Raw genomic sequence first — 55,154 nt, forward strand, 5'->3', positions numbered from 1 at the left:
TTCCTCGGCACGATCGCGTGATCGTGCCGAGGAACCGCCTGCTCGGCGGTCGGTGGGGCCGTTGACCAAAGGGATGCGGGTGGGGCAGGAGGTCGGGGTCGACGTGCTGCTCGCGGGGCGCCCGCGGGTGCCCGACGACGTCTTCAGCTGGCCGCTTCTCACGCTCGACGACGACGCGCTCGAGCACAACATCTCCCTCATGGCGCGGCTGTGCGCCGAGCGGGGGGTCGAGCACGCCCCGCACGTGAAGACCGCCATGTCGCCCGAGCTCTTCGCGCGCCAGCTGCGCGCCGGCGCGTGGGGGGCGACCGTGGCGAACCCCGCCCAGCTGCGGGTCGCTCGCTCCTGGGGGACCGAGCGGATCTTCCTCGCGAACGAGCTGATGGACCCGCGCGAGATCACCTGGCTGCGCGCCGAGCTCGAACGGTCCCTCCAGCCGGGTGGTACATCTCTCGAGATCTGGTTGTACGTCGACTCGGCGGAGGGTGTCGCGCTGCTCGCGCAGGGGTTCGCGGGCGCCGCACCCGCGGTCCTCAACCGCCTCGGCGTCCTCGTCGAGGTGGGGGTCGACGGCGGCCGGACCGGCGTGCGCAGCCCGTCGGCAGCGCTCGCGCTGGCCCGGGCGGTGCGCGCGGCCGGTCTGCCGCTGCTCGGCGTCGCGGGCTACGAGGGGTCGGCAGCCGGTGGGACGACACCCGACGACCTCGACCGTGTCACGGCCTACTGCCGCGGGCTGCGGGACGTCGCCGGCGCGTTCGTCCGCGAAGGGCTCGTCGACCCCGAAAGCCCCGTCGTGCTCACCGCCGGGGGCAGCTCCTTCCTCGACGTCGTGCTCGCCGAGCTGCCCGGTCCGCTGGAGCTGCCCGGTCCGCTGGAGCTGCCCGGTCCGTCGGAGCAGTCCGGGACGTCCCTGCAGCCCGGAAGGTCCCTGCAGCCCGGAAGGACCAGGGACGTGCGCGTCGTCGTGCGCTCAGGCGCCTACGTCACGCACGACCACGGCTTCTGCGCCCGGATGGACCCGTGGACCCGTATCCCCGGCGCGGAACCCATGCAGGCGGCGGCGGTGGTGTGGGGGCAGGTGCTGTCCGTGCCGGAGCCCGGCCTCGTGGTCTGCGGGGTCGGACGGCGCGACGTCTCCTACGACATCGACCTGCCCGTCGCGCTGCACCTGCGCACGCTCGACGAGCACGGCTCCCTTCGCCCTGCCCGGGCGCTCGCCGGAGCACGCGTCACCGCGCTCAACGACCAGCACCTGTACCTCGCCGTCGACCCGGCACCGGACGGCGCACGGGATGCGCACGTGCGGCCCGGTGACGTCGTCGGGTTCGGCATCTCGCACCCCTGCACGCTCTTCTCGACGTGGCGCGTGGCGGCGGTCGTGGGCGCCGACGACGAGGTCGTCGACGTCGTCACCACGGACTTCTGACCCGGACCGCCGGCACCGTCCTCAGACCAGACCAGACCAGGCACCTAGACCCACGACCCGAAGGACGACCATGCACACCACGCCCGACCCGCTGCCCGACTCCCCCAAGACCGCCGTCTCCACGCCGCACGCCCCGGCGCCCGCGCACACGTTCCACCAGGGTGTGCGCAAGGGTCCGTTCGTCCAGGTGTCGGGTCAGGGCCCCGTCGACCCGGAGACGAACGAGTACCTCTACCCCGGCGACGTCGCCGCCCAGACGACGCGCACGCTCGAGAACGTCCGGGCCATCGTCGAGGCCGCGGGCGCGACGTTCGACGACGTCGTCATGCTGCGCGTGTACCTCACCACGCGCGACGACTTCCCGATCATGAACGAAGCCTACGGGGCGTTCGTCGCGCAGCACACCACGGGCGGGGTACTGCCGAGCCGCACGACGGTCTTCACCGGGCTGCCGCGCGCGGAGATGCTCGTCGAGATCGACGCGTTCGCCATCACGTCCTGATCTCACGTCCGCCTCGTCTGCCCAGCCCGGTCGACCAGCCCGGTCGACCTCGGACCACGACCGGCGTGGGCGGCGGGGCGTAGCGTGCCGGGTGTGATCGAGACCGTCGCCGTCGAGGGCTACCGCTCCCTGCGCCGGCTGGTGCTGCCGCTCGGGCGCCTGACGGTCGTGACCGGGGCGAACGGCGTCGGCAAGTCCAGCCTCTACCGGTCGCTACGCCTGCTCGCGGACTGCGCGCTCGGCGGCGCGGTCGGGGCGCTCGCCCACGAGGGTGGTCTGCCCTCCACGCTGTGGGCCGGGCCCGAGAACATCCCGCGGTCCGTGCGCGCCGGTGAGCACCCGGTGCAGGGCACCCGCCGCACCCGGCCGGTCGCGCTCCGGCTGGGGTTCGCGGGCGGTCCGGGCGATCCCGGCTACGGGATCGACCTGGGCCTGCCGACCGACGGCGGTTCGGCGTTCTCGCTCGATCCCGAGATCAAGACCGAGGCGGTGTGGTCCGGGCCGATGCTCCGACCCGCGACCCTCGTCGCCGACCGGCACGGCCCGGCGGTCAGACTGCGGGCCGACGACGGCTCGTGGCGCCCCTGGGGATCGCGGCTGCGGGCCTTCGACTCCATCCTCTCCGAAGTCGTGGACCCGGTCGGCGCCCCCGAGCTCGTCGCCGTCCGGGAGCGCCTGCGGTCGTGGCGCTTCTACGACCAGTTCCGGACGGACCCGCTCGCCCCGGCGCGAGCCGTGCGGACGGGCACCCGCACCCCGGTCCTCGCGCACGACGGCGCCGACCTGCCCGCCGCGCTCGAGACGATCCGTGAGCTGGGCCGGGCGGACGAGCTCGACGCCGCCGTCGAAGGCGCCTTCCCGGGCTGCACCGTCCGGGTCAAGGAGAGCGCGGGCCGGTTCGAGCTCGCGTTCCACCAGCACGGTCTGCTGCGGCCGCTCACCGGTGCCGAGCTCTCCGAGGGGACGTTGCGGTACCTGCTGTGGGTCGCGGCCCTGCTGAGCCCACGACCGCCCGCGCTGCTCGTGCTCAACGAGCCGGAGACGAGCCTCCACCCCGACCTGCTCCCCGCCCTGGGTGCCCTGGTGCACGCCGCCGCCCGGGACACGCAGGTCGTCGTGGTCACGCACGCCCGCCCCCTCGTCGAGGCGATCCGCCGCGCGGCCCACGAGGCCGGGCCCGCCGACGAGGACGCGGTCGACGACGTCCACGAGGTCGAGCTGGTGAAGTCCTTCGGCGAGACGACGGTCGCCGGGCGCGAGGGTCCGCTCGACGAACCCGCCTGGCACTGGCCGGCGCGCTGACGCGTCAGCGCTCCCTCTACCGCGAGGCGGTTCCGAGATACAGGCCCGTGACCATCGCCGCGAGATCGGCGAGACGTGCGGGCGTCCGGTTCAGCAGCTCGTCCAGATCGATCGGGCCGGGGGCGATGCTGAACGCCGCCGCGATCCCTGCCGCGTGCGTCTGCGCCGCGGGCAGCAGGACCCGGCCCGCGAGCACGACGACGGGTGGCCGCCCGGGTGCTGCGGCCGCCAGGGCACCGACGGCGTCCGCGACCTTCCCGTGGACGGACTGGGAGTCGAACGACCCCTCACCGGTCAGGACGAGGTCGGCCGACGCGATGGCCGCCGGCAGCCCGACGGCCTCCGCCACCAGGGTCGCGCCCGGGGTGAGCTCGGCGCCGAGGACCGCGACGAGCCCGGCCGGCACACCACCGGCGGCACCCGCACCGGGCAGGTCCGCCACCGCCACCCCCGTCTGCCGTTCGAGCACCTCGGCCCAGTGCTTCAGCGCCGCGTCGAGGTACTCGACGTCCGCCGGGGTCGCGCCCTTCTGCGGTCCGAAGACGTGCGCGGCCCCCAGGTCGCCGTGCAGCGGGTTGGTCACGTCGACCGCGAGGCGCCACCGCACGCGGGCGGCGCGCGGGTGCAGCCCGGACAGGTCGAGGCGCGCGACCTGCGCGAGGCCCTCACCGCCGTCGGGCACCTGCGCTCCCGACGCGTCGAGGAGCCGGGCGCCGAGACCCGTGAGGATGCCCGCCCCGCCGTCGGTCGACGCCGACCCGCCGAGGCACACGATGATCTCCTCGGCGCCGGCGTCGAGCGCCGCCGCCGCGGCGGCGCCGGTCCCGAGGGTGTGCGCGAGCAAGGGCTGGAGGGGGGCGTCGCTGACACCCGGCAGTCCGCTGGCCTCGGCGAGCTCGACGATCCCGAGGCGACCGTCGGCCGACACCCCGTACCGGGCCGTGCGCGGCCGCCCGACCGCGTCGAGGGCGTCGACGTCGCGGGCGCCGGTGCCCCAGACCGCGAGGAGCGCGTCGAGGGTCCCCTCCCCGCCGTCCGCCATGGGCAGGAGCACGACGTCGGCAGCCGGGGCGACGGCGCGCACCCCGTCGGCGACGACGGCCGCGACCTCGGCGGCGGACAGGCTCCCCTTGAACGAGTCGGGGGCGACCACGACGCGGGGTGAAGCGTCCGGACGGTGACGGGGAGCGGGGCTCGACGGTGAGGACACGCCTCGATCCTATGCAGGCGGGTCGAGCGAGGCGGCGCTCCGCCACGCCGTGATCAGGCGGAGGCCGGTGGCGCGAGGTCGGCGAACCGGGCGAGCTCGCGCGCGGCGCGCCCGGCCCGCTCCGTGAGCCACGGCATGGGGAAGAGCTCGAGGGTCCAGTCCTCCGTGCTGGCGTACACGCCCGTGGGGACCTCGACCGCGCCCATGAAGGCGAAGAGCGGCCGCAGCGCCTGGTCGATCATGAGGGTGTGGCGGGGCGAGCCACCGGTCGCGGCGAGCAGGACCGGCGTCCCGGCGAGCGCCCGCGAGTCGAGGAGGTCGACGAACGACTTGAACACGCCCGCGTAGGAGCCGCGGAAGACAGGGCTGGCGACGACGAGGAGGTCCGCTTGCTCGACCGCCTCGAGCGCCCCGACGAGAGCGGGTGCGCGCGTCCCGATCACCGTGGCGGTCGCGGCGGCCTCCGCGTGCTCGCGCACCTCGACGGTGCGGGTGCGGGCCTCGTGGCCCGCGACCGCGAGCGCCTCGACGGTCGCGTCGAGCAGCAGGTCCGTCAGGGCCCGCGACGTGGAGGGAAAACTCAGCCCGCTGGTGACCGCGACGACGTCGAGCGTCATGCGGACCCGCCGGCGACGGGCGCCGGGATGTCCGCCTGGGCCGCGCGGAGCTTGTCGAGCAGGGTGCGCAGCTCGGCGAGCTCGGCGTCGTCGAGCGCGCCGCCCACGTACGTCTCGATCGTGCGGACGTGCCGGCGACCGATCTCCTTCTGCAGCCTCGCCCCTTCGGGGGTGAGGCGTACGACGGTGCCGCGCGCGTCGTCGGGCGGGGTGCTGCGCTCGACGAGGCCGCGCTGCTCGAGCCGCTCGACCATCCGGCTGAGCGAGGGCTGGGTCAGCAGGATGTGCTGGTTGAGCTCCCGCAGGCGGGCGCCCGTGCCGGGGCACAGCGTGAGCGTGAACAGGACGTCGTACTCCCGCATCGTCAGCTCGTGCCAGATGTCGTCCTCCTGCAGCCGGCGCATGATCGTGACCTGCGCCCGGAAGAGCGACTCCCACGTCTCGGTGGCGGCGCGTGCTCCACGCGCCGGTGCGTCGTCCTGCTGGCTCACGCTGGCTCCGTCCCGACGTCCTGGGCTGTGCGGTCCATGCCTGTGCATCGACCGTCACCAGGTCGAACGGCGCCCGCCGGTGGGCTATTCCGCGGTGGGCGCCCGGCGGTGCGGGCTCATCGGCCCAGGCGGCGCTCCCGGTGGGAGAACGCCCGCAGCGCGCGCAGGTAGTCGACGCGGCGGAAGCTCGGCCAGTACGCCTCGCAGAAGTAGAACTCCGAGTGCGCGCTCTGCCACAGCAGGAAGCCCCCGAGGCGCTGCTCGCCCGACGTCCGGATGACGAGCTCGGGGTCCGGCTGCCCCTTGGTGTAGAGGTGCTCCTCGATGTGCTCGACGTCGAGGTTCTCCGCCATGTCCTGCAGGGACGCCCCCGCGAGGGCCTGCTCCCGCAGGTAGGCGCGCACGGCGTCGGCGATCTCGTGGCGCCCGCCGTACCCGATGGCGACGTTGACCTGCAGCCCTTCGACCTCGTCGGTGCGCTGCTGCGCCTCCCGCAGGGCGGCGGCGAGTCGCTCGGGCAGGAGGTCGAGCCGACCCATGACCCGCAGTCGCCAGCGCCCGGTGTCGGCGAGGTCGCGCACGGCGTCCTCGATGATGTCGAGCAGCGCGGCGAGCTCCTCGCGCGACCGGGCGAGGTTGTCCGTGGAGAGCATCCACAGGGTGACGACCTCGATGCCGAGGTCCTCGGACCAGCCGAGGAACTCGGCGATCTTGTCGGCGCCACGGCGGTGACCGGTCGCGGCCGTCTCACCGAAGGACTTGGCCCACCGCCGGTTGCCGTCGAGGATCACCCCGACGTGCCGCGGCATGGTCGCCCGGGGCAGGGACGACGCCAGCCGGCGCTCGTACAGGCCGTACAACGGATGGGGCAGACGCACGGCGCTTCCTCGGCAGTCTGAGCAGGGTCGGGACCCGCTCACGCTACCGGAGCGACACCCGCCCGCCGGACGGGCGGACGCGACCGACGCGCCCCTCTGCACAATCTTCACACCGGCCGTCAGCACCCTACGGCGACGTAACCTACGATGGCGTAGGTTACCTTCCCCGTCGTCCCCGTCACCCGAGGAGCTCCCCGTGGCACGACCAGCCGACCAGGCCGGCCCAGGCCCCGCCGAGGGCCCCATGGACGACGTCCGCGAGGCCGTGGCCGCCGTCGCCGACGCGGTCAAGCCGCGGCTGCGGGGCTGGATCCACGCCGGGACGTTCCCGTTCGCGCTCGTCGCGAGCATCGTGCTCGTCGCCATCGCCCCGCCGGTCGCCGGGAAGGTCGCGTGCGCGGTCTTCGGGATCAGCGCGTGCCTGCTGTTCGGCACCAGCGCGGTCTACCACCGCGGCACGTGGTCCCCGCGCGTCGCGGGGATCCTGCGACGGGCCGACCACTCGAACATCTTCCTCATCATCGCCGGCACCTACACGCCGCTCGCGGTGCTCCTGCTGCCGAAGTCCACCGCCGTGACCCTGCTGTGGATCGTGTGGGGCGGGGCGGTCCTCGGGCTGCTCGCCCGCATCCTGTGGCTCGGCGCGCCGCGCTGGCTCTACGTGCCCATCTACGTCGCGCTGGGCTGGGTCGCGGTCGCCTACCTGCCGCAGTTCGCCGCGGCGGGCGGCGCCGCGGTCGTGTGGCTCGTCATCGCCGGCGGGCTCGCGTACACGCTCGGTGCGGTCGTCTACGGCATCAAGCGGCCGAACCCGAGCCCTCGCTGGTTCGGCTTCCACGAGATCTTCCACCTGCTGACCGTCGTCGGGTTCACCTGCCACCTCGCCGCCATCACGATCGCGGCTCTGCAGGCCTGACGACGTACCGCCGGTTGGCGAGCGACGGGTTGCGCTCGCGCACCCCCGCCAGGGCCCGCGGATCGATGTCGGCGGTCCGCAGCTCGGGACGCTCCGAGAGCTCGAGCCCGACCTGCCCGTCGGGACCGACGAGCAACGAGCGGCCCGTGACTCCCTTGCCCGCCTGACCGACGGCCACGACGACCGCCGTGTTCTCGATAGCCCGCGCCCGGGCCAGCGTCCGCCAGTGGTCGGCCTTCAGGGGTCCGTCGGCCCACGCCGCCGGGCACACCAGCACGTCGGCACCGGCGTCCACCAGCAGACGTGCCGACTCCGGGAAGCGCAGGTCGTAGCAGGTCAGGACCCCGAACGTCAGCCCGCCCAGGCGCAGCAGCAGGGGCGGGGCGTCGACCGCGCCCGGCTCCAGGCGATCCGACTCGCGCTGGCCGAACGCGTCGTACAGGTGCACCTTGCGGTAGACCCCGACCAACGAGCCCGAGGCATCGAGGGCGACGACCGCGTTGACGGCCCGGTCCGGCCTCGAGCCCGGGAGCGTCGTGCCCGCGACGACCGCGACGCCCGTCTCGGCGGCCGACGCCGCGAGCGAGCGCACGAACGGTCCGTCGAGCGGCTCGGCGTGCTCCGGGCCCACACCCCGTCGGTCGTAGCCCGACGTGTACTCCGGGAGCACGAGCAGGTCCGAGCCCACCCGCGACGCCTCGGCGAACGCCGACCCGACCGCGAGCAGGTTGGCCGCGTGGTCGTTCGCGATCTCCAGCTGCCCGATCGTCACACGCACGGACGCCGCGCCCTGCTCGTCGGTCTCGTCGTCAGCCTGCGCGTCGGGCAGGGCGTCCGTCCGCCGGTCCCGTGCCACGGCCTCAGGCGTCCCGGGAGGGCGCGGACCCACCGTGGGGCTCGTCGCCCGAGGCCTTGGCCGACGTGTCGCCCGAGGTGTCCACGATGGTTTCGCCCTGGTCCGGCTCGGCGCCCCGCTGCTGGGCGTTGTGGTTCATCCGGCGCAGCTGGCGCGAGAGGCCCAGGAACAGGCCCACGCACGCGACGGCGAGGAGGAAGATCGCGAGGAAGCCGGGCAGGCCCGGCGAGACGTCGGTCGGCTCGAGGTCGGGCCGCAGCGGATCGGTCGGTGCGGGGAACGGGTCGGACGTCTCGGCCAGCACGCCGGCCGCCCATCCCGGCCCACCGGGCAGGGCTGCGCCGGGGACCCCGAGGTCCGTCGCAGCGGGGAGGGCGAGGGCTGGCAGCTGGCTCATACGAGACCTTCCTGGGTACGGATCCCGGCGAACAGGTCGTCCTCGGGCTGGTCGGACGGGACACGGGACTCCGCCAGCTCGTACTCCTCGAACGGCCAGACGTCCACCTCCAGGTCGCGCGGGATCGCGAAGAAGAAGCCGTCGGGGTCGATCTGCGAGGCGTGCGCGACGAGCGCGGCGTCCCGCTGCGGGAAGTACTGGTCGACCCGGACCCGTGTGGTCACGGGACGCTCCGGGATCTCCCGGGCGGACCGCGACTCGACCCAGTCGCCGAACGGCGACTCCAGGCCGGCGCCCTGCATCGCCTCGTGCAGCGTACGGATCCGGTTCATGGAGAAGTCATGGTTGTAGTAGAGCTTGAGCGGACTCCACGGCTCCGCGCCGCCCTCGACGCGGTAGCGCTCGGCGTCACCCGCGGCGTGGAAGGCCTCGAATGCGACACGGTGGCACATGATGTGGTCGGGGTGCGGATACCCGCCCGACGGGTCGTACGTCGTCACCACGTGCGGGCGGAAGGCCCGCACGAGCTCGACGAGCGGCGCCGCCGCCTCCTCGAGCGGCACCAGGGCGAAGCAGCCCTCCGGCAGCGGGGGCAGCGGGTCGCCCTCGGGGAGACCCGAGTCGACGAAGCCGAGCCACTGCTGACGGATCCCCAGCGCCGACGCTGCCGCGGCCATCTCCCGACGGCGCAGCCCGGCCATCTCCTCCGGAGTCTGGGGCCCGGGACCGAAGCTCGGGTTGAGGATGTCGCCTCGTTCTCCGCCCGTGCACGTCACGACGAGCACGTCCACGCCCTCGGCCGCGTAGCGTGCCGTGGTCGCCGCCCCCTTGCTGGACTCGTCATCAGGGTGGGCGTGCACGGCGAGCAGCCGCAGCGGCTCACCGCCGAGCGCCGCTGGTCGGGCCGTCGGATCGGCCACAGGGTCCTCCCGGGTACCTCGAGGCAGCTCCTCACGCACCCGGGCGCCGCTGCCGGCGACTGTGATTCGCGAGGAAGGTCAGGGACAATGATGACGCACCCGAGCGGGCTGCACCGAACCACGGGGACCTCACACGACATGACGAACGACACGCATCGCACCCCACCGACCGGCCCGACGCCCCCTGAGAGCGCGGTGCACACCGACCTGCCCGAGGAGGACGGCCCCGCACCGACCGCCTACCGCCCGCCGGCCGACCGGTACGGCGGCGCGCCCGGGCGAGGTGGCCGGCGTGCGCTCCTCATCGCCGGGACGGCGTTCGTCGCCCTCGGCGTCGGGTTCGCGGCCTGGTTCGCGACGAACCTCGCGAGCGACCCGGTCCGTGCGGCAGACGTCATCGGGTTCGACGTCGTCGACTCCGAGACCATCACCGTGACGTTCTCGGTGACGATGACGCCCGGCACCACGGCGACGTGCACGCTCGACGCGCTCGCACCGTCGTACGCGCAGGTCGGTACGCGGGAGGTCGTCATCGGCCCCGTGGAGGAGAGCCTGACGACCTACACGGTGTCGATCGCGACCTCCGAGCTCGCCACGACCGGCGTGCTCGAGGGCTGCACCGCGACGTCGACCTCGACCGGCTCCCCTGCCGGCGCTTCTACCGAAATGGACTGATCTTCGGTCCGCTTTGGTATCCTGAGGGATTCACGCGCTGCCCTCGCTCAGCTCTTCCCCGGGTCGCCGGACGGTTCCCCGTCCGGTCTGCGGCAGCCTGAAGACCACCCAGCATGCGCTGCCACCCGGCCAGCGTCACCACCGGGCAGGCGTGCGACGTGCGCCCGGCTGCCCATCACCGGACGCGTCCGCGCGTCCGACGAGCAAGGAAGGAAGGAGCGAACCGTGACCGAGACAGACTCCACCGTCACCTGGTTGACCCAGGAGGCACACGACAGGCTGCAGGCCGAGCTCGCCCACCTGTCCGGCGAGGGCCGCACCGAGATCGCCGAGCGGATCGCCGCCGCACGCGACGAGGGGGACCTCAAGGAGAACGGCGGCTACCACGCCGCCCGCGAGGAGCAGGCCAAGAACGAGGCCCGGATCCGCGAGCTCACCGAGAAGCTGCGCAACGTGCAGATCGGCACCCCGCCCGACGACGGCAAGGTCGAGCCGGGCATGCTCGTCACCGCCCTCGTCGCCGGCGACGAGATGCAGTTCCTGCTCGGGTCGCGCGAGATCGCCGGGACCACCGACATCGACGTCTTCTCGCCGACGTCGCCTCTCGGCGCCGCGATCAACGGCAAGACCATCGGTGACAAGGTCACCTACGCGGCGCCCAACGGCAACGACATCCCGGTCGAGATCACGGCCGCGACCCCGTTCAGCGGCTGAGCCTGACCACCGGCTGAGCCCCCTCGGGCAGCAAGACTCTCCGGCCCCCGACCCCTCGCCCCCAGCGACGCGAGGAGTCGGGGGCCGGACCGCTGCTCCGGGTGGGCGGTCAGCCGGAGATGACCTGGTAGCCCGCGCCGCGCAGCTCGGTGACGAGCTGGGTGCAGTGCTCGGGACCCTTGGTCTCGAGCTGCATGCGTACCCAGGCCTCCCCGATGGACAGGTGCACGTCCGTGCGGTCGTGGTCGATGTGCATGATGCTGCCGCCCACGCCTGCGACGACGTCGAGCACCTGGGCGAGCGCACCCGGGCGGTCATCGAGCAGGACCTGCAGCTGCACGTACCGCCCGGCGGCGGACAGGCCGTGCCGCAGGACGCGCAGGAGCACGAGCGGGTCGATGTTGCCGCCCGAGAGCACCGTGACGACCGGTCCCTCGAGTCCGGCGGGGTCGGCGAGCAGTGCCGCCACGCCCACGCCGCCGGCCGGCTCGACGATGAGCTTCGCCCGCTCGGCGATCATGAGCAGCGCACGCGAGATCTCGTCCTCGCTCACGGTCCGGACCTCGACGCCCAGCTCCGCGAGGATCGAGAACGGGACATCGCCCGGGGTCCCGACGGCGATTCCGTCGGCCATGGTCGACCGTGTGCGCACCGTCGTCGGACGGCCGGCCGCGAGCGACCCGGGGTAGGCCGCCGCACGAGCGGCCTGCACCCCCACGACGCGCACGTGCGGCGCGATCGCGGCCATCGCGACCGCGACGCCGGCGACCAGCCCACCACCGCCGAGTGGCAGCACCACGGTGCGGACGTCCGGCACCTGCTCGAGGATCTCGAGCGCGATCGTCGCCTGGCCGGCGACGACATCCGGGTGGTCGAACGGGTGGATGAGGACGGCGCCGCTGCGCTCCGCCTCGGTCTTGGCCGCAGCCAACGTCTCGTCCACCGTGTCGCCGACGAGCCGCACCTCAGCGCCGTACTCGCGTGTGGCGGCGACCTTCGGCAGCGCGGCGTCGACGGGCATGTAGACGACCGCGCGGATGCCGAGGAGACCGGCGGCGAACGCGACCCCCTGGGCGTGGTTACCGGCGCTCGCCGCGACGACCCCCCGTGCCTTGTCCGCGGCCGACAGGCGCGCCATGCGCACGTAGGCACCACGCACCTTGAACGACCCTGCCCGCTGCAGGTTCTCGCACTTGAGCAGCACCTGGACACCTGCGAGCTGGCTCAGCGCGCGGCTCGACTGCACCGGGGTCGTGTACGCGACACCCTCGAGCAGGCGCGCGGCGTCCTGGACGTCGCCGAGCGTGACCGCGCCCAGCGTGCGGTCCGTCGTGCTGGTCCCCGTCAGGTCCTCCGGCGGCCTCACGCGCCGCCGTCCCGTGTCGTGCCGCCGACGAGGCTGCGCTCCGACCGGGCGACGAGCACCGGGACCGTCGGTCTGCCGCGGATCGTCAACGAGTCGGCGTCGCCCAGCTCGGGGAACTTGTCGTGCCCGTGGAAGTAGAGAACCATCGTGTTGATCGTCGCTGCGAGCGGCACGGCGAACAACGCGCCGACGATACCCGCCGCGAACCCGCCCGCCGTCACCACCAGCAGGACCGCCACCGGGTGCAGCGACAGCGCGTGCCCCATGAGGAACGGCTGCAGGACGTTGCCCTCGACCTGCTGGACCAGGAGCACGACGCCGAGCATGATGAGGGCCGTCACCCAGCCCTGCGCGACGAACGCGACGAGCACCGCGACGGCTCCGGTGAGCACCGCACCCACGATCGGGATGAACGCCCCGACGAACACGAGGATGCCGATGGGCAGCGCGAGCGGGACCCCGAGGATCGCGGCACCCACGCCGATGCCCACGCCGTCGACGAACGCGACGAGGATCTGCGTGCGGACGTAGGACGACAGGGTCACGATGCCGCGCCGACCGGCCTGGTGGATCCGGTGGCGGGACGTGCTGGGGAACAGGCCGACGACCCAGCCCCAGATCGACCGACCGTCGAGCAGGAAGAAGAACGTGCAGAACAGCGCGATGAGTCCGCCTGCGACGACGTGCCCGACAGTCGTCGCCGCGCCGAGCGCCCCTGACAGGATGCTGGACTGGTTGGCGGTGATGGAGTCGAGGATGTCGTCGAGATAACCCTCGATCTGCTCGTTGCCAAGACTGAGCGGGCCGTCGGAGAGCCACACGACGAACGTCTCGAACCCCTGGACCGCCTGGTCCCGGAGCTCCTCGACGCCGCTGACGATCGACCCGCCCGCGACCGTGAGCAGGCCCGCGACGACGGCCAGCAGACCGATCAGGGAGGTTCCCGCCGCGAGCGCCCGCGGGAAGCGCAGGTACTTCTCGAGGAAGCCCCGCACGGGCACGAGCAGCACGGTGAGCAGCAGCGCGACGGCGATCGGGACGACGATGATCTTCGACATCGCCAGCACGTACAGCCCTCCGGCGCCCACGGCGGCGAACAGCAGCACCCGCCACGACCAGGCCGCAGCGGTGCGCACGGCTGGCGGGACCGTCGCGTCACCGTGGGGCGTGGGTGGCACGAGCGGCTCGGGCGGGCTCACGACGTCGTCGGGTCCCGGACGACGGCCGGCCGGGCCACCGTTGCGCCTGCGGAAGATCACGCGAGCGCAGCCTCGAGGTCGGCGAGCAGGTCGGCGACGTCCTCGATGCCGACGGAGAGCCGGACGAGGTCGTCAGGCACCTCGAGCGCGGTCCCGGCGACCGAACCGTGCGTCATCCTGCCCGGGTGCTCGATGAGCGACTCGACCCCGCCGAGCGACTCCGCGAGGGTGAACACGCGCGTCCGGGCGCAGATCTCGAGCGCCTTGGCCTCGCTCCCGGCACGGAACGAGACCATGCCGCCGAACCCGGTCATCTGCTGGGCGGCGAGCTCGTGCCCGGGGTGCGACTTCAGGCCGGGGTAGATGACCTCCCGCACGCCCGGGTGCTCGTCGAGGAATTGCGCGACGGCGGCCGCGTTGGCGTTGTGCCGGTCCATCCGCACGGCGAGGGTCTTGAGCCCGCGCAGGGTGAGCCAGGCGTCGAAGGGCCCCGCGACGGCGCCGGAGGAGTTCTGGTGGAACGCGGCGGCGTCGGCCAGGTCCCGCGTCCCGGTCGGCGAGGAGAGGTCGCCGGGCAGCTGCGCGCCGTCGGCCACCACGAGGGCGCCGCCGACGACGTCGCTGTGCCCGCCGATGTACTTGGTGGTGGAGTGCACGACGACGTCGGCCCCGAGCGCGATCGGCTGCTGCAGGTACGGGGTGGCGAACGTGTTGTCGACGACGAGCACCGCCCCGGCGTCGTGGGCGAGGCCGGCCAGCGCACGGATGTCGCTCACGCCGAGCAGCGGGTTCGTGGGCGTCTCGACCCACAGGACCCTCGTCCGTCCGGGCTCCAGCGCGGCACCGACGGCAGCGAGGTCGGTGAGGTCGACGGCCGTGTGGTCGATCCCCCAGGGGCCGAACACCCGGGCGACGAGGCGGTACGTGCCGCCGTACGCGTCGTCGGGCACCACGAGGTGGTCACCCGGGCGCAGGACCGCGCGCAGGAGCGTGTCCTCCGCGGCGAGGCCGGAGGCGAAGGCGAAGCCCCGGGCCGTCGAGCCCGCGGGCGCCTCCGCGGCGGCGAGGGCCTCCTCGAGCGCGGTGCGCGTCGGGTTCGCCGAGCGCGAGTACTCGTACCCGCCGCGCAGGCCGCCCACGCCGTCCTGCTTGTACGTCGAGACCTGGTAGATCGGGGGCACGACGGCGCCCGTCGTGGCCTCGGGGTCCTGGCCCGCGTGGATGGCTCGGGTCGCGAAGCCCGTGCTGGACCAGTCGGGGTGCGCGGGGTCGGACGGCTGCTCGGGACGGTGCGGCTGCTCGGTGCTCACCCTGCAAGGCTACGGCGAACGTCCCTCGGTCCGCGCCCCCTGGTCGACATGTCCGGTGTGACGTCGACCGGGGACCGGCCGGGGACCGCCTCGGGGAACAGGAGGACGCCCGCGCGCGTTCTGGATGACGGTGCACCAGGTGGTGCGCCGGTCCAAGGAGGTAAGCGATGAACTCGATCTTCGACGCACTGTTCGGCGGTTCCGCCAAGACCACCCTGATCGCGCCGGAGGACGCCCTGCCCGGCCGCGAGGCGCCCGTGCTGCGCACCCCGGCACCGCACACCGTGCTGGGCACGTCGATCATGGGCCCGTGGCCGCAGGGCACCCGCGTGCTCTACGTCGCGATGGGGTGCTTCTGGGGCGCCGAGGAGATCTTCTGGCAGGTCCCGGGCGTGGTGAGCACCGCCGTCGGGTACATGGGCGGCACGACGTCGAACCCCACGTACGAGGAGGTGTGCAGTGCCCGGACCGGCCACACCGAGGCGACGCTCGTCGCCTACGACCCGCAGGTCGTCACCGAGGAGGAGCTGCTCCGCATCTTCTGGGAGCGCCACGACCCGACCCAGGGCTACCGCCAGGGCAACGACGTCGGGACCCAGTACCGTTCCGCGGTGTACTGGACCACACCCGAGCAGGAGAAGGCCGTGAAGGAGACCGCCGCGCGCTACGGGGAGGTCCTGGCGACGAAGGGCTACGACCCCATCACCACCGAGATGCAGCCCGCGATCGAGGCGGGGACGTTCTACTACGCCGAGGACTACCACCAGCAGTACCTCGACAAGAACCCGAACGGGTACCGCTGCCACGCGACGACGGGCGTCCCCTTCCCCGCCGCCGTGTAGTCCTCCGCTCGTGCGTCCGCTGACCACACTGACGGCACTCGCTGCGCTGACGGCCCTGCGTCGCCCCACCGCCCCACGGGCCGTGGGGCGACGTAGGGTCTTCCCGTGACTCGAACCGCCCCGGTGCCCGTGCTGCGCCTGCTCGCCGCGATCCTCGTCTCCGGTTCGGCCGTCCTGCTTTTCGCGGTGCACGAGCGACCGGCCGGCTACGTGCCGCTCGTGCTGGGCATCGCGCTCGGCCTGGCGGTCGACCGGACGCTCGGGCGCGACCTCGCGCTGATCGGCGTCGGCATGGGGATCATCTCGGCGATCCCGCTCGCCGCGGACCTGTCCGACGCCGGCATCGCGCGCTTCGCCGTGGCGCTCTCGCTCGCGGTGCTGGTGCCGTGGGCGGCGTCGCGCTACCACTTCCGCGACCCGACGATTCGGTTCCCCGTGCACACGGGGCGGCGCTGGACCCGCGCGCAGGTGATCTACCTGGTCGTCGTGGTCGTGGCGGGCTACCTCATCCTGCCGCCCTACTTCATCGGCTCGGGCGCCTACCGCAACTGGCCGACCGTCGAGACCGGGCAGGAGATCGGGCGGCTGTTCGTCGGGGTCAACGCCGTGGGCATCTGGGACGAGCTGTTCTTCATCTGCATCATCTTCGCCCTCTACCGCAAGCACTTCGGGCTGTGGACGGCGAACCTGCTGCAGGCGACGATCTTCGTCTCGTTCCTGTGGGAGCTCGGCTACCGCGAGTGGGGTCCGGTGCTGACGATCCCGTTCGCCCTCGTCCAGGCGTGGATCTTCTCGTGGAGCAAGTCCCTCAGCTACGTGGTGGCCGTGCACCTGCTGTTCGACGTCGTGGTCTTCGCCGTGCTCGTGCACGCACACAACCCGCACCTGTTCGACGTATTCATCACGGCTCCCTGACCCGCGTCCCGACCGTCAGTACGGCCGGGCGGTGAGCGCCTGGCGCAGCACCGGGACGCGGCACGCGGCGTGCACGGCGGTGGTCGCCGGGCCGCCCAGGGCGAGGATCGTCGCGGCGACGGTGCACACGCCGAGGACCGCGCCGGCCACGACGTCGTGCGGCAGGTGCACACCCTGCACCACCCGGGCCGCGCCGGTGACGCACGCCAGCGCGACCGGCAGCGCGACGAGCGCGAGCGACCAGAGGGCGTTCTTCCGCGCGGCCCTGCCGTGGCGCGAGGGCACGTCGGCGGCCCGCACGCGCAACCCGGTCGAGGCGGACGTCGCGACGACGGCCGCGGCCAGCGCGAACGCGATCGTCGTGTGGTTGCTGGGGAACGACCAGTCGCCGGCCGGCGGGCAGTGCGCGACCTCGACGAGCTCCCAGCAGCCGCGCGGTTGGCGCACGACGAGCTTGGTCCCCTCGCTCACGGCGTAGGCCAGGACCGCCCCGAACCCGCCGGCGAGTGCGACGGCGACCGTGCCCGGGCCGTGCGCGCGCGCACGCCACGCCGCGACGACGAAGAGCGCGACGAGCAGCAGCACCCCCGCCTCGGCGACGACGTGCACCCCGGACACCTGGGCGGCGCGGGCGGTGATCGCGAGGTACGCTGCCTCGCTCGGACCGCGCGCGAGGCGGACGACGGGGACCAGCACGGCGGCGGCCAGTACCCACACGAGTGCGACAACAGGGGACGGAACGGACGATCTCACCCGCAGAGCCTAGGCGGGTGAACTCGCGGTGAACATCCCCCTACGGGTGGACGTCAGTCGTCGGCGGGCGGCGCGTAGAACTCGGTCGTCCGGGTGACCGCAGCCCCGGCCTCGTCCTCGTCCGCCCCGGCGGCGACGTTCGCCGCGCCCCAGGCCCTGCTGCTGTCAGCCATGGCCTGGCGCATCTGCGGGCTGCGCTCCGCCTCGGCGGGGTCGCCCAGCTCGACACCGGCGAGGTGCGCGGCCAGGCCCAGCAGCGTCAGGTCCCACCCGACACCGGTGGCGCCGGGCCCGTACCGGTCCCACATCTCCTCCGGGACGACCGCGACGTGCTCGAGGACGAGCTCGGTCGAGCCGTCGGCCGCCGGCTCGAGGCGGACCTCGACGATCGACGAGTCCTCCTCGCTCGGCGCCTCGCCGAAGATCCACGTCACCTGCAGGCGCCGGGGCTCGTCGCACACCCGGATCTCCCCGCCCGCGTTGCCCTCGAGCTGATAGTGCCCGCCGAGCCGCAGGTCGCCCGTGACCGGAAGGAACCATCGCCGGATCCGGTCCGGGTCCGTCAGGGCGTCCCACACGTCGGCGACGTCGGCGTCGTAGGTGCGGGTCAGCGCGATCCGTCGTGCGGCGCCGGCGGGAAGCTCGGCGCCGCCGACCTCGCGCCGCACGGCCTCGAGCTCTGCCAGGAGATCGTTCACGGGGTCCTCCTCGATGAGTCGTCCTCCCCCGCGCCCGGGCCGGGCGCGGGTACTGCGGAGCCGGCGACCTGCGGGCCGCCGTCGTCGTCCGCCGACGTCCGACGCGCCCGCCGCCCGCGGGCCAGCTCGGTGCCGAGCGCGTCGAGCCGCTGCCCCCAGGAGGCGCGCAGGCCCGAGACCCACTCCTCGATCACGTCGAGCCGCTCGGGCTCGAGCGCGTAGAGACGGCGGGTGCCCTCGGGTCGCACGGTGGCGAAGCCGCTCAGGCGCAGCACCCGCAGGTGCTGGGAGACGGCGGGCTGGCTGATCGCGAACTCGTCGGCCACCAGCGCGGCGATCTCCCCGGCCGGGCGCTCTCCCTGGGCGAGGTGCTCGAGGATGCGGCGCCGGACCGGGTCACCGAGGACGTCGAAGGCTTCCACGGCCTCCATGTTTCATCTCTTGCTTATATAAGTCAGGGGCGAACTATCGCTTCTTGCGGCCCGACGACGGCCCGCCCCGCCCGCGCTTGGCCCGCCCTGCACCTCCCGCGCGCCCGCCACCGGCACGTGTCCCGCCGGCCCGAGCACCACCGGTGCGCGAGCTCCCGGCGCGACCACCGCTGCGGGCGCCGTCCTTGCCCCCTGCCCGCTCCTTCGCGGCCGGGCGCTCCTTCGCGGCCGAGCCCTCCGCTGCGGGCGCCGACGTGCGCCCCCGCGAGGAGTTGGCCGTCCGGCCCCGCACGATCCCGACCATCTCCTCGACGAGGTCCGTGGTGCGCTCGCTCACCCACGCGAGCCCGACCGGTGCCGACGGCGCCCCGTCCAGGACGCGGTAGGTGAGGTCCTTGCGATGGTGCAGACGGGCGAGCGACTGCGGGACGACCAGCACTCCGATCCCGGCCGCGACCAGCTCGACGGCGGCCCCCGTCGTCACCGGCCGCTCGAGCGCCGCACGCCCCGGCGGTACGACCGCCCACGGGACCACGTCGTCGAGCGGGCACAGCAGCACCTCGTCGGCGAGGTCGTCGAGGGCGACCGGCTCCTCGGGCTCGAGGGAGGCCAGGAGGTGGTCCGTCGGCACGACCACGACCGGCGTCTCCTCGTAGAGCGCGACGAGGCTCAGCTCGTCGCTCCAGCCGGCGCCGCGGTCGACCGGCGGCCGCAGGAGCGCGGCGTCGGCCTGCCCGTCCCGCAACGCACCGGCGGCCGCGGCGGCCTCGACCGGGACGAGCTCGATCGGCACGGTGCGCAACCGCTCGCGCCAGGTGTTCACCCACTTCGCGGGGGTGACCCCGGGGACGTAGGCCAGCCGGAAGGCAGGAGCGGAGGTCTCGTCGGTCGCGCTCTGGCCGTCTTCCACCCGCCAAGCCTAGCCCGCGACGGTCGGCGCACCGGGGCGGATACCCTTGCAGGCATGAGCACCCCGAACTCCTCGCAGACCATGAAGCCCGCCACGGCGGCGAAGAAGCTCGGGGTGTACCTGCCCGCCACGCCCGAGGACTTCCAGCGCGGGACGATCACGCGCGGCCGGCTCGAGGAGCTCGAGAAGAACCCGCCCGAGTGGCTGAGCGACCTGCGCCGCAACGGCCCGCACCCACGTCCCGTCGTCGCCGGGCGCCTGGACGTGTCCATCGCCGGGCTCGCCCGCGGCGGTATCACGGAGCCGCTCACGACCGAGCAGATCAACGAGTTGCGTGAGGACCCGCCCGAGTGGCTCGTCCGCGAGCGCGCGACGCACGCCAAGGTCCGCGAGGAGGAGGAGCGCCTCAGGGCCCTCGCGACGAAGCGCACTCCCCCGGCGACGCCGAGCGCCTGACGCCCGCCGGGCCCCGACCTCCGAGGCTCGGTCCGACGGGCTCGGGCCTACTCCTCGTGACCTGCCGCGCGGCGCGCGGCACGGTCGGTGTGGCCCAGTGCGAGGCCGGGCGCCACCCGGTCCCGCACGAGCTGCTTGAGCACGGGGATCTCGGGGAAGCCACCCTCGACCCCACGGTCCCAGACCACGTCGTCGCCCACCACGACGCGGAACACCCCGCCCGTGCCGGGCACGAGCGCGACCTCGCTCAGTCGTGTCCCGAAGGTCGTCAGGAGCTCCTGCGCGACCCAGGTGGCGCGCAGCATCCAGCGGCACTGCGTGCAGTAGGTGATCTCGACCCGCGCCTGCGGGTCACGCTCCGCGCCCGAGGCGCCCGGTCCCGTCGGTTCGTCCACGTGCCCAGCGTGCCAGACGCCGGGCGGACGACGGGCGGGACCACCGGTCACCGGACACCCCGGTCCCGGGGGACACTGGTGAGATGCCCACACCCGATCCGGTCGACCCGGCGTCCTCCCCTCGTGACGCGCTCCTCGCGTCCCTGCAGCGCTATCCCTTCGACGACGACTCGCTGGTGGCCGTCGACGCGACGGACCGCCTGCTCCTCGACGAGGCCGCCGACGCGCTCGCCGCGGCGGCGGCCGACGCCAAGCCGGCGGGGACCGACGCGGCCCCGTCGGGCACCGGGCGGATCGTCGTCGTCGACGACCGGTTCGGCGCCCTCACGCTCGGCACGGCCGTCACCCACGGCGCGACCGGGATCCGGGTGCACCAGGACCTGCTGACCGGGGAGATCGGCCTCGACCGCAACGCCGAGGCCGCGGGGCTGCAGGGGGCCTACGCACGGCTCCCGCTCGGCGAGGAGCTCTTCGCCGGGGCCACGGTCGTCCTGCTGCAGCTCCCCCGCAGCCTGGCCGCGCTCCGCGAGATCGCCGAGGCCGTGGCGCGCTGGGCGGACCCGTCGGTCACCCTCTTCGCCGGTGGGCGCCTCAAGCACATGACGACGGCGATGAACGGCGTCCTCGCGGAGTCGTTCACCGAGGTCCGCGCGACGTACGCCCGGCAGAAGTCGCGGGTGCTCGTCGCGGGCGGACCGCTGCAGACCGACTCCACGCCGACGTACCCGGTACGTGAGCACGTCACCGATCTCGACCTCACGGTCGTGTCCTACGGCGCGGCGTTCGCCGGCGCGAGCCTCGACATCGGCACCCGGTACCTGCTCGATTTCCTCGATCGGATGGCACCCGAGGCCTCGCGGGCCGTCGACCTCGGGTGCGGCACGGGCATCCTCGCCGCGGCGCTGGCCCGCCCACGACCGGGGCTGACGGTGATCGCGACGGACCAGTCGGACGCGGCGGTGCGCTCCGCCCGCGAGACGGCGCTCGCGAACGGGCTCGACGGGCAGATCGAGGTGACCCGCGACGACGTCATGTCGGGTGTGCCCGACGCGAGCGTCGACCTCGTGGTCTGCAACCCGCCGTTCCACGACGCCGCCGCGGTGAGCACGAACCCGGCGCACCGGATGTTCGAGGCGGCCGGGCGGGTGCTGCGGCCGGGCGGGGAGCTGTGGACGGTGTTCAACTCCCACCTGCGCTACCGCCCGGCGCTCGCCCGGATGGTCGGGCCGACCGACGGCGTCGGGCAGAACCCGAAGTTCACGGTGACCCGCAGCGTCCGGCGTTGACCCACCGACCGCCTGCGGGCTACTCGACGCCGACGACGTCGACGACGAACACCAGGGTGTCCCCGCCACCGATGCCGGCCTGCGGAACGCCGCGCATGCCGTAGCCGTGCTCGGGCGGGATGGACAGCAGGACACGGGAGCCGACGCTCTGGCCGACGAGCCCCTTGTCCCAGCCGCCGATCACGGCGCCGACCCCGATCGGGAACGAGATGGTCTCGCCCCGGTCGTAGGACGTGTCGAAGATCGCACCGTCCCATACCTGCCCGAGGTAGTGGACGACGATCGTGCGCCCGGACGTGACGACGGGGCCGTCGCCCTCCGCGAGGACGTGGACCTGCAGGCCCGCGGGCGCGCTCGCGCCGGGGAAGGTGAGCGTCGGCTTGTCGCCGAAGCCGCCGGATGCCACCGGCAGGGTGGAGGGAGCGGGGGTGGGCTGGTCGGTCACAGGACAACCTCTCGATGGGGAACTCCTCGACCGTACCTGCTCCGGCGGCAGCCCGGGCCCGGGGGCGCACCGGGACCCTTGCACTTTGCGGCTATGCCGATTAGCCTATGGGCTATGACTATGAGTCGATCTACCTCCCTCTCTCGCCTCGCGCGGCCCGAGGGTCGCCTCGCGTACCAGGTCATCGGCGATCCCGGTGCCCCCCTGGTCGTCGCGGTTCCCGGCATGGGCGACCTCCGCTCGACCTACGACCGCCTCGCCACGGCGCTCGCCGACGCCGGCTTCCGCGTCGCGACCGTCGACCTGCGGGGCCACGGCGACAGCGACACGACGTTCCGCACGCACGGTGACGACACGACCGGCCACGACCTGCTCGCCCTCGTCGAGCACCTCGGCGGCGGCCCCGCCGTCCTCCTCGGCACCTCCATGGGCGCGAGCGCCGCAGCCTGGGCCGCGGCCGAACGCCCCGACCTCGTGCGCGGCCTGGTGCTGTTCAGCCCGTTCCTGCGCGAGCCGGTCGCGAGCCCCCTCCGGCGCGCCGCGCTGCGCGCGGTCTACCGCCTGCTGTTCGCGCGCCCCTGGGGCGCCGCGGCGTGGAGCGCCTACTACCGCTCGCTCCACAAGGGCCGCACCACCGACGGCCTCGCCGCCCACGCCGCAGCCGTCCGCGCGAACCTGCGCGAGCCCGACCGGCTGCGCTCCCTGCGCCACCTCGCGCTCGCGCTCGACCACTCGGTCGTCACCGAGCGACTCGGGGAGGTCCACGCCACGGCGCTCGCCGTCGTCGGCGCCCTCGACCCGGACTGGCCCGACCCCGCCGCCGAGCTCGCCTGGATCGAGGACACCCTCGGTGCGCGCGCACTCCTCGTCCCCGAGACCGGGCACTACCCGTACGCGCAGGCTCCCGACGCCGTCGTCCCGGCGGTGCTCGGCTTCCTCCGCGACGTGCCGGCAGCGTCCCGTGGCTAGGGCGGGGCTGTCCCGGGAGGCCGTGACGACGATCGCCCTCGCGCTGGTGGACGACGGCGGCTCGGCCGGGTTCGCGGACCTGACCCTCGCCAAGGTCGCAGCGCGGGCAGGCGTCGCCGCACCGAGCCTGTACAAGCACGTCGGGTCGCTCGCCGACCTGCGCCGGGAGGTGGCGACCGTCGCCGTGGGCGACCTCACCCGCGCGCTCGCGGGCGCGACCGTCGGCCGTGCCCGCGAGGACGCCCTGCGGGCGCTGGCGCACGCGACCCGGGACTTCGCCCGTGAGCACCCTGGCCGGTACGCCGCCGCCCAGGTCGCCCCCGATCCCGACGACCCCGCCGACGCCGCCCTGTCCGCGGCCGGCGGTGAGTCGGTCGCGGTCGTCGTCGCGACCCTGCGCGGCTTCCAGGTCCCGCCGGCGCGGACCATCGACGCCGTGCGCGCGGTGCGCGCCGCCCTGCACGGGTTCGTCGGGCTCGAGTCGGGCGGCGGCTTCCGCCTGCCCGACGACCTCGACCAGAGCTTCGACACCCTCGTCGAGATGCTGGTCCACGGCGTCACCCGGCTGGCCGAGACGCCCCGGCCCGCCGGTGTGCGGGAGCAGCCATGAGGACGGCGACCTGGACCGCCGCCGTGCTCGTCGGTGCGGGGGTGTCGGCCATGCTCTTCCCGGTGCTGCGCCCCTGGCCCGACGAGACACGCGAGAGCGTCGGGCTCGCGGCGGCGTTCGCCTCCGACCGGTGGGTCGTCAGCCACCTCCTCGGGATCCTCGCGCTCGCGCTGGTGCCCGTCGGCCTGCTCGGCCTGCGTCGCCTGCTGGCCGCGACCCCCGGGCGCCCGAGCCTGACCTGGGCGCTCGCGCTCTCCTGGGCCGGGGCGGGGCTCGCCGCCCTCTACTACGGGGCCGAGACCTTCGGGATCCAGGTGATCGCGCGCCACGCGGCGCAGGGCGACGCGAGCGGGCACCTCGAGCAGGTCGAGGCCCTGCGCACCCACCCCGTCGCGGCGACGCTGTTCGGCGTCGGGCTCGTCCTCGTCGCGGTCGCGGGAGTCCTCACCGCCGTCGGCACCTGGCGCGGCGGGCTGGACCCCCGATGGGCCGGCGTCCCGCTCGCCGTCGCCCTCGTCCTGGTGCTGCCGCAGTTCTGGGGCGGGCCCGGCGTGCGCGTCGCGCACGGTGTGCTCGTCGCGCTCGCCGCGGCCCTGCTCGCCGTCGCCGTCCTGCGGCTCAGTGCGCGAGGAACCCCAGGAGGTCGTGCCGGGTGAGCACCCCGGCCGGGTCGCCGTCGTCCACGACGAGGAGGGCGTCGGCGTCGTGCAGCGCCGCCCGGATGGCCTCCACACCCTCGCCCGACCCGATGAGCGGGAAGCGGGGCTCCATGTGGGCCTCCACCCGGTCCGCGAGCGACGCCCGCCCGGAGAAGACGGCGTCGAGCAGCGCGCGCTCGCTGACCGCGCCCGCGACCTCGCCGATCTTCACCGGCGGCTCCGCGCCCACGACGGGCATCTGCGAGACGCCGTACTCGCGCAGGATCTCGATCGCGTCGCGGACGGTCTCGCTGGGGTGGGTGTGCACGAGCTCGGGCAGTCGGCCGTCCTTCGCGCGCAGGATGTCGCCCGCCGTCACACCCTCCTCGGCAGGCAGGAAGCCGTACGAGCGCATCCATGCGTCGTTGAAGATCTTCGACATGTAGCCCCGCCCGCTGTCGGGCAGGAGGACGACGATCACGGCGCGCGCCGCGGCAGCCGCGTCCTCGTCCTCGAGCCGACGAGCCAGCCGCAGCGCGGCCTCGACCGCCATGCCGCACGACCCGCCCACGAGCAGGCCTTCCTCGCGGGCCAGGCGCCGCGTCAGGGAGAACGAGTCCGCGTCCGTGACCGGGATGATCTCGTCGGGGACCGTGGGGTCGTACGCGTCGGGCCAGAAGTCCTCGCCGACGCCCTCGACGAGGTAGGGACGCCCGTCGCCGCCCGAGTACACCGAGCCCGCCGGGTCCGCGCCGACCACCCGCACCCGGCCGCCCTGCGCCACGTCGCGCTCGGCCGAGACCTCCTGGAGGAACCGCCCGGTCCCCGTGATGGTGCCGCCCGTACCGACCCCGGCGACGAAGTGCGTCACCCGGCCGTCGGTGTCCGCCCAGATCTCCGGACCCGTGGTCTCGTAGTGCGAGGCCGGCCCGTTCTGGTTCGCGTACTGGTTCGGCTTCCACGCACCCTCGATCTCCCGCACCAGCCGGTCGGAGACCGAGTAGTAGGAGTCGGGGTGATCGGGCGGGACCGCGGTCGGCGTGACGACGACACGGGCACCGTAGGCCTTGAGGACGTCGCGCTTGTCCTGGCTCACCTTGTCGGGGCAGACGAACACGCACTGGTAGCCCTTGCGCTGCGCGACGAGCGCCAACCCGACCCCGGTGTTGCCGGAGGTCGGCTCCACGATCGTCCCGCCGGGAGCCAGCTCGCCCGACTCCTCGGCGGCCTCCACCATCTTCAGCGCGATGCGGTCCTTCACGGACCCACCGGGGTTCATGTACTCGACCTTGGCGAGGATCGTCGCCGACAGGCCCTCGGTCACCGCGCTCAGCCGGACGAGGGGTGTGCCGCCGACGAGATCGGAGATGTGCTCTGCGAACTTCATCCCCCGATCATCCCGCAATCGGGCGCCCGCGCGCGACGTCCGGGAATCATCGTACGTTGTATGGTGTTAAACCTGCCGACCGCACCCCGACCGAGAGGTTGCCGATGAGCACCAGCCCGCACCGTACGACGTCCAGCACACCAGGCGACCAGGCGACACCGGGCCGGTCGGCCGGCCGCCAGCAGGCCCCTCCCCTTCCCCCGGTGCGCGCGCAGGCCGAACGGCTGATCGAGATCGGGGTACCGGAGCTGGCCGGGACGGATGCCACCACGTTCCGCGCGCTCGCCGCCCGGCTCGACGGCGAGCTCGACAACACGTCGCGCGCCGACGACCGGCCGGCACCGAGCGCACTGCTGGCGGTCCACCCGACGGCGGCACCCCCGTCGGCTCTCGCTCCCCTGCTGCGCCGGGGAGACGCACCCGGCTTCGTCGTCGTCGACATGCCGGACGTCGACCGGTTCAGCCCGATCGACGGGATCGACGTGCCCGAGGGGGTGCTGTACGTCGTCACGGACCCGGACCGCGGGGACGACCTGAGCAACTGGTCCCCGAACGAGGCGCTCGGAGAGCTCGCGGGCCGCCGCCGCACGCCGCTCCTGCTGAGCGAGGGCATCCACTGGGCGCTGCAGGTGCCCGCCATCGTCGCGCGCAACCACTGCTACATGACGATCGGGTCTCGGCTGCGCAAGCCCGGCGGTGCACTCGACGCGCGCACGCCCGCGGTGTGGATCTCGAACGGCACGGGCCGCGACGGTCGTGAACGCCGGGGCGCACCGAAGGTGGGGTGGTGCTGGGCCGGGAACCGGCACACGTGGCTCGGGTTCGCGTCGGCCACGGGGCGGCGCGGCGGCACGGCCTGACGCCGTGCCGGTACCGGCGGGTCGGTCAGACCAGCAGGCCCGCCGCCGCGACGAGCACGACGAGCACGGCCAGCGTCACGACGAGCACCGGCCGACCGGACGCCTCACGCGCCGTGATGCGGCCCAGGCCCGCACCGACGGCGGCGCTCACCCCGGCGACGGTCGCCACGGCGAGCGTCAGGCCGGAGCTGCCGTCGGTCAGGCGTGACGCGATGCCACCGGCGACGAGCGATCCCCAGACGACGCCGACGACGAGGCCGAGCGCGGCGAAGAGGAGCGCGGCACGCTCCTCGGTCCAGCCCGCGCTCAGTCGTGCACCCGCCCAGGCGACCGCCGCGCCGGCAGTCGGCACGCTGATGACGATGAGGAGCGCCGCGAACGTCAGGAACGCCGGCGGTGCTCCCGCAAGGATCATCACGAGCACCTGCAGGGCGAGCATGGCGACCGCTGCGATCACCAGGCCTGCCAGGAACACCGGTACCCGCGGCCGAGAGTCGGCCGCGGGTACCGGGACGCGGGTTGTCCTGCCCACCAGGGTCAGTCGCTGCTCTGCAGGATCGCGAACAGGCGCAGGAACTCCAGGTAGAGCCAGATGAGCGTCACGAGGAGGCCGAAGGCTGCGGACCAGGCGAACTTCGCCGGGACGCCGGCCTCGACGCCACGCTTGATGGAGTCGAAGTCCATGATCAGCGACGCCGCGGCCAGGCCGACCGCGAAGAGGCCGATGATGATGCCCCACGTGCCGCCGCGCATGCCCCAGCCCCCGAGGACGCCGGTCCAGACGAGGACCACGTTGACGAGCGAGAAGGCGAGGTAGCCCACCATGGCGATGAGCAGCCAGCGCGTGAACTTCGGAGTGACGCGGACCTTGCCGGACCGGAAGAGGAACAGCGCTGCGGCGAACGTCGCGATCGTGGCGAGGACCGCCTGGAAGACGATGTCCGTGAGGTTGGCGCCACCCGCGACCGTCATCCCCGCGAACGCGAGGCTGATGCCGCCGAGGAACGCGCCCTGGGCCACCGTGTAGGCGATGATCAGCCCGGGGCTCGGGTTCTTCTTGAAGGCGTTGACGAGCCCGAGGACCAGACCCACGACGGCACCGATGATCCACAGTGCCGGCATCTGCGGCGTGACGTTCCACGAGACCGCCGCGACGACGACGAGCAGGGCGAGCAGCCCGCCCGTCTTCATGATGACGTCGTCGTAGGTCAGGCGCTTCGTGTCAGCCGTCGTCGCCGTCGGCGCGTTGTACATCGCGTCGAGCTGCGCCGCGTCGGCGGCCTGCGCGCCGTCCTGCGTCCCCGCGGGCGGCGTGCCGTACGGCGCCTGCGCGTAGGGGCTGGACGACGACGACCCGTACGCGGGTGCACCGGTCTGGCCGGGATGCGCCGTCGCGGCGCCTCCGCGGCGGTTCTTCGGCTCGCCGAAGATCACGCTGTTGTTGAAGACGGGGTTGCTCATGAACTCCTCCTGGTCGCGGCGTCCAGTGCCCTCTGGCTCGAGGCGGGTGTCGCTGGCCGTGGCGTCCATCCTATGCAACGAGCGACGCCGTGCGGGTGTTCCCACGGACATCGGCCGAGAGATCCACCCGCAGGGGGACACGATCAGCCCCGGGGCGGCCCTCCTCATTCTTCCGGCGTACACGGACGACGAGGCAAGATCCGCCGTCAGAGGGCTTCTCACGGGGCCGTCGCTCCCTAGGCTGGGAGCAGCAACGACGACACCGCCCGACCTCCCGCCGAACAGAGGTGCACCATGATCGAAGCACGAGGCCTGACCAAGCGCTACGGACCCAAGACCGCGGTCGACGGCGTGACCTTCACCGTCCAGCCCGGCACGGTGACCGGCTTCCTCGGCCCGAACGGCGCCGGCAAGTCCACCACCATGCGGATGATCATGGGGCTGGACCGCCCGACCGCCGGCACCGTCACCGTCAACGGGCGCCCCTACGCGGAGCACCGCTCCCCCCTCACCGAGGTCGGGGCGCTGCTCGACGCGAAGGCGATCCACACGGGACGCACCGCCTACAACCACCTCCGCGCGATGGCCGCCACGCACGGCATCCCGACGAAGCGCGTCGACGAGGTCATCGAGATGACAGGCCTGCCGTCGGTCGCCAAGAAGCGGGTCGGCGGCTTCTCGCTCGGCATGGGCCAGCGACTCGGCATCGCCTCGGCACTGCTCGGTGACCCGAAGACGCTCATCCTCGACGAGCCCGTCAACGGCCTCGACCCCGAGGGTGTGCTGTGGGTGCGCAACCTCGCCCGCTACCTCGCCTCCGAGGGCCGCACGGTCTTCCTCTCGAGCCACCTCATGAGCGAGGTCGCGCTCACCGCGGACCACATCGTCGTCATCGGCAAGGGACGCATCCTCGCGGACGCCCCCGTGAGCGAGATCGTCGACGGCGGGGCCGGGCAGACCGTCCGGGTCCGCACCCCGCACGCGACCCAGCTCGCCGAGCTCGTGGCCCGCGACGGCGCGACCGTCACGAGCGACGAGCCGAGCCTGCTGCAGATCAGCGGGGTCGAGGCCCCCGCGATCGGCGAGCTCGCCGCGGCCGCCGGCATCGTCCTGCACGAGCTCACGCCGGTCACCTCCACCCTCGAGGAGGCGTACATGTCGCTCACCGCGGACTCCGTGGAGTACCAGACCGAGGCCGCCGCAGCGCACCTCGGGCACGGCGCGGGCGAACGGCCCGCCGCTCCCCCCGTCGCCCCCGTGGCACCCGAGGCGCCCACCCAGAACGAAGGAGCGATCCGATGACCGCCGCCACCCTCACCACCGGCCCGACGACGGGCCGCGCCTCCACCTACCGGCTCACCTTCGGCCACGTCCTGCGTTCGGAGTGGATCAAGTTCCGCTCGCTGCGCTCGACCTGGTGGACGATCGGCACCACGGTGCTCGTCATGGTGCTCTTCAGCCTCACGATGGCCGCCTCGATGAACTTCGCGGCGAACGACGCCGAGATGGCCGCCGCGATGGGCAACGTCTCGACGGTCCAGGCGATCGTGCTCGGCTACGTCTTCGCCCAGCTCTCCGTCGCCGTCCTCGGAGCCCTCGTCATCACCGGCGAGTACGCGACGGGCATGATCCGCTCGACCCTGAGCGCCGTACCGCGCCGGCTGCCCGCCCTGTGGGCCAAGACGATCATCGTCGGCCTCGTGACGTTCGCCGTCGCGATCGTGGGCATCGGCCTGTCCTACCTCGCCACGATGCCGATGCTCTCGGGCAACGACCTCGTCCCCGACCTCGGCGACGGCACCGTCCAGCGCGTCATCCTCGCGTGCGCCGCCTACCTGACCTTCGTCGCGATCGTCGCGGTCGGTGTCGGCACGATCATGCGCCACTCCGCGGGGTCCATCTTCACCCTCGTCGCGCTGCTGTTCGTCCTGCCGCTGGTCGCGAGCTTCCTCACCCAGGAGTGGGTCCAGGACATCGCCAAGTTCCTCCCGATGAACCTCGGAACGGCGATGATGGTGGTCACCGAGGCCGATGCCGGCGGGGTCGAGGTGCTCAGCCCGGGCTCCGCGACCGTCGCCATGGCCGTCTGGTCCGTCGTGGCGCTCGCCGCGGCAGCCGTGACGCTCAAGCGGAGGGACGCCTGATCACCATGTCCGACTCGACGACGCCGGACCGGCCCCCTGCCGGTCCGGCGTCGTCGCGCGCGCAGGGCCCGGTGTTCACCGAGCTCGACGCGCGCCGGCTCGGACCGCTGCGCCGGTACTTCGTCGAGCACCCGGTCGTCATGGACTGGCTGGTCTCCGCCTGGTTCGTGGTTCCCGGCGTCCTGGCCGCGCTGTTCATGACCCAGCCGAGGTGGCCTCTCGTCGGGCTCGTGCTCGCCGGCGGTGCCGCTCTGATGTGGCGACGGCGCGCGCCCCTGTGGGTCGCGGGCGCCGTCGGGGTGCTGGGCGTCGTCACGGTGCTCGCCACCGGCGAGACCGGCGGGTTCGAGCTGGCGATCGCCTTCGCGCTCTACGCGGTGGCCGCGTCCCGTCCGCCCCTCGAGACCTGGATCGTCTTCGCCGTGCTCGTCCTCACCGAGAGCGCAGCGGTCCTGCTGTGGATGGACGTCGTCGTCGTCGAGAACGGGGACCTCGTGCGCCGAGACCTGGAGCCGGGCCAGCTCACCGGGGACAGGGTCGCGACGATCGTCGTCCTCGCGCTGTTCCTCCTCACAGCCCTCGCCATCGGCACGAGCGTGCGGGGCCGTCGCCTGCACCTCGCGGACCTCATCGGCCGCGCGAACGCTCTCGCCCGGGACCGCGACCAGCAGGCGCAGCTCGCCGTCGCCGCCGAACGCACCCGGATCGCGCGCGAGATGCACGACGTCGTCGCGCACAGCCTCACCGTGATGGTCGCCCTGGCGGACGGCGCCAAGGCGTCCGGCGCCAAGGACCCAGAGCTCGCAGGCCAGGCGCTCGACGAGCTCACCGAGACCGGACGCGCGGCGCTGGCCGACATGCGCCGTGTCCTGGGGGTGCTGCGCGAGCCCGACGGCGCGCCCGGCCCTGCGCCGCTCGCACCGGTCGACGACGTCGCCGGGCTCGAGGAGATCGTCGAGGTGTTCCGGACCGCAGGCCTCCCCGTGCGCCTGGTGCGCAGCGGCGAGCAGCCCCCTCTCGACGCCGCCCTCCGGCAGGCGTCGCACCGGATCGTCCGCGAGTCGCTGACGAACGTGCTGCGCTACGCACCGGGCACGCCGCTCGTCGTCGTCGAGGTCACGCGACGTGACGAGAGACCGCAGGGCGGGGACTGGCTCGACCTGCGCATCATCAACCATGCGGGTGTGCCCCAGGGCGCCGAGGGGCGGACGCCCCCGGCTGCCGGGGGTGCGCCGCACGGACCGTTCGGCACACAGGTCGGCACAGGAAGAGGGATCATCGGCATGCGCGAGAGAGCAGCGGTCTACGGGGGGGCGGTCACGGCCGGACCTTCCGGTGCGGGGTGGGCGGTGCACGCGACACTGCGGCTCGACCTGGACGCCCGATGACCGGCCCGGTGCGGGTCCTCCTCGTCGACGACCAGGCGCTGCTGCGCATGGGCTTCCGGATGATCCTCGCGGCCGAGGACGACATCGAGGTCGTCGGCGAGGCGTCCGACGGCGAGACCGGGGTCGCGCAGGCGACGGCGCTGCGGCCCGACGTCGTGCTCATGGACGTGCGGATGCCGGGCGTCAACGGGATCGACGCGACCGAGCGCATCGTCGCGGCGGCACCCGGCTGCCGCGTCATCATCCTCACGACGTTCGACCTCGACGAGTACGCGTTCGGCGCGCTGCGGGCCGGGGCGAGCGGGTTCCTCCTCAAGGACGCGCGGCCCGCCGAGCTCGTGGGCGCGATCCGCGCCGTCGCGAGCGGGGACGCCGCCGTCTCACCCCGGGTCACCCGCCGCATGCTCGAGATGTTCGCCGGGTCGCTGCCCGCGGGAGCCGAGACGACTCCCGCGGCGCGGGACGGCGACGGCCGCACCGACCCACGGCTGCGTCAGCTCACCGCGCGCGAGTTCGAGGTGTTCGAAGCCCTCGGCGAGGGCCTGAGCAACGCCGAGATCGCGGCACGCTTCGTCCTGTCCGAGGCGACGGTCAAGACGCATGTCGGACGGGTGCTCGGCAAGCTCGATCTGCGCGACCGGGTGCAGGCCGTCGTGCTGGCCTACGAGACCGGCGTCGCCCGCCCGGGCTGACCTCGCTCTCCCGCGAGGTAGAACTCCCGACCACGAGGTAGAACGCCAGTAGCCGACTGGAGTTCTACCTCGCGCACCGGGGTTCTATCTCGCGGACCCGACGAGCTCCGCGCCCTGGCCACCGGGATCGGCGCTCTGCTGCGCGTCGCGCGGGAGATCGAGACCCGCCCCGCGCAGGGCGGCCCCGCCGCGGCGGCGGGCCCGGAGGTCTGAGGCGCGGGCTACGGTGGCCGCATGGCCTTCTTCCGTCGGCGACCGCGTCGCGCCCGGTCCACGGCCGGACACGGCCCGGTCGACGCCGCTCTGTCACCGCTGTCCGCCGCGGACGCCGACGTCGTGGTCTCCTGGGCGGTCGAGGCGTTCCGCGCCGCGGGCGTCCCGACGGCGTACGACGGCGCCGGTGCGCTCGTCGCGTCGGACGGGCGCACCTTCGGCCTGACGAACCTCGCGGCCCTGCTCGGTCGCCTGCGCCGCTCGCACTGGCGACGCGCCGTCCGGCGCCACGTGCGCACGATCGTCGTCGCACAGTCCCTCGTCCCGCCCCGGACGCTCGACGAGATCCGGGAGATCGTCCTGCCGCGCCTCGTCCCGACCGGGGAGCTGAGCACGGAACCCGCGCGGCCGCCGTCGTACGCCCCGACCGCCGGCCCGGACCTGGCGGTCCTCGCCGCTCTCGACTACCCCACCCACGTGGCGACGATGTCGGCCGACGACGCCCTGGAGCCCTTCGGCGGGTGGGCGGCCGTCCGGCCCTACGCCGAGGCGAACCTGCGACGCCTGCCGCCGCCGGAGCACCGGGCGGTCGACGCCGACCCGGGGCGACCGGACGCGGTGGTGCACGTGTTCGCCTCCGACGACTTCCACGGCGCGAGCCGGCTCCTGCTGCTCGACGAGGTCCTCGCCACGCATGTCGGGGTCGAGTCCCCGGCGCACGGTGTGCTCTTCGCAGTCCCGCACCGACACCTCCTGGCGGCGCACGTGGTCGAGGGCACGGGGGTGCTCCGCGCCGTCGGCCTGCTCGCCCGGCTCGCCCGCTCCGAGCACGCGGACGCCCCGGGGCCGGTCAGCCCGCACGTCTACTACAAGGGCCCGGACGGCGTCGTCGAGACGGTGACGCGCACGGGCGACGAGGGTGAGGTCGTCGTGGACAGCACGGGGTCGCTGGGCACGGCGCTGCGCGCCGTCGGGGTCTTCGACTGAGCGGGGCCCGGCAGACCTTCCTGTAGGTACCACGGATCAGCGTGTACCGTGCACGCATGACCGCGCGGGAGAGCCTGGATGCCACCTTGCGCGACACCCTCGGCCAGATCGAGCTCGCGCTCGCCCAGCTCGTCCGGCGCGCGGAGCGGTCCGTGCAGTCCGCCCACGGCTCCGGTGCGCCGGGTCCGCTGGACCGGGCCGCCTACCTGCTCCTCCAGGAGCTCGGCGTCCACGGCCCGCAGAACGTCCAGGGCCTCGCCGCGCGCATGGGCCTCGACCCGTCGACCGTGACCCGCCAGGTGGCCGCGCTCGAGGCCGCGGGCCACGTGCACCGCACGCGCGACCCCCAGGACCGGCGGGCGGTCGTGGCAGAGCCGACGCCGGTAGGCCTGCAGGCGCTCGCGGCGCACCGGGCGGCGCGCGCCGAGCACTACGGGGACGTGCTCGCGCAGTGGTCACGGCTGGACCGCGCCCTGCTCGCGGAGATGCTCGAGCGGCTGAACGACGACCTCGACGCGCACCACGGCGCGGCACGCCCGGGGGCTGCCTGAGCGACACCCGCGCGATCGGTCACGCCGGGTCGAGCGCCCAGCGGATGAACGACGTCGTGACGCGCCCGCCGGCGGTCGCCGGGCGTCGCCTGCCGACCGCCGGGCCCGCCGACCGCAGCAGCGGCGCGCTCCAGGGCGGCATCGACGCGACGGCGGCACGGGCGAGCGCCGCGAAGCCCGGACGGGCGAACCACGGGATCGGCGGGTCGACGAGCAGGAAGCGGGCGGCGTCGTCGGCCGCGGCGCTCGGCGCCAGCTCCGGGCGGTAGGCCTCGAGGGTCGCTCGCAGGTCGGCGAGCGTGCTCGGCGGGTCGACGACCCCGAGCCGTCGTGCCACGGTCCCGATCTGTGCGACGTACTCGTCGCACCCCGCGGGATCGAGCGGGCGCGCACCGTAGCGCTGGTGCGCGTCGAGGAAGCTGTCGGCCTCGGCCACGTGCACCCAGCGCAGGAGGTCGGGGTCGCTCGCGGCGTAGGCACGACCGTCCGGCGCAGCGCCGCGCACCCGCTCGTGCACCGCCCGGACGACCGAGACGGCCGCCTCGGCGTCGTCGACCGTGCCGAAGGTCGTCACCGCGATGAAGGTGCTCGTGCGCTGGAGCCGGCCCCACGGGTCACCCCGGTACCCCGAGTGCGCGGCCACCGCAGCCATCGCGAGCGGATGGAGCGACTGCAGGAGCAGCGCACGAAGACCGCCGACGAACATCGAGGCGTCGCCGTGCACCCGGTGGATCGCCGACCCGGGCTCGAACCAGCGCGGGCCCGGTGTGTCGTGGATCCGGGCGCGCACGGCCGTCGCGTCCGGGCCGGCGACGCGCGCGAAGAGCGCCGCGCCGGCGCGTTGCTGGAGGGCGCGCGAGGTCCGGGTCACGCCCTGATCCTGCCACCGCGACCTGAGACAGGCCTGAGACCGGTCTGAGTCGGGTCCCGGACTACCACGCGGAGCCCGCCCGCGGGGCGTGCAAAGAAACGTCTGCAAAGAATCTCTTGCAAAGAGTTCTTTGCACGCGTACTCTCGACGCATGAGCACCGACGATCCGACCGACCAGAGCCCGGCTCCTGGCACGAGCCCGGACCCAGCCTCGATTCCCCACCGCTTCGATCCCGTCGGCCCCGAGGCACTCAAGGCACTCGCGCACCCCCTGCGGATCGCGCTGCTCGACGCCATCGCAACCCACGGCGCCAGCACGGCGAGCGGGCTCGCGCAGCGACTCGGCGAGTCCAGCGGCGCGACGAGCTACCACCTGCGCCAGCTCGAGAAGCACGGCTTCGTCCAGGACGTCCCCGGCAAGGGCACCGGTCGCGAGCGCTGGTGGGACCGTCCCGCCGGCGGCTTCACCGTCGCCCTGCCGACCGATCCCGACGACGTGGCGACCATGACCGCGACGCAGACGATCAACCGCGAGTTCGAGCTGAGCCGCCAGCGCAAGATCACGGACTTCATGCTGGCGGCCCCCGACATGGACCCCGCCTGGATCGACGGCGCGGTCCTGACGACGATGCACCTCTCGCTGACGCGCGAACAGCTCGCCGCGGTCAGCGCGCAGCTGCACGACGCGGCCGAGGCGATCCTCGCGCCGTACCGCGACCAGCACGAGCTGCCCGGCGCCCGCCCGGTGCAGCTGCACCTCAACATCTTCCCGCTCGTCGACGGCAAGGAGAACCCGTCATGACCACGCTCACCCACCACACCGCCTCGACGCGCACCACGGACCTCACGCCGTACCGGACCGCCGCGCTGAGGCGCACCGACCGGCTCCTCGTGGCGGCCGGGCGAGCGCTCGAGACCTGGGGACTGCGACGCGCCGGGACCCGCGCCGCGCGGCTCGACCGTGCTGCACGACGCGCCGTACCGGGCGCCGCCGTCGCGGCGCGTGCCGACCTCGTCGACCGCCGCCGGGACAACGCGGCGCAGCAGCACCCCCTCCTCCTGCGCTGACCCCCCTACGACGAGCGACGTGACGCGCGCCGGAGACCTCGGCCTGTCACCATGGAGCCTGCCGGGCGTGGGCCGCGCCCGGGTACGCGCGAGGAGGCGGCGATGTTCCGTTCGATCTTTCCCATCCTGACCACGACCGACATCGGTCGGGCGTTGGCCTTCTACCGCGACCTCCTGCGGGGTCGTGTGGAGTACAGCTACCCGCCGGACGGGCCGCCCGCGTACGCCGCGGTGCGGATCGGGCACTCGACGCTCGGCATCGCGCACGAGTCCGAGCACGGCACCCATGCGAGCGGGCACCACGTCGCACCGCACGGCGGCCCTGTCACCCTCTGGATCTACGTCGACGACTGCGACCACGCCGTCGAGCAGCTCGCCGCGGCGGGCGTGACGATCGTGGCACCCGCGGAGGACCAGCCGTGGGGCGAGCGGATGGCCCGGGTCCTGGACCCCGACGGCAACGAGATCCTCCTCGGCCAGGAGGGCACCTCCGGGACCGAGGAGCCGCAGGGACCGACCGGCCTCTCCTGACGCAGCTCACACCTGCGGGATCGGGACCTTCGTGAGCTCCTCACCGACCCGCCAGACGCGCGCGGCGTCCTCGTGGCTGCGCAGGCGGGAGTAGAGCTTCTGCTCCGCGGGAGCCCCGCCCATGTGGCCGGGTCCGCTCGGGCCGTAGAAGGCGCCCCGTCGGGCGTCGGGGGACGTGGCGGCGTACAGGGCGGGAAGACCCGCGCTCTCGACGGTGCCGACCAGGATGCCGCGCTCGGACATCGCGCCGATGAGCCGTCGTCCCCTGGTGTCGCCGTCACGGCCGAGCTCGGGGCGAGCGGCGAGCAGGCGCGTGGGCGCGATCCCGGGGTGGGAGAGGTTGCTCGTGATGCCCCAGCCGCCGGCCTGGCTGCGCCGGTCGAGCTCGAGCCCGAAGAGCCCGACCGCGATCTTCGACTGGCTGTACGCCGACATGCCGTCGTAGGACCGTTCCCCGTTCAGGTCGTCCCAGCTGATGCCACCCCGGTTCGCCGCGACGCTGACCTGCGAGGTCACACGCGCGCGGCCGTCCCGCAGCAGCGGCAGCAGCTGGGCGACCAGGGCGAAGTGGCCGAGGAAGTTGGTGCCGAGCTGCAGCTCGTACCCGTCGACGGTCGTCTGTCGCTCGGGCGGGGTCATGACGCCGGCGTTGGTGACGAGGAGGTGGATCGGCCGGCCCTCTTCCCGCAGGGTCTCACCCAGGGCGGCGACGGACGCCAGCGAAGCCAGGTCGAGCTCGCGCAGCGAGACGTCCGCGTGCGGGTGCCTCTGACGGATCGAGTCGATCGCGGCCGCACCCTTGGAGGCGCTGCGGACCGGCAGGAGCACCTCCGCGCCGGCGGCGGCGAGGCGCGTGGCGATGCCGAGGCCGATGCCGTCGCTGGCACCGGTGACGACGGCACGCCGTCCGGAGAGGTCGGGGACGGTGATGTCGACGGGCTTGCGTGGCATGGGGATCACTCCTGGAGGTCGTCGGGTCGAGGTCCCCACCGTGCCTGGCGACGGCGGCGCCATCCAGGGCCCCTCGATCCCCTGATCGAGGAGGCCCGGCCAGACCGGAGAGGGGGATCGAGAAGCCGTGGATACCTGCGCCGCCGGCGGCGAGAATGAGGTGGCACCGAGGGAAGCACCGAGGCGGGTATCGAAGGGGGCGTGCATGGTGATCGACCGGACCGGGCTGGCGGAGTTCCTCCGCCATCGCCGGGAGGCGCTGCAGCCCGAGGACGTCGGGCTCCCGCGCGGGCGCCGCCGCAGGACGAGCGGCCTGCGGCGCGAGGAGGTGGCCGCGCTCTGCCACATGTCGACCGACTACTACTCTCGCCTCGAGCAGGAGCGCGGGCCCCAGCCGTCCGAGCAGATGGTCGCGTCCATCGCGCAAGGACTCCACCTCTCCCTCGACGAGCGCGACCACCTGTTCCGGCTCGCCGGGCATCACGCACCGACGCGTGACGCGACCGGCGAGCACATCAGCCCCGGCCTGCTGCGCATCCTCGACCGGCTGCACGACACCCCCGCGGAGATCGTCACCGAGCTCGGCGAGACGCTGCGGCAGACGGAGCTCGGCGTCGCGCTGACCGGCGACCTCACCCGCTACACCGGGCCCGCCCGCAGCATCGGCTACCGATGGTTCACCGACCCGGCGACCCGAGAGCTCTACGCTCCCGGGGACCACCCGTTCCTGACCCGGCTGTTCGTGTCCGGCCTGCGCGGGGTGGTCACGCTCCGCGGTCCCGGTTCACGTGCGGCGCAGCTCGCCGACCTGCTCCTCGCACGCAGCGAGGAGTTCCGGGAGGTGTGGGACGACCACGAGGTCGGTCTCCGGCCCCAGGAGGTCAAGAACTTCGTCCACCCCGAGCTCGGCGCCCTGGAGCTGACCTGCCAGTCGCTGCTCGACCCGCGGCAGTCGCACATGCTGCTCGTCTACACCGCCGTTCCCGGGAGCGAGAGCTACGACAAGCTGCAGCTGCTGTCGGTCATCGGGGCGCACTCGCTCCGATGAGCCACCGTGTCGCAGCACGGGCAGGACGCACCCGTGCCGGCTGTCGGTGCCCCCGCAGGGGTTCGAACCCTGACTGTGCCGATTTTAAGTCGGCTGCCTCTGCCAGTTGGGCTACGGGGGCGGGTCGTACGGGACGTACGCTACCGCCGTCTGGCAGGTCGTCGGGCACGTCGTCGGGCACGGCCTCGGACACGCAAGAGGGCGGGCCGGTCTCCCGGCCCGCCCCCGCACGTCACGTTCGAACCGCCCGATCAGGCGGTCTTGGCGCCCTTCTGCTTCGACAGGTCGGGGTCGACGCCCGCGGCGGCAGAGCTCTGCGCGCTCTGGGCGGGCGCCTCGGCCTTCGGCTTGGGCGGCACGGCGGCGGCACGGAACTCGGCACGCGGGTCGTGCAGCGAGCCGAGCGAGACGAGCTCGCGGCCCATGAGGAACTGCCCGATCCAGCCGATGAGGATGCGGATCTTGCGGTTGCCCGTCGGCATCGCCATGACGTGGTAGCTGCGGTGCATGAGCCACGCCGGCCAGCCGCGCAGCTTGAGCACGCCGAACAGCTCGGCGACGCCCTTGTTCAGGCCGAGGGACGCGACCGTGCCGACGCTCTTGTGCTTGTACTCGACGGGCTCCTCGCTGCGCAGGACACCGGCGAGGTTGTCGGCCAGGCGCTTGGCCTGACGGATCGCGTGCTGGGCGTTCGGCGGGCAGAACTTGCCCTCGTTGAGCAGGTCCGGGACGGCGGCGCAGTCGCCCGCGGCCCAGGCGTCCGGCACGATCGTGCCGTCCTCGTTCGCGATCTGGAGCGTGGCGCGGACCGTGACACGGCCCATCTTGTCGGTCGGCAGGTCGGACTCGCCGAGCACCGGGTTCGCCTTGACGCCCGCGGTCCACACGATGGTCTCGGAGTCGAACTCGACGCCGGTCGACGTCACGACGTGGCCGTCCACGCACGAGCTGAGGAACGTGCTGAGGTGGAACTCGATGCCGCGCTTCTTCAGCTCCTCGAGCGCGTAGGCGGCCATGGGCTCGCTGAGCTCGGGCAGGATCCGGGCGGACCCTTCGATCATGACGAAGCGGAGGTCGGACTCCTCGATCGTCGCGTAGTTGCGGGTCGCGTAGCGCGCCATGTCCTCGAGCTCGGCGAGCGCCTCGATGCCCGCGAAGCCACCCCCGATGAACGTGAACGTCAACATACGACGGCGCAGCTCGGGGTCCCAGGTCGAGGAGGCGACGTCCATCCGGTTGATGACGTGGTTGCGGACGGCGATGGCCTCCTCCACGTTCTTGAAGCCGATGGCGGCCTCCGCGAGCCCGGGGATCGGCAGCGTGCGGGAGACCGAGCCGAGGCCCACGATGAGGTGGTCGTAGGTGATCGAGTACGGGTCACCCTCCTCCGGGGTGATCTCGACCTGGCGCGTGCCGTGGTCGAGCGCCGTGACCTTGCCCTGCAGCACGTCGATGCCCTTGAGGGCGCGGCGGTGCGGCGCGACGACGTCGCGGGCGTCGATCGACCCCGCGGCGGCCTCCGGCAGGAAGGGCGCGTACGTCATGTACGGACGCGGGTCGACGACGACGATCGCCGCCTCCCGACGACCCAGCTTCTTGCGCAGACGGCGTGCCGAGTACAGGCCCACCGAGCCGCCACCGAGGACGACGACGCGCGGGACCTTGCGGGGGCGCGCGGCGGCAGCGGGCGCTGTGGCCTGCTCGACGGCAGGGCTGACCGAGGTCAGGTCATTCTGAGGCATGGTTCCAGAGTATTACCGCGTCCACCGTCACGAAAACCGTGCGTCCGTCTGCTGGGCGTGACGCGCGGCACGTTCTGACGGGGTGCCAGGTCCCCGCGCAGGTCAGGACGTCGCGCCACCCGCCGCGAGCGCACGGTCCTCCGTGAGGGACCAGGCGATCCCGTCGAGGATGTCGTGCTCGCTCGTGACCACTGCGGTGAGCTCGCCCCCCGCGGCGGCGACGTCGGCACGCACCCGGCGGACCACCTGGGACCACACGAGGGCACCCGCACCGATGACGTCCACCCGCCCCGGGTGCATAAAACCGAGCGCCTCCCGCTCGGCGCGCGACCGGTGCAGCAGGTCGTCGCACGCGGCGAGCACGGCGTCGACGTCGAGGACGGCGCCGTCGATCCGGTCGCGGTCGTAGGCGGTGAGCCCGAGGGCGTGCGCCGTGACCGTGGTGACCGACCCCGCGAGCCCCACGAGCGTCGTCGCCTCCCCCACCGGGACGGTCCGTGCGGCCTCGTCCAGGGCCGCCGTGACGTCGGCCGTCGCGGCGGCGATCTCGGCCTCGGTCGGCGGGTCGGAGCGCAGGTGCCGCTCGGTCATCCGCACGCAGCCGACGTCCATGGAGAACGCGGCGTCGGGCGTCGCGCCGCCGAGCACCAGCTCGGTCGAGCCACCGCCCAGGTCGACGACGAGGAACGGGCCGGTGTGCGCGCCCGCGACCGTGCCGGTCGCGCCGCGGAAGGAGAGCGCCGCCTCCTCGTCGCCGGAGACGACCTCGGGGTCCACCCCGAGGGCCGCACGCACGCCCTCGACGAACTCGGCGCGGTTCTCGGCGTCCCGCGTGGCCGACGTCGCGACGAAGCGCACGCGGGTCGCCCCCAGGTCCTCGATCACGCGGGCGTAGCGGGCCGTGGCCTCGAGCGTGCGGGCGAGCGCGTCGGGTGCGAGCCGGCCGGTGCGGTCGACGCCCTGGCCGAGCCGCACCACCTCCATGCGCCGGTCGAGGTCGACGAGGGTGCCGGTGGTGGGGTCGACGTCCGCGACGAGGAGGCGGATGGAGTTCGTCCCGCAGTCGATCGCCGCGACCCGGGTGGTGGAACCAGAAGTCATGGGTCCAAGGGTGCCACCCCGCGCGGCGGGCGGGCGACCTCGATCAGACCTCGGTCAGCAGGTGCAGCGGTCGGGGCGCCAGGAGTCGCGGATCATCTCGAGGGCCTCGTCGCCGAGCGGGTTGACGCCGGGCCCGGCGGCCAGCGCGTGCCCGACGAGCACGTGCAGGCACTTCACGCGCGTGGGCATGCCGCCGGCCGAGATCCCGTCGATCTCCTCGACGTGACCGAGGGCCTCGCGCTCGGCGAGGTAGTGCTCGTGCGCCCGGCGGTACGCGGCCGCGAGCTCGGTGTCCTCGTCGAGCCGGGCCGTCATCTCCCGCATCACCCCGTTGGCCTCGAGCGTGGACGTCGCGGCGACCGCCCCGGGCGCCGTCAGGTAGAACGTCGTGGGGAACGGGGTCCCGTTCTCGAGCCGCGGGGCCGTGCGGACGACGGTCGGTCGACCGCACACGCAGCGCGCCGCGATCCCCACGAGCCCGCGCGGGGGGCGACCCAGCTGCTCGGTGAGCACCTCGATGTCGCGGTCCGTCACGTCGGTGCCCGCGGGCTCGCCGGTCGTGGGGCGGGAGGGGTGCTGCGGGTCGGTCACTGCGGATCCGTTCTGGGGTGGCTCGGACGCGCGCGGGTCGGTCCCCGAGGCGTCAGCGTGGACCTGGACCGGGCACGCCGCTACCCATTGTCCCCGTTCTCGGCGGGTGCCACGTCCGCGGTCGACCCGTCGTGCTCGCCCGCGATCTGCACGGACCGCCAGATCGACTCGTACCACGGGGTGTCGTCGGCCGGCCCGACACCCACCGGCCCCTCGGTGATGGTGCGCCCGGTCTGCGGGTCGATGTCGTCGACCACCGTCTCCGGGTCGATGATCCGCCACGCCTTCTCCCCCGGCATGACGAAGCTCAGCTCGTCGCGCGCACGGGTCACGACGTAGTTCTCGTCCGACCAGCGGTCCAGCTCGATCTGGAGCGCGTCGCGGTTCGCCTCGGCCTGGGCCAGCTCGGCGCGCAGCTCACGCAGCTCGCCCGTCTGGTTGACGTACGCGCGCACGGTGGGCAGCAGCAGCACGACCGCGAGGAGCCCGACGACGGACAGGACCAGGATCCGCACCGTCATGACCTCGGGCAGGAGCAGCCCGTAGCGGCTGCGTCGCCGTTCGGCGAGCGCCGGGGGGCGGGTGCGGCCGCTGCCCGAGCGTGTGGTCGTGCGGGTGCCCTTCTTGGCCCCCGTGGCTCTGCCGGACGTCGAGGCGGACGTCGAGGCGGACGTCGTGGCCGGCTTCTTGGCGGAGCCCTTCGGTGTCGGTGGCTTCTTCGCCGCGGGTGCGGCGGCCTTCGGTGCGCGTCCGGTGCTCGTCCGGGTGCCCGACGTCGGACGTGCGGTGCTGCGTGACCCCGCGGAGGAGGCGCGCCCGCCCGGGCGCGCGCCTCCGCTGGGCGCGGCGGGACGACGGCTGGACGGCATGGTCAGATTGTGCCGCCCCGCGCTCGACGCGGTGCGCAGCGCCGACGGCGCGCCATCGATCGACACAGCATGTTCACCCCTGCAGGGTGATCAGCTGCCCCGGAGCACGGACGCCCGGCAGGCCGATGGCCTGCCGGGCGTCCTGGGCGGCGTGCCACCCGTTGCGTCAGTGACGCAGGGTCACGCGGTCCAGCGGGGGAAGGCGGCACGGCCGGCGTAGCGCGCGGCGTCGTCCAGGGCCTCCTCGATGCGCAGGAGCTGGTTGTACTTGTTGATGCGCTCGCCACGGGCGGGGGCACCGGTCTTGATCTGGCCGGCGTTCGTCGCGACGGACAGGTCGGCGATGGTGGTGTCCTCGGTCTCGCCGGAACGGTGCGAGACCATCGCGGTGAAGCCGTTGCGCTGCGCGAGCTCGACGGCGTCGAGGGTCTCGGTCAGCGTGCCGATCTGGTTGAGCTTGACGAGCAGCGAGTTCGCGGAGCGGAGCTCGATGCCCTTCGCGAGACGCTCGGGGTTGGTGACGAACAGGTCGTCGCCGACGATCTGCACCTTGTCGCCGACCTCGGCCACGAGCTGCGACCAGGCGCTCCACTCGTCCTCGGACAGCGGGTCCTCGATGGAGACCAGCGGGTAGTCCGCCACGAGCTGCGCGTAGTAGGCGACGATCTCCTCGGTGCTGGTCGCCTTGCCCTCGAACTGGTAGGCGCCGTCGCGGAAGAACTCGGTCGCGGCGACGTCGAGCGCGAGGCCGACGTCCTTGCCGGGGACGAACCCGGCCTGCTCGATCGCGACGAGGATGAGGTCGAGGGCGTCACGGTTGCTGGGCAGGTTCGGGGCGAAGCCGCCCTCGTCGCCGAGACCGGTCGCGAGACCCTTGCTCTTCAGGACGGACTTCAGCGAGTGGTAGACCTCGGCACCGGTGCGCAGCGCCTCACGGAAGGACGTGGCGCCGATCGGGGCGACCATGAACTCCTGGATGTCGACGTTGGAGTCGGCGTGCGACCCACCGTTGAGGATGTTCATCATCGGCACGGGCAGGACGTGCGCGTTCGGGCCGCCGACGTAGCGGTACAGGTCGAGGCCGGCGCTCTTCGCGGCGGCCTTGGCGACGGCGAGCGAGACGCCGAGGATCGCGTTGGCGCCGAGCTTGCCCTTGTTCGGGGTGCCGTCCAGGTCGATGAGCGCGCCGTCGATGAGGCGCTGGTCCTCGGCCTCGAAGCCGATGAGCTCGGGGGCGATCTCGTCGATGACGGCGTTGACCGCACCCTCGACGCCCTTGCCCAGGTAGCGGGAGGTGTCGCCGTCACGGCGCTCGACGGCCTCGAAGGCCCCGGTCGAGGCGCCCGAGGGGACACCGGCGCGGGCGAACGTCCCGTCGTCCAGGACGACCTCGACCTCGACGGTCGGGTTGCCGCGAGAGTCGAGGATTTCGCGTGCGCCTACGGCTTCGATGCTAGCCACGGATGCTCCTTCAGCAGGTCTGAGCACGCGCCCGGGGCGCGCGGTCGACCGGTGGTTGGTGACTGGTGGGTTTACGACCCAAGAGTAGTCCTCGTGCTCCCGCGGGCGCCAAGGCGTCCACCCTCGACGGGCCACGACCGGGAGAAGTCGGGACGAAGGTCCCCCGACCGCGCCGGGTCACACCACAGGTGCGGGACGCTCCGCGGCCCGGATGCCGTCCTCGACCGTGCGCAGCGTCCGGCGCAGGGCCGTCTCGGCGTCGACGCCCTCCTCCTGCGCGCGGTGCACGAGGGCGAGGAGATCCAGCCCGAGGCGGTCCTGCGCCGTCGGCTCCGCTCCCCCGCCCGTGGTGCCCGACGTCGCGCCCGCCCGAGCCACGACGTCGCCCAGCCCGGCGCGGCCCGCCCGGGAGACGACCTTCTGCGCCCGGGCGAGGGCGCCCTGCGCGTGCGGGATACCCTCGAGGACGGACGAGCGCTGCTTCTCGACCTTCTTGATCGCGTCCCACCGGGCGTGCAGGTCCGTCGCCGGGGCCAGCGAGCCGTCGGGAGCAGCGAACACGTGCGGGTGGCGGCGCACCAGCTTGGCGACGAGGTCGGACGCGACGTCGTCGACCGTGAACGGGTCCTGCGGGTCGTCGGCGGCGATCCGGGCGTGGAACACCACCTGCAGCAGCAGGTCGCCGAGCTCCTCGCGCATCTCCGCCCGGTTGCCGACCTCGATCGCCTCCGCGAGCTCGTGCGCCTCCTCGAGGAGGTACTGCACGAGCGACTCGTGGGTCTGCTCGGCGTCCCACGGGCACCCGCCCGGCGAGTACAGCCGGTCCATCACCTCGACGAGCCGGTCGAGTGCGCCGTCCGGCGGCGTGGGTCCCGAGACGGGTTCCGGGGCGGAGGTGTCAGCCATGCCCCCATCGTAGGGACGGCAGCCCCACCGATGAGTTCGCGCGCCCACGGTGGTCCACCGGCCATGACACCTTCCGTCGACCCCCTGGTCCACCGGCTCGTCGACGAGCCGAACATCGCCCACCTGGCGACCGTCCTCCCGGACGGCTCCCCCCACAGCGTCCCGCTGTGGGTCGCGTGGGAGGGCGAGCACCTCGCCTTCCTCACCGGCCCGACGTCGCGCAAGGCGCGCAACCTCGCAAGGGACGCCCGCGTCGCGGTGTCGATCAGCGATCGTGAACGCTCGTGGGAGATGGCTCAGCTGCGCGGCCGCGTCGTACGGGTGGTCGACGGCGACGACGGGTGGGCGATCATCGACCGGATCTCCCAGGCGTACCTCGGCACGCCGTACCCGCTGCGCGAGGACCGCGTCGCCTTCCTCGTCGAGGTCGAGCACGCCACCGGCGAGTCGTTCGGCTGAGTGCGGGCGACGCTCAGCGCACGACGAAGTCCACGACGTCCACCTCGGCGTCGGCGGGCATCGTCGGGTAGTGCCGCCGCAGACCGTCGAGATAGCCCTCGACCGTCTCGCCGTCGGAGAGCCGCAACGCCTCGGGCGTCAGGTCGTCAAGGCTGTACCGACGTACCGCCAAGATCTCCCCGCGCAACGGAGGACGTTCATCGTCCTCGAAGTAGAAGATCGCTGGACCCGCCGGCACGCTCTCGTCCCACCGCACCGACGAGGTCTTGGTCCCACTGGCGACTGACTCGTAGTAGCGCTTGTTGAGCCGGAAGACCCGCTCGGCCTGTGCGTCGGGGAAGAAGTAGGTGTCGGGAAGCAACTTCGCGATCTGTCGCATCTGAGGACCGTCAACGGTCGGGACGGCCACCAGGACGTCGGGGTGAAGGTCGAGCAGCACCTGTCGGCAGCGGCCACAGGGAGGAATGAGCCCACGTGACCGGTCCCCGGCAGCGGCCATCGCCACGAGGGGCCCAGCCTGCGCCATCGCAGCGGCTCCGACAGCGACGACCTCTGCACAGGGACCGCCCGTGAAGTGGAAGACGTTCACGGCAGTGTGGAGGCGACCTCGTGTATCGAGTGCCGCGGCAGCGACGGTGTGATGCGGGTTGTCACCGAGAGCACGTGCCAGCGATTCGGCGGCCTCGATCACACGGCGTTCGGACCGGAGAGGTTCCATGGGCGCCAAGTCTGCCCGAGAACGGACGCTCCCCACGCGCCGTCATCGCTGGCGGGGGCCTCTACAGCACCACCCACGACGAGGTGGAAGGCCGATCGTGGTGCGAGGGTCGACAGGCCCGACGGACGCGGTGCTGCGCGCCCCTCGAGGCGCTCGTCAATCGACAGGGGCGTGGATCTCGCCGGAGCCTCGCACGACGAGCCGTGTCCGGACGACCGTCGTGCTGGCCGGTGCGACATCCCCGTCGAGCCGTGCGAAGAGTCGCTCGGCGGCGAGGCGTCCGATCCGGAGGGGGTCCTGGGCGACCACGGTCACCGGGGGGTCGAGGAGGTCACCGAGGGAGATGTCGTCGAAACCCACGAGCGCGACCTGGTGGGACATCCCCGTCGCGCGCAGCGCGCGGATCGTCCCATTGGTGACGATGTTCTGCGCACTGAAAATGGCGGTGGGCGGGTGCGCGCGCGTGAAGAGGCGTCTGACCGCGTCCTCCGCGGCCTCCTCGCTCTGCAGGTCCGTGATGACGGGTGCGTCCTGGGCCGCGATCCCCGCGCGCGCCAGCTCTGCGAGAAAGCCCTCGCGCCGGGCACGTGCCGTCTCGATCGTCTCGAGGTCACCCAGGAACGCGATGCGTCGGTGACCGTGCTGGACGAGGTGGCGGGTCGCCGCGGCAGCACCCTCGGCGTTGTCGCACACGACCGCGTCGGCGTCGATGCCGTGGGGGATCCGGTCGACGAACACCATGGGTGTGCCGCGGTCGCGCTCGGGTGCCAGGTAGGACTGATCGGGCCGGATGGTGGTGAGGATGAGTCCGTCCACACGACGTCGGAGGAAGGCATCGATCTTGCGCGGTTCGGCTGCGGGGTCCTCGTCGAGGCTCGCGGCGAACACGGCGACGCCACGCTCGTTCGCGACCTCCTCGACCCCACGGTGCACGAGGGACGCGAACGGGTTGGCCACGGAGCTCACGAGGAGTCCGAGCGTCCGGGTCCGCCCCTCGGAACGGCGCAGGTTGCCGGCGTAGACGTCCGGCCGATAGCCGAGACGTTCGATCGCCGCCAGCACCTTTTCGGAGGTCGCGGGCGAGACGTCCCGTTCACCGTTGACGACCCGCGAAACGGTCTTGATGCCGACTCCGGCCAGCTCGGCCACGTCGCGCATCCGTGCGCGACGCTTGCCGGAGACGACCTGCTCCGGCAGCCCGCTCAGGTCGCCCACCTCCCTTGACAGCGATGTCACGTTTTGGTCTCCGTTTCGCGTGGGCGGCTTGCCCCCTCGGCCATTGTGGCCTATACCTAGGAACCGACAACGTTGTCGGGTGCCTCGGCATCCACGAGCAAGGGACGAATTCAATGACGATCTCCAGGACCTTCCGGACGGCGCCCCGCAGCCCTCGTGCACGTCTGCTCATCGGGACGGCGAGCCTGTCCGCCCTCGCTCTCACGCTCTCGGCGTGCTCGGACCCGGGAACATCGGGCGGCGACAGCGGCGACACCGGCGACGAAGGAGACGCCGTGGGTGTCTCTCTCATCGTCAAGACGACGACCAACCCCTTCTTCGTCGCGATGCAGGACGGCGCGAAGGCCGCCGCCGCCGAGCACGGGGTCGACCTCACGCTTGCCGCGGGCAGGGAGGACGGCGACGAGGACACCCAGATCCAGGCGATCGAGAACGCCATCGCCAAGGGCGAGCAGGGAATCCTCATCACGCCGAACGGTCCGTCGGTCGTCGACGCGCTCGGCAAGGCGCGCGACGCCGGCCTGTTCGTCATCGCGCTCGACACCCCTCCGGACCCGGCCGACGCCGTCGACATCACCTTCGCCACGGACAACCGCCTCGCGGGGCAGCGCATCGGTGAGTGGACGGCCGCGACCCTGGACGGCGAGAAGGCGACCATCGCGCTCCTGGACCTCTTCGACGACAAGGTCGTCTCGGTCGACGTCGACCGCAACCAGGGCTTCCTCGAGGGCATGGGCATCGAGGTCGCCGACCCTGCGGTGAACGGGGACGAGGCCGCGGCGGGCTCCTACAGCGGTGGCGAGTACGAGATCGTCGGGAACGAGGCGACGCAGGGCGCTGAGGACGGTGGCCGTTCGGCGATGGAGAACCTGCTGTCCAAGAACCCCGACGTCAACGTCGTCTACACGATCAACGAGCCCGCGGCGTACGGCGCGTACCAGGCGCTGCAGGCAGCAGGTGTCCAGGACGACGTGCTCCTCGTCTCGGTCGACGGCGGCTGCGCGGGCGTCGAGAACGTGACGTCCGGCATCATCGGCGCCACCAGCCAGCAGTACCCGGTCAAGATGGCCGAGCTCGGGGTCGAGGCGATCGCGGAGCTCGCGAACGGCGGCGAGAGGCCCCAGACGTCGGAGGGCCTCGACTTCTTCAACACGGGCGTCGAGCTCGTCACGGACGCACCGGTGGACGGGGTCGAGAGCCTCGACTCCACCGAGGCCGCCGAGATCTGCTGGGGCTGAGCATGGCACCGCAGACCACAGTCTCCTCGGCGGCGGCCCCGTCGAACGGTGAGCACGACCTCGCGAGCGAGTTCCTCGACCGCCGCACGACGCTCGACCGCGTTCGCGGGACGTTGCACCGCTACCCCGCGCTGAGCCCCGCGGTCGTCCTCGTCATCGCGATCGTGGTGTTCGGACTCCTCAACGACCGCTTTCTCGCCCCGGCGAACCTGTCGCTCATCACGCAGCAGGTCGCGGTCGTCGGCACGCTCGCGGTCGCTCAGACCCTGATCATCCTGACGGCCGGCATCGATCTCTCGGTGGGGGCGATCATGGTCCTCTCCAGCATGGTCATCGCACAGACCGCGACGAACAACGGCGTCCCGGCTCCGCTGGCCCTCGCGGTGGGCCTCGGTGTGGGCATCGCGGCGGGTGGACTCAACGGTGCGCTCGTCACGCGCCTGCGACTGCCACCGTTCATCGCGACGCTCGGCACGCTGAACGTCTTCACCGCGCTCGCCCTGCTCTACTCGCGTGGTGCGACCGTCCGCGGGACGGACATGCCGGCGCTCCTGCCCTGGACGGGCACGACGTTCCCCGTGCTGGGTGTGCGCATCAGCGTCGGCGTCCTCATCATGCTGTCGCTCTACGTCGTCGTCGCACTGATCCTGGGCAGGACGGCGTGGGGCCGGCACGTGTACGCGGTGGGTGACGACAAGGAGTCCGCACGCCTCGCGGGCATCCGCGTCAACCGTGTCCTCATGAGCGTCTACCTCGCGGCGGGCGCGATCATGGCCCTGGCCGCGTGGATCCAGATCGGGAGGGCCAACGCCGCGAGCCCGAACGTCGGGATGGACCTCAACCTCGACTCCATCACCGCGGTCGTCATCGGCGGGACCAGCCTGTTCGGTGGACGCGGTGCGGTCTGGGGCAGCCTGCTCGGCGCGCTCATCGTGGGCGTGTTCCGCAACGGGTTGTCGCTGGCCGGGTTCGACGTGCTCTACCAGACGCTCGCGGTCGGTGTCCTGGTGATCGCCGCGGTGTCTATCGACCAGTGGATTCGGAAGGTGCGCAAGTGAACGCCGACGAGAACCGCACGCCCGTCCTCCAGGCGATCGACCTGGTGAAGACCTTCGGCCGCGTCGTCGGGCTCGACGGGGTGAGCCTCGAGCTGTACCCGGGCGAGGTGCTCGCCATCATCGGCGACAACGGCGCCGGCAAGTCCACGCTCGTCAAGTGCCTTACCGGCGCCTACGTACCGGACGGCGGAACGCTCCTCCTCGACGGGCACCCCGTGCACTTCAAGCGGCCGCAGGACGCGCGCGAGGCAGGCATCGAGACCGTCTACCAGAATCTCGCCATCTCCCCGGCGCTCGACATCGCGTCGAACCTCTACCTCGGCCGCGAGCTACGGAAGCCGGGCATCCTCGGCTCGGTCTTCAGGGTCATGGACACGGCAGGGATGCGACGACGCGCACGGGCGGAGCTGACCGAGCTGGGCATCTCCACGCTCCAGGACGTCACCGTTCCGGTGGAGAACCTGTCCGGCGGGCAGCGTCAGGCCGTCGCGGTCGCCCGTGCGGCGGCGTTCGGCTCACGCGTCGTCGTGCTGGACGAGCCGACGGCGGCGCTGGGCGTGCGGGAGACGGCGCAGGTCCTCGCGCTGGTCCGGACCCTGCGTGACCGGGAGATTCCGGTGATCCTCATCAGCCACAACATGCCGCAGGTGTTCGAGGTCGCGGACCGCATCCACGTCCAGCGACTCGGCAAGCGTGCCGCGACGATCACCCCGCAGTCCCACACCATGACCGAGGCCGTCGCGCTCATGACTGGTGCGTCCGCGGCCTGACGCCGACGCACGACGTCGGGTGTGCGCCCGCGCGCGTCCCGTGACGTGGGCGCACACCCGATCTGCCGCTCAAACGCCGAACAAAGGAGTTCGTCCGTGTCCGTACCTGTACCCCTTCGTCCCAGACGACGCCGGCTCGCCACCGCGGGGCTGCTCAGCGTCGCACTGCTGGTCGCCACGATCCCGCCCTCCGGGGCCGTCGACGTCGCTCGCACCCCGGCTCCCGCCGAGGCGGTGCCCGACGTCGGGCACGAGCCCTACCGGCCCGGGCTGCACTACTCGCCCGCGCAGAACTGGATGAACGACCCGAACGGCCTCGTCTTCCACGACGGCACGTACCACCTCTACTACCAGCACAACCCGTACGGGACGTCGTGGGGCAACATGTCGTGGGGCCACGCGACGAGCCCCGACCTGCTTACGTGGACGGAGCAGCCGGTCGCGATCCCCCAGACGCTGGACGCGGACGGGGTCAGCGTCGAGGACATCTTCTCCGGATCGGTCGTGGTCGACCATGGCAACACCAGCGGGTTCGGCACGGTCGAGGACCCCCCGCTCGTCGCGGTCTACACGAGCGCGTACACCCCGGCCCACCCGACGCTTGCCGGGATCCAGGCGCAGTCGCTCGCCTACTCGACCGACGGCGGATACACGTGGACCAAGTACGCGGCGAACCCCGTGCTGGACCGTGACTCGGCGAACTTCCGCGATCCGAAGGTGTTCTGGTACGACGGCGGCACGCCCGAGACGTCGTACTGGGTCATGGTCGCGGTCGAGGCCGTCGATCACCAGGTCGAGATGTACAGGTCCGCGGACCTGAAGGACTGGGACCATCTGTCGACGTTCGGCCCTGCCAACGCGGTCGGCGGGATCTGGGAGTGCCCCGACCTGTTCGAGCTGGCCGTGGACGGTGACCCGCAGAACACGCGCTGGGTGCTCGTGGTCAACCTCAACCCCGGTTCGATCGGCGGAGGCTCGGGCGGGCAGTACTTCGTCGGCGACTTCGACGGGACGACGTTCACCTCCGAGTCGACCGTCGAGGGAGTCCCCGTCCCGGACGGTGACCTGCTCGCAGACTTCGAGGGCCCGGGTTGGGACAGCCCGATCGGGGAGTGGACGGTGAGCAACGAGCCCGGCAACGAGGCGGACGGCCCGTTCGGCACCGCACCCGCGAACGGTGCGGTGAACGGCCAGCAGGCCGTGACCGGGTTCGTCGGTACCGGGCTCGCGAACAGCTTCGTCGGCGGCGACTGGCCGGTGGGCACGCTCGAGTCACCGCCGTTCGCGATCGAGCGCGACCATCTGAGCCTGCTCGTCGGGGGCGGCAAGCATCCCCGTGTGCCCGGTGCGCAGCTCGGCAACGAACCGCCCGTCGGCAGCCTGCTGTGGGACGGGTTCGAGCTCCCCGACGGCGAGACGCTCGCCGACGTCGGGTGGACCGGTACCGGCGACCTCGCCGCCACGGAGAGCCCGTCGACCTCCGGAGGCGACTACTACCTGGGAGCCCGGCGGATCAACACGTTCGACGGCGGACCTCGGGGCGACGACAACGTCGGCACCCTGACGTCGCCCGAGTTCACGATCGACGCCGGCCACCTGAGCATGCTCGTCGGCGGCGGGCGTCGTGTCGACTCCGACGACCAGGTCCTGCAGGTCCAGCTCCTCGTCGACGGCGACGTCGTGCGCCATCTGACCGGACCTCAGGCCGGTGCGCTCAACTGGCAGTCCTGGGACGTCACCGACCTGCGAGGCAGCACGGCCCGCCTCCGCGTCGTCGACGAGGCGACCGGTGGGTGGGGACACCTCACGCTCGACCACGTCGTTCTCAGCGACGAGCCCGCGCTCGTCCGCTCGGACGAGACGAGCGTCAACCTCGTCGTGGACGGCGAGGTCGTACGCAGCGCGACCGGACGAGACAGCGAGCACCTGGACTGGACGAGCTGGGACGTGCGCGACCTGCACGGCCAGCAGGCGACGATCCGCGTCGTCGACAACAACCGGTTCGGCTGGGGCCACGTGCTCCTCGACCAGGTCGTCGCCACCGACCACCCGACCGATCCCGTCGCCGAGTCCTACGGGTGGCTCGACTGGGGTCGTGACTACTACGCGACCGTGTCCTTCGACAACGCACCCGACGACCGTCGACTGATGGTCGGCTGGATGAACAACTGGTCCTACTCCGGCGCCACGCCCACGTCCGGCTGGCGCTCCGCGATGACGCTCCCCCGCGAGGTCACGCTGACGGACAGCGGCGGACGGATCGAGCTCGCACAACGTGTCGTACCCGAGATCGACGAGCTCGCGGGCGAGCCCTGGACCGGCGAACCAGGCACCGTCGTCGCCGGGACGCACCCTCTCCCGGTGACGGGTGACCTGCTGCAGATCGACCTCGACGTGGACCCGGGCACGGCTGAGCGCGTCGGGCTGGCGGTCCGTACCTCCGCGGGCTTCAGCGCGGACGGCCGGGGCACGGGGGAACCGGCCCCGGAAGAGTCGGCCACAGAAGAATCGGCCACAGAAGAATCGTCCACAGAAGAGGGCACTCTCGTCCTGTACGACGCACGGACCGGCCGCGTCGTGGTCGACCGGACCAGGTCCGGGGACGTCGGCTTCCACCCGGACTTCGCCTCCGTGTCGTCGATGCCCGTCGAGCACCACACCGACGGCACGGTCCACCTGTCCGTGTACGTCGACCGCGCATCGGTCGAGGTCTTCGCGGCGGACGGCACCCGGACGATCACGGACCAGGTCTTCCCCGACCCGTCGTCCCTCGGGCTCGCGCTCGTCGCCGAAGGAGGGGAGGCAGAGATCCGCTCGCTCACGGTCACTCCCCTGCGGGCGTCGATGTTCGCCGAACCCACGCCGACCGTCGAGCTCGACGTCGACGTCGACGTCGACGCCCGCTGCCTGGGCGGCAAGGCCTACGTCGCGGTCCGCGCCACCAACCAGCACGACGAGCCCGTCGTCGTGGGCATGGAGAGCGCGTACGGGTCCCGGACGTCCACGGTCTCCCCGGGGAAGTTCGCCTACCAGGCGTTCGGGACGCGGGCGACGCGCATCTCGGCCGGCGAGGTGAACGTCGTCGGCACGACGGTGGACGGCGGGCTCTCGCGTGCGTACTCGGTGGCGCACGGCCCGATCGACTGCGGCTGACCTCCGCCCGCACACAGGTGCGGGCGGAGGCCGCAGGACGTCAGACGAGTCCCTGGGCGTGCACGGCACGGGTGCCGCGCACGCCCCAGGGGTTGACGATCCGAGGCGCACCGCATTAAGGTCCGGTTATACGAATAACGCACTCACGAGGAGGTGGGATCAGATGGCGCGCAAGGGTGCCCGGCCGACGATGTGGGACGTCGCGGCCCGAGCCGGCGTGTCGCAGGCGACCGTCTCGCTCGTGCTGAACGACGTCGGCGGCGGAAGGGTCGCGGAGGCGACGAAGGCCCGGGTGCTGGACGCTGTCCGCGACCTCGACTACCGGACGAACGCCTTCGCCAGGACGCTGCGCAGCGGCGAGTCCGGGCTGATCGGGTTCATCTCGGACGAGGTGGCCAGCTCTCCGTTCGCCGGCAAGCTCCTCAAGGGCGCCCAGAACCTCGCCTGGGAGACCGGTCACGTCATCCTCAGCATCGATACGTATCACACGTCGGAGCTGGAAGCGGCCGCGATCGACACGATGCTGTCCTACCGGGTGCGCGGCGTCGTCTACGCCGCGATGTACCACCGCGTTCTCGACCTGCCCGCCGCACTGCGCGACGTACCGACCGTCGTCGTCAACGCCCAGGACCGTGACGGGGCCGTGCCGAGCGTGTTCCCCGACGAGGAGCCCGGCGGGTACACCGCCACCCGGCATCTGCTCGAGGCAGGACACCGCCGGATCGGCATGATCAACATCCAGCCGGCCGAGAGCGACCTGCCCGCAGGCATCGGGCGGCTCGCCGGGTACCGGCGCGCCCTGGCTGATGCCGGGGTCCCGTTCGACCCTGACCTGGTCCGCGCCGGCTACGGCACGATCGAGGACGGATTGGCGGCCACCCGGAGCCTCATGGGCGCGACCGAGCCGCCGACGGCCATCTTCTGCGGCAACGACCGGACCGCCTGGGGCGCCTACCGCGGACTCGACTCCCTCGGCCTGCGCGTCCCGGACGACTGTTCCATCGTCGGTTTCGACAACCAGGAGACCCTGGCCCCGTCCCTCGATCCCGGCCTGACCACCGTCGAGCTTCCCTTCGAGCAGATGGCACGCCGGGCCGTGGAGATCCTGCTCAGCACACAAGGCTCTTACCCGCAGAACAATCCCATCGAGTGCTCACTGGTCCTTCGTGGATCCGTGGCGAGTGCAAAGGTGCGCGAATGACCACCCAACCGACCCTCCAGCACCGCGTGCCGGCCCCACGGCTACGCGTCTCACGGCTTCGCAGGGCCGTGCGGTCCTGGCAGTTATACGTATTACTCCTCCCAGCCGTCCTGCACGTCCTCCTGTTCAAGTACTGGCCGATGTACGGCGCACAGATCGCGTTCCGGAACTACAACCCGGCGGACGGCTTCGCCGGGAGCCCCTGGGTCGGCCTGGACCACTTCCAGCGGTTCGTCGAGTCGTTCCAGTTCGAGCGGCTCATCGTGAACACGCTCAGCCTCAACGCGCTCGGCCTGCTGCTGGCCTTCCCCGTGCCCATCGTCCTGGCGCTCGTCGTGAACCAGCTGCAGAACGAGCGGTTCAAGAAGTTCA

Annotated in this window: 60 protein-coding genes, 1 tRNA gene and 1 pseudogene (1 of these 62 running past the window's edge); 31 read left to right on the plus strand and 31 right to left on the minus strand. The window is 72.8% G+C overall.

The genetic code is table 11. The features are described from left to right. The first annotated feature begins 79 nt into the window (after window positions 1-79). The 3 genes from OHL10_RS17315 to OHL10_RS17325 all read left to right on the plus strand — a co-directional run bounded on the left by OHL10_RS17315 (window position 80) and on the right by OHL10_RS17325 (window position 3,230). Window positions 80-1,426: an alanine racemase gene (locus OHL10_RS17315; RefSeq protein ID WP_265523497.1), complete on the plus strand. Its 1,347-nt coding sequence runs from the start codon at window positions 80-82 to the stop codon at window positions 1,424-1,426. Window positions 1,427-1,496: 70 nt separating this feature from the next. Then, on the plus strand, window positions 1,497-1,928 hold the full coding sequence (locus OHL10_RS17320; RefSeq protein WP_265523498.1) for a RidA family protein: 432 nt from the start codon (window positions 1,497-1,499) through the stop codon (window positions 1,926-1,928). A 93-nt stretch (window positions 1,929-2,021) separates the two neighbouring features. Then, complete coding sequence (locus OHL10_RS17325; protein WP_265523499.1) at window positions 2,022-3,230, plus strand: AAA family ATPase; 1,209 nt, start codon at window positions 2,022-2,024, stop codon at window positions 3,228-3,230. Between the two features lie 16 nt (window positions 3,231-3,246). Here OHL10_RS17325 and OHL10_RS17330 read toward each other — a convergent pair whose 3' ends face one another. The 4 genes from OHL10_RS17330 to OHL10_RS17345 form a co-directional block, all read right to left on the minus strand. Then, window positions 3,247-4,440, minus strand: coding sequence for a glycerate kinase (locus OHL10_RS17330; protein ID WP_265523500.1), 1,194 nt, complete (start codon window positions 4,438-4,440; stop codon window positions 3,247-3,249). 53 nt (window positions 4,441-4,493) lie between these two features. Then, window positions 4,494-5,057: a CE1759 family FMN reductase gene (locus OHL10_RS17335; RefSeq protein ID WP_265523501.1), complete on the minus strand. Its 564-nt coding sequence runs from the start codon at window positions 5,055-5,057 to the stop codon at window positions 4,494-4,496. Then, window positions 5,054-5,548, minus strand: coding sequence for a MarR family winged helix-turn-helix transcriptional regulator (locus tag OHL10_RS17340; RefSeq protein ID WP_265523502.1), 495 nt, complete (start codon window positions 5,546-5,548; stop codon window positions 5,054-5,056). Before OHL10_RS17340 ends, OHL10_RS17335 begins: the two co-directional genes overlap by 4 nt. 116 nt (window positions 5,549-5,664) lie before the next feature. Then, entirely contained in the window at window positions 5,665-6,426 is a 762-nt protein-coding gene (locus tag OHL10_RS17345; protein ID WP_265523503.1) for an isoprenyl transferase, read from the minus strand. Between the two features lie 244 nt (window positions 6,427-6,670). On the opposite strand from OHL10_RS17345, the gene trhA reads away from it, so the two are divergent. Then, window positions 6,671-7,342, plus strand: a complete 672-nt coding sequence (trhA, locus tag OHL10_RS17350; protein ID WP_265523565.1) for a PAQR family membrane homeostasis protein TrhA — start codon at window positions 6,671-6,673, stop codon at window positions 7,340-7,342. Here the strand turns inward: trhA and OHL10_RS17355 are convergent. The 3 genes from OHL10_RS17355 to mca are packed head-to-tail and all read right to left on the minus strand — an operon-like array spanning window position 7,317 to window position 9,515. Further along, window positions 7,317-8,198 carry a carbon-nitrogen hydrolase family protein gene (locus OHL10_RS17355; protein WP_322645585.1) on the minus strand — a complete coding sequence of 294 codons (882 nt, stop codon included), beginning with the start codon at window positions 8,196-8,198 and terminating at the stop codon, window positions 7,317-7,319. The two genes, trhA and OHL10_RS17355, sit on opposite strands and share 26 nt — an antisense overlap. A gap of 4 nt (window positions 8,199-8,202) precedes the next feature. Beyond that, window positions 8,203-8,595 (minus strand): hypothetical protein, encoded by a 393-nt coding sequence (locus tag OHL10_RS17360; RefSeq protein ID WP_265523504.1) that lies wholly within the window; start codon window positions 8,593-8,595, stop codon window positions 8,203-8,205. Continuing rightward, a complete protein-coding gene (gene mca, locus OHL10_RS17365) occupies window positions 8,592-9,515 on the minus strand; it encodes a mycothiol conjugate amidase Mca (protein ID WP_265523505.1) in 924 nt (307 codons plus the stop codon). Before mca ends, OHL10_RS17360 begins: the two co-directional genes overlap by 4 nt. A 138-nt stretch (window positions 9,516-9,653) precedes the next feature. Between mca and OHL10_RS17370 the strand changes: the two genes are divergently transcribed. After that, window positions 9,654-10,190 (plus strand): DUF4307 domain-containing protein, encoded by a 537-nt coding sequence (locus tag OHL10_RS17370; protein ID WP_265523506.1) that lies wholly within the window; start codon window positions 9,654-9,656, stop codon window positions 10,188-10,190. A 225-nt stretch (window positions 10,191-10,415) separates the two neighbouring features. Beyond that, the gene (greA, locus tag OHL10_RS17375) at window positions 10,416-10,904 is read left to right on the plus strand and encodes a transcription elongation factor GreA (protein WP_265523507.1); all 489 of its coding nucleotides are present in this window, start codon (window positions 10,416-10,418) and stop codon (window positions 10,902-10,904) included. A 109-nt stretch (window positions 10,905-11,013) separates the two neighbouring features. Here greA and ilvA read toward each other — a convergent pair whose 3' ends face one another. From ilvA to OHL10_RS17390, 3 genes are read right to left on the minus strand one after another with little or no spacing between them, the layout of a single operon-like run. Beyond that, window positions 11,014-12,270: a threonine ammonia-lyase gene (ilvA, locus tag OHL10_RS17380; protein ID WP_265523508.1), complete on the minus strand. Its 1,257-nt coding sequence runs from the start codon at window positions 12,268-12,270 to the stop codon at window positions 11,014-11,016. After that, the gene (locus OHL10_RS17385; RefSeq protein WP_322645586.1) at window positions 12,267-13,529 is read right to left on the minus strand and encodes an AI-2E family transporter; all 1,263 of its coding nucleotides are present in this window, start codon (window positions 13,527-13,529) and stop codon (window positions 12,267-12,269) included. Before OHL10_RS17385 ends, ilvA begins: the two co-directional genes overlap by 4 nt. Beyond that, window positions 13,526-14,779: a cystathionine gamma-synthase gene (locus tag OHL10_RS17390; RefSeq protein WP_265523509.1), complete on the minus strand. Its 1,254-nt coding sequence runs from the start codon at window positions 14,777-14,779 to the stop codon at window positions 13,526-13,528. Before OHL10_RS17390 ends, OHL10_RS17385 begins: the two co-directional genes overlap by 4 nt. Before the next feature lie 167 nt (window positions 14,780-14,946). Between OHL10_RS17390 and msrA the strand changes: the two genes are divergently transcribed. Beyond that, window positions 14,947-15,621 (plus strand): peptide-methionine (S)-S-oxide reductase MsrA, encoded by a 675-nt coding sequence (gene msrA / locus OHL10_RS17395; protein WP_265523510.1) that lies wholly within the window; start codon window positions 14,947-14,949, stop codon window positions 15,619-15,621. A gap of 105 nt (window positions 15,622-15,726) precedes the next feature. Beyond that, on the plus strand, window positions 15,727-16,536 hold the full coding sequence (locus OHL10_RS17400; protein WP_265523511.1) for a CPBP family glutamic-type intramembrane protease: 810 nt from the start codon (window positions 15,727-15,729) through the stop codon (window positions 16,534-16,536). A 15-nt stretch (window positions 16,537-16,551) separates the two neighbouring features. Here the strand turns inward: OHL10_RS17400 and OHL10_RS17405 are convergent, their stop codons facing one another. From OHL10_RS17405 to OHL10_RS17420, 4 genes are read right to left on the minus strand one after another with little or no spacing between them, the layout of a single operon-like run. Then, complete coding sequence (locus OHL10_RS17405) at window positions 16,552-17,289, minus strand: phosphatase PAP2 family protein (protein WP_265523512.1); 738 nt, start codon at window positions 17,287-17,289, stop codon at window positions 16,552-16,554. A gap of 53 nt (window positions 17,290-17,342) precedes the next feature. Then, a complete protein-coding gene (locus tag OHL10_RS17410) occupies window positions 17,343-17,987 on the minus strand; it encodes an SRPBCC family protein (protein ID WP_265523513.1) in 645 nt (214 codons plus the stop codon). Then, the gene (locus OHL10_RS17415; protein WP_322645587.1) at window positions 17,984-18,418 is read right to left on the minus strand and encodes an ArsR/SmtB family transcription factor; all 435 of its coding nucleotides are present in this window, start codon (window positions 18,416-18,418) and stop codon (window positions 17,984-17,986) included. Before OHL10_RS17415 ends, OHL10_RS17410 begins: the two co-directional genes overlap by 4 nt. A 34-nt stretch (window positions 18,419-18,452) precedes the next feature. After that, window positions 18,453-19,328, minus strand: coding sequence for a LysR substrate-binding domain-containing protein (locus OHL10_RS17420; RefSeq protein ID WP_265523514.1), 876 nt, complete (start codon window positions 19,326-19,328; stop codon window positions 18,453-18,455). Window positions 19,329-19,382: 54 nt separating this feature from the next. On the opposite strand from OHL10_RS17420, the gene OHL10_RS17425 reads away from it, so the two are divergent. Beyond that, entirely contained in the window at window positions 19,383-19,784 is a 402-nt protein-coding gene (locus OHL10_RS17425; protein WP_265523515.1) for a DUF5997 family protein, read from the plus strand. Window positions 19,785-19,831: 47 nt separating this feature from the next. Here OHL10_RS17425 and OHL10_RS17430 read toward each other — a convergent pair whose 3' ends face one another. Further along, the gene (locus tag OHL10_RS17430) at window positions 19,832-20,179 is read right to left on the minus strand and encodes an Rdx family protein (protein WP_265523516.1); all 348 of its coding nucleotides are present in this window, start codon (window positions 20,177-20,179) and stop codon (window positions 19,832-19,834) included. Window positions 20,180-20,262: 83 nt separating this feature from the next. Here OHL10_RS17430 and OHL10_RS17435 point away from each other — a divergent pair, with 83 nt between their 5' ends. Further along, entirely contained in the window at window positions 20,263-21,465 is a 1,203-nt protein-coding gene (locus OHL10_RS17435) for a class I SAM-dependent methyltransferase (protein WP_265523517.1), read from the plus strand. Window positions 21,466-21,484: 19 nt separating this feature from the next. On the opposite strand, the gene OHL10_RS17440 is transcribed toward OHL10_RS17435, so the two are convergent. Next, window positions 21,485-21,910, minus strand: a complete 426-nt coding sequence (locus tag OHL10_RS17440; RefSeq protein ID WP_265523518.1) for an FKBP-type peptidyl-prolyl cis-trans isomerase — start codon at window positions 21,908-21,910, stop codon at window positions 21,485-21,487. Between the two features lie 120 nt (window positions 21,911-22,030). Here OHL10_RS17440 and OHL10_RS17445 point away from each other — a divergent pair, with 120 nt between their 5' ends. From OHL10_RS17445 to OHL10_RS17455, 3 genes are read left to right on the plus strand one after another with little or no spacing between them, the layout of a single operon-like run. Continuing rightward, window positions 22,031-22,879, plus strand: coding sequence for an alpha/beta fold hydrolase (locus OHL10_RS17445; RefSeq protein ID WP_265523519.1), 849 nt, complete (start codon window positions 22,031-22,033; stop codon window positions 22,877-22,879). Window positions 22,880-22,901: 22 nt separating this feature from the next. Next, window positions 22,902-23,489 carry a TetR/AcrR family transcriptional regulator gene (locus tag OHL10_RS17450; RefSeq protein WP_265523520.1) on the plus strand — a complete coding sequence of 196 codons (588 nt, stop codon included), beginning with the start codon at window positions 22,902-22,904 and terminating at the stop codon, window positions 23,487-23,489. Then, window positions 23,486-24,145 carry a hypothetical protein gene (locus OHL10_RS17455; protein WP_265523521.1) on the plus strand — a complete coding sequence of 220 codons (660 nt, stop codon included), beginning with the start codon at window positions 23,486-23,488 and terminating at the stop codon, window positions 24,143-24,145. The genes OHL10_RS17450 and OHL10_RS17455 overlap by 4 nt, the downstream gene beginning before the upstream one ends. Here OHL10_RS17455 and OHL10_RS17460 read toward each other — a convergent pair. Beyond that, window positions 24,108-25,514 (minus strand): cystathionine beta-synthase, encoded by a 1,407-nt coding sequence (locus OHL10_RS17460; RefSeq protein WP_265523522.1) that lies wholly within the window; start codon window positions 25,512-25,514, stop codon window positions 24,108-24,110. The genes OHL10_RS17455 and OHL10_RS17460 overlap by 38 nt on opposite strands. 104 nt (window positions 25,515-25,618) lie before the next feature. Between OHL10_RS17460 and OHL10_RS17465 the strand changes: the two genes are divergently transcribed. Further along, the gene (locus OHL10_RS17465; RefSeq protein ID WP_265523523.1) at window positions 25,619-26,374 is read left to right on the plus strand and encodes a DUF5701 family protein; all 756 of its coding nucleotides are present in this window, start codon (window positions 25,619-25,621) and stop codon (window positions 26,372-26,374) included. A gap of 25 nt (window positions 26,375-26,399) precedes the next feature. Here OHL10_RS17465 and OHL10_RS17470 read toward each other — a convergent pair whose 3' ends face one another. Next, window positions 26,400-26,906, minus strand: a complete 507-nt coding sequence (locus OHL10_RS17470) for a hypothetical protein (RefSeq protein WP_265523524.1) — start codon at window positions 26,904-26,906, stop codon at window positions 26,400-26,402. Window positions 26,907-26,911: 5 nt separating this feature from the next. After that, entirely contained in the window at window positions 26,912-27,835 is a 924-nt protein-coding gene (locus OHL10_RS17475; protein ID WP_265523525.1) for a Bax inhibitor-1/YccA family protein, read from the minus strand. A 294-nt stretch (window positions 27,836-28,129) separates the two neighbouring features. Between OHL10_RS17475 and OHL10_RS17480 the strand changes: the two genes are divergently transcribed. The 6 genes from OHL10_RS17480 (at window position 28,130) to OHL10_RS17505 (ending at window position 33,810) form a co-directional block, all read left to right on the plus strand. After that, the gene (locus tag OHL10_RS17480; protein WP_265523526.1) at window positions 28,130-29,137 is read left to right on the plus strand and encodes an ABC transporter ATP-binding protein; all 1,008 of its coding nucleotides are present in this window, start codon (window positions 28,130-28,132) and stop codon (window positions 29,135-29,137) included. Further along, complete coding sequence (locus OHL10_RS17485) at window positions 29,134-29,979, plus strand: ABC transporter permease subunit (RefSeq protein WP_265523527.1); 846 nt, start codon at window positions 29,134-29,136, stop codon at window positions 29,977-29,979. The genes OHL10_RS17480 and OHL10_RS17485 overlap by 4 nt, the downstream gene beginning before the upstream one ends. A gap of 5 nt (window positions 29,980-29,984) precedes the next feature. After that, on the plus strand, window positions 29,985-31,367 hold the full coding sequence (locus tag OHL10_RS17490; RefSeq protein ID WP_265523528.1) for a sensor histidine kinase: 1,383 nt from the start codon (window positions 29,985-29,987) through the stop codon (window positions 31,365-31,367). Further along, window positions 31,364-32,059 (plus strand): response regulator, encoded by a 696-nt coding sequence (locus tag OHL10_RS17495; protein ID WP_265523529.1) that lies wholly within the window; start codon window positions 31,364-31,366, stop codon window positions 32,057-32,059. Before OHL10_RS17490 ends, OHL10_RS17495 begins: the two co-directional genes overlap by 4 nt. A gap of 234 nt (window positions 32,060-32,293) precedes the next feature. Next, window positions 32,294-33,259: a DUF1444 domain-containing protein gene (locus tag OHL10_RS17500; RefSeq protein ID WP_265523530.1), complete on the plus strand. Its 966-nt coding sequence runs from the start codon at window positions 32,294-32,296 to the stop codon at window positions 33,257-33,259. Window positions 33,260-33,315: 56 nt separating this feature from the next. Beyond that, window positions 33,316-33,810, plus strand: coding sequence for a MarR family winged helix-turn-helix transcriptional regulator (locus tag OHL10_RS17505; RefSeq protein WP_265523531.1), 495 nt, complete (start codon window positions 33,316-33,318; stop codon window positions 33,808-33,810). 19 nt (window positions 33,811-33,829) lie between these two features. Here the strand turns inward: OHL10_RS17505 and OHL10_RS17510 are convergent, their stop codons facing one another. Further along, entirely contained in the window at window positions 33,830-34,681 is an 852-nt protein-coding gene (locus OHL10_RS17510) for an oxygenase MpaB family protein (protein ID WP_265523532.1), read from the minus strand. A gap of 151 nt (window positions 34,682-34,832) precedes the next feature. Between OHL10_RS17510 and OHL10_RS17515 the strand changes: the two genes are divergently transcribed. The 3 genes from OHL10_RS17515 to OHL10_RS17525 all read left to right on the plus strand — a co-directional run bounded on the left by OHL10_RS17515 (window position 34,833) and on the right by OHL10_RS17525 (window position 36,280). Further along, on the plus strand, window positions 34,833-35,483 hold the full coding sequence (locus OHL10_RS17515) for an ArsR/SmtB family transcription factor (RefSeq protein WP_265523533.1): 651 nt from the start codon (window positions 34,833-34,835) through the stop codon (window positions 35,481-35,483). Further along, window positions 35,480-35,749: a hypothetical protein gene (locus OHL10_RS17520; protein WP_265523534.1), complete on the plus strand. Its 270-nt coding sequence runs from the start codon at window positions 35,480-35,482 to the stop codon at window positions 35,747-35,749. The genes OHL10_RS17515 and OHL10_RS17520 overlap by 4 nt, the downstream gene beginning before the upstream one ends. Before the next feature lie 102 nt (window positions 35,750-35,851). Beyond that, window positions 35,852-36,280 carry a VOC family protein gene (locus OHL10_RS17525; RefSeq protein WP_265523535.1) on the plus strand — a complete coding sequence of 143 codons (429 nt, stop codon included), beginning with the start codon at window positions 35,852-35,854 and terminating at the stop codon, window positions 36,278-36,280. A 6-nt stretch (window positions 36,281-36,286) separates the two neighbouring features. Here the strand turns inward: OHL10_RS17525 and OHL10_RS17530 are convergent, their stop codons facing one another. Next, window positions 36,287-37,231, minus strand: coding sequence for an SDR family oxidoreductase (locus tag OHL10_RS17530; RefSeq protein WP_265523536.1), 945 nt, complete (start codon window positions 37,229-37,231; stop codon window positions 36,287-36,289). Between the two features lie 208 nt (window positions 37,232-37,439). Between OHL10_RS17530 and OHL10_RS17535 the strand changes: the two genes are divergently transcribed. Further along, on the plus strand, window positions 37,440-38,279 hold the full coding sequence (locus OHL10_RS17535) for a helix-turn-helix transcriptional regulator (RefSeq protein ID WP_265523569.1): 840 nt from the start codon (window positions 37,440-37,442) through the stop codon (window positions 38,277-38,279). Between the two features lie 47 nt (window positions 38,280-38,326). On the opposite strand, the gene OHL10_RS17540 is transcribed toward OHL10_RS17535, so the two are convergent. The 7 genes from OHL10_RS17540 to OHL10_RS17570 form a co-directional block, all read right to left on the minus strand. Continuing rightward, window positions 38,327-38,400, minus strand: a tRNA-Leu gene (locus tag OHL10_RS17540). A 130-nt stretch (window positions 38,401-38,530) separates the two neighbouring features. Further along, on the minus strand, window positions 38,531-40,021 hold the full coding sequence (locus tag OHL10_RS17545; protein WP_265523537.1) for an NAD(P)/FAD-dependent oxidoreductase: 1,491 nt from the start codon (window positions 40,019-40,021) through the stop codon (window positions 38,531-38,533). A gap of 102 nt (window positions 40,022-40,123) precedes the next feature. Then, window positions 40,124-41,122, minus strand: a complete 999-nt coding sequence (locus tag OHL10_RS17550; RefSeq protein WP_265523538.1) for a Ppx/GppA phosphatase family protein — start codon at window positions 41,120-41,122, stop codon at window positions 40,124-40,126. A gap of 54 nt (window positions 41,123-41,176) precedes the next feature. Next, entirely contained in the window at window positions 41,177-41,713 is a 537-nt protein-coding gene (locus OHL10_RS17555) for a DUF501 domain-containing protein (RefSeq protein ID WP_265523539.1), read from the minus strand. 80 nt (window positions 41,714-41,793) lie between these two features. Beyond that, a complete protein-coding gene (locus OHL10_RS17560) occupies window positions 41,794-42,582 on the minus strand; it encodes an FtsB family cell division protein (protein WP_265523540.1) in 789 nt (262 codons plus the stop codon). 180 nt (window positions 42,583-42,762) lie between these two features. Then, window positions 42,763-44,043 carry a phosphopyruvate hydratase gene (gene eno / locus OHL10_RS17565; protein ID WP_265523541.1) on the minus strand — a complete coding sequence of 427 codons (1,281 nt, stop codon included), beginning with the start codon at window positions 44,041-44,043 and terminating at the stop codon, window positions 42,763-42,765. A gap of 177 nt (window positions 44,044-44,220) precedes the next feature. After that, entirely contained in the window at window positions 44,221-44,949 is a 729-nt protein-coding gene (locus tag OHL10_RS17570) for a nucleoside triphosphate pyrophosphohydrolase (RefSeq protein ID WP_265523542.1), read from the minus strand. A 63-nt stretch (window positions 44,950-45,012) separates the two neighbouring features. Between OHL10_RS17570 and OHL10_RS17575 the strand changes: the two genes are divergently transcribed. Beyond that, window positions 45,013-45,408 carry a TIGR03618 family F420-dependent PPOX class oxidoreductase gene (locus OHL10_RS17575; RefSeq protein ID WP_265523543.1) on the plus strand — a complete coding sequence of 132 codons (396 nt, stop codon included), beginning with the start codon at window positions 45,013-45,015 and terminating at the stop codon, window positions 45,406-45,408. A gap of 13 nt (window positions 45,409-45,421) precedes the next feature. Here OHL10_RS17575 and OHL10_RS17580 read toward each other — a convergent pair whose 3' ends face one another. The 3 genes and pseudogenes from OHL10_RS17580 to OHL10_RS17590 all read right to left on the minus strand — a co-directional run bounded on the left by OHL10_RS17580 (window position 45,422) and on the right by OHL10_RS17590 (window position 47,362). Further along, window positions 45,422-45,787 (minus strand): ASCH domain-containing protein, encoded by a 366-nt coding sequence (locus OHL10_RS17580; RefSeq protein WP_265523570.1) that lies wholly within the window; start codon window positions 45,785-45,787, stop codon window positions 45,422-45,424. Between the two features lie 48 nt (window positions 45,788-45,835). After that, a pseudogene (locus tag OHL10_RS18690) lies at window positions 45,836-46,126 on the minus strand (cytidine deaminase); the annotation flags it as partial. Between the two features lie 156 nt (window positions 46,127-46,282). Continuing rightward, the gene (locus OHL10_RS17590) at window positions 46,283-47,362 is read right to left on the minus strand and encodes a LacI family DNA-binding transcriptional regulator (protein WP_322645588.1); all 1,080 of its coding nucleotides are present in this window, start codon (window positions 47,360-47,362) and stop codon (window positions 46,283-46,285) included. 113 nt (window positions 47,363-47,475) lie between these two features. Between OHL10_RS17590 and OHL10_RS17595 the strand changes: the two genes are divergently transcribed. The 6 genes from OHL10_RS17595 to OHL10_RS17620 form a co-directional block, all read left to right on the plus strand. Continuing rightward, window positions 47,476-48,600: a substrate-binding domain-containing protein gene (locus OHL10_RS17595; protein ID WP_265523544.1), complete on the plus strand. Its 1,125-nt coding sequence runs from the start codon at window positions 47,476-47,478 to the stop codon at window positions 48,598-48,600. A 2-nt stretch (window positions 48,601-48,602) separates the two neighbouring features. Next, on the plus strand, window positions 48,603-49,658 hold the full coding sequence (locus OHL10_RS17600; protein ID WP_265523545.1) for an ABC transporter permease: 1,056 nt from the start codon (window positions 48,603-48,605) through the stop codon (window positions 49,656-49,658). Then, window positions 49,655-50,428, plus strand: a complete 774-nt coding sequence (locus OHL10_RS17605; RefSeq protein WP_265523546.1) for an ATP-binding cassette domain-containing protein — start codon at window positions 49,655-49,657, stop codon at window positions 50,426-50,428. Before OHL10_RS17600 ends, OHL10_RS17605 begins: the two co-directional genes overlap by 4 nt. A 234-nt stretch (window positions 50,429-50,662) precedes the next feature. Continuing rightward, window positions 50,663-53,581, plus strand: a complete 2,919-nt coding sequence (locus OHL10_RS17610; RefSeq protein WP_265523572.1) for a glycoside hydrolase family 32 protein — start codon at window positions 50,663-50,665, stop codon at window positions 53,579-53,581. 163 nt (window positions 53,582-53,744) lie between these two features. After that, on the plus strand, window positions 53,745-54,782 hold the full coding sequence (locus tag OHL10_RS17615) for a LacI family DNA-binding transcriptional regulator (protein WP_265523547.1): 1,038 nt from the start codon (window positions 53,745-53,747) through the stop codon (window positions 54,780-54,782). Beyond that, a protein-coding gene (locus tag OHL10_RS17620; protein ID WP_265523548.1) for an ABC transporter permease crosses the window boundary here: on the plus strand, window positions 54,779-55,154 show its 5' portion. The gene runs 578 nt beyond the window's last position; 376 of the gene's 954 nt are visible here — the first part of the coding sequence; its start codon is at window positions 54,779-54,781; the stop codon falls past the right edge of the window. The genes OHL10_RS17615 and OHL10_RS17620 overlap by 4 nt, the downstream gene beginning before the upstream one ends.

Source organism: Oerskovia flava, assembly GCF_026163685.1.
GTDB lineage: Bacteria > Actinomycetota > Actinomycetes > Actinomycetales > Cellulomonadaceae > Oerskovia_A > Oerskovia_A flava.

Bases quoted from the DNA above. Each gene is read 5' to 3' on its own strand.
- OHL10_RS17320 (WP_265523498.1), top strand. From the start codon at position 1,497: ATGCACACCACGCCCGACCCGCTGCCCGACTCCCCCAAGACCGCCGTC.
- OHL10_RS17335 (WP_265523501.1), bottom strand. From the start codon at position 5,057: ATGACGCTCGACGTCGTCGCGGTCACCAGCGGGCTGAGTTTTCCCTCC.
- trhA (WP_265523565.1), top strand. From the start codon at position 6,671: ATGGACGACGTCCGCGAGGCCGTGGCCGCCGTCGCCGACGCGGTCAAG.
- OHL10_RS17360 (WP_265523504.1), bottom strand. From the start codon at position 8,595: ATGAGCCAGCTGCCAGCCCTCGCCCTCCCCGCTGCGACGGACCTCGGG.
- OHL10_RS17370 (WP_265523506.1), top strand. From the start codon at position 9,654: ATGACGAACGACACGCATCGCACCCCACCGACCGGCCCGACGCCCCCT.
- msrA (WP_265523510.1), top strand. From the start codon at position 14,947: ATGAACTCGATCTTCGACGCACTGTTCGGCGGTTCCGCCAAGACCACC.
- OHL10_RS17415 (WP_322645587.1), bottom strand. From the start codon at position 18,418: ATGGAGGCCGTGGAAGCCTTCGACGTCCTCGGTGACCCGGTCCGGCGC.
- OHL10_RS17425 (WP_265523515.1), top strand. From the start codon at position 19,383: ATGAGCACCCCGAACTCCTCGCAGACCATGAAGCCCGCCACGGCGGCG.
- OHL10_RS17435 (WP_265523517.1), top strand. From the start codon at position 20,263: ATGCCCACACCCGATCCGGTCGACCCGGCGTCCTCCCCTCGTGACGCG.
- OHL10_RS17445 (WP_265523519.1), top strand. From the start codon at position 22,031: ATGAGTCGATCTACCTCCCTCTCTCGCCTCGCGCGGCCCGAGGGTCGC.
- OHL10_RS17455 (WP_265523521.1), top strand. From the start codon at position 23,486: ATGAGGACGGCGACCTGGACCGCCGCCGTGCTCGTCGGTGCGGGGGTG.
- OHL10_RS17460 (WP_265523522.1), bottom strand. From the start codon at position 25,514: ATGAAGTTCGCAGAGCACATCTCCGATCTCGTCGGCGGCACACCCCTC.
- OHL10_RS17465 (WP_265523523.1), top strand. From the start codon at position 25,619: ATGAGCACCAGCCCGCACCGTACGACGTCCAGCACACCAGGCGACCAG.
- OHL10_RS17475 (WP_265523525.1), bottom strand. From the start codon at position 27,835: ATGAGCAACCCCGTCTTCAACAACAGCGTGATCTTCGGCGAGCCGAAG.
- OHL10_RS17480 (WP_265523526.1), top strand. From the start codon at position 28,130: ATGATCGAAGCACGAGGCCTGACCAAGCGCTACGGACCCAAGACCGCG.
- OHL10_RS17485 (WP_265523527.1), top strand. From the start codon at position 29,134: ATGACCGCCGCCACCCTCACCACCGGCCCGACGACGGGCCGCGCCTCC.
- OHL10_RS17490 (WP_265523528.1), top strand. From the start codon at position 29,985: ATGTCCGACTCGACGACGCCGGACCGGCCCCCTGCCGGTCCGGCGTCG.
- OHL10_RS17495 (WP_265523529.1), top strand. From the start codon at position 31,364: ATGACCGGCCCGGTGCGGGTCCTCCTCGTCGACGACCAGGCGCTGCTG.
- OHL10_RS17500 (WP_265523530.1), top strand. From the start codon at position 32,294: ATGGCCTTCTTCCGTCGGCGACCGCGTCGCGCCCGGTCCACGGCCGGA.
- OHL10_RS17505 (WP_265523531.1), top strand. From the start codon at position 33,316: ATGACCGCGCGGGAGAGCCTGGATGCCACCTTGCGCGACACCCTCGGC.
- OHL10_RS17515 (WP_265523533.1), top strand. From the start codon at position 34,833: ATGAGCACCGACGATCCGACCGACCAGAGCCCGGCTCCTGGCACGAGC.
- OHL10_RS17520 (WP_265523534.1), top strand. From the start codon at position 35,480: ATGACCACGCTCACCCACCACACCGCCTCGACGCGCACCACGGACCTC.
- OHL10_RS17525 (WP_265523535.1), top strand. From the start codon at position 35,852: ATGTTCCGTTCGATCTTTCCCATCCTGACCACGACCGACATCGGTCGG.
- OHL10_RS17530 (WP_265523536.1), bottom strand. From the start codon at position 37,231: ATGCCACGCAAGCCCGTCGACATCACCGTCCCCGACCTCTCCGGACGG.
- OHL10_RS17545 (WP_265523537.1), bottom strand. From the start codon at position 40,021: ATGCCTCAGAATGACCTGACCTCGGTCAGCCCTGCCGTCGAGCAGGCC.
- OHL10_RS17550 (WP_265523538.1), bottom strand. From the start codon at position 41,122: ATGACTTCTGGTTCCACCACCCGGGTCGCGGCGATCGACTGCGGGACG.
- OHL10_RS17560 (WP_265523540.1), bottom strand. From the start codon at position 42,582: ATGCCGTCCAGCCGTCGTCCCGCCGCGCCCAGCGGAGGCGCGCGCCCG.
- OHL10_RS17570 (WP_265523542.1), bottom strand. From the start codon at position 44,949: ATGGCTGACACCTCCGCCCCGGAACCCGTCTCGGGACCCACGCCGCCG.
- OHL10_RS17575 (WP_265523543.1), top strand. From the start codon at position 45,013: ATGACACCTTCCGTCGACCCCCTGGTCCACCGGCTCGTCGACGAGCCG.
- OHL10_RS17580 (WP_265523570.1), bottom strand. From the start codon at position 45,787: ATGCGACAGATCGCGAAGTTGCTTCCCGACACCTACTTCTTCCCCGAC.
- OHL10_RS17595 (WP_265523544.1), top strand. From the start codon at position 47,476: ATGACGATCTCCAGGACCTTCCGGACGGCGCCCCGCAGCCCTCGTGCA.
- OHL10_RS17600 (WP_265523545.1), top strand. From the start codon at position 48,603: ATGGCACCGCAGACCACAGTCTCCTCGGCGGCGGCCCCGTCGAACGGT.
- OHL10_RS17615 (WP_265523547.1), top strand. From the start codon at position 53,745: ATGGCGCGCAAGGGTGCCCGGCCGACGATGTGGGACGTCGCGGCCCGA.